56 protein-coding genes and 1 tRNA gene (2 of these 57 cut by a window edge) are annotated in these 54477 nt (G+C 66.9%); 28 read left to right on the top strand and 29 right to left on the bottom strand.

Annotated features, from left to right (window positions below; translation table 11 throughout):
- The 4 genes in view from V2S85_RS10190 to V2S85_RS10175 are tightly spaced (each overlapping or abutting the next) and all read left to right on the top strand, a layout consistent with a single transcriptional unit that may run on beyond the window.
- Window positions 1-965, top strand: the 3' portion of a protein-coding gene (locus V2S85_RS10190; protein WP_330702744.1) for a cysteine desulfurase. Its footprint begins 235 nt before the window's first position; only the last 965 of its 1200 coding nucleotides appear in the window; the start codon falls outside the window, past its left edge; the stop codon is at window positions 963-965.
- Window positions 962-1432 carry an SUF system Fe-S cluster assembly protein gene (locus V2S85_RS10185; protein WP_330702743.1) on the top strand — a complete coding sequence of 157 codons (471 nt, stop codon included), beginning with the start codon at window positions 962-964 and terminating at the stop codon, window positions 1430-1432. The genes V2S85_RS10190 and V2S85_RS10185 overlap by 4 nt, the downstream gene beginning before the upstream one ends.
- The gene (locus V2S85_RS10180) at window positions 1429-1932 is read left to right on the top strand and encodes a GNAT family N-acetyltransferase (protein WP_330702742.1); all 504 of its coding nucleotides are present in this window, start codon (window positions 1429-1431) and stop codon (window positions 1930-1932) included. The genes V2S85_RS10185 and V2S85_RS10180 overlap by 4 nt, the downstream gene beginning before the upstream one ends.
- Window positions 1929-2297: an iron-sulfur cluster assembly accessory protein gene (locus V2S85_RS10175; protein WP_330702741.1), complete on the top strand. Its 369-nt coding sequence runs from the start codon at window positions 1929-1931 to the stop codon at window positions 2295-2297. Before V2S85_RS10180 ends, V2S85_RS10175 begins: the two co-directional genes overlap by 4 nt.
- A 113-nt stretch (window positions 2298-2410) precedes the next feature.
- On the opposite strand, the gene V2S85_RS10170 is transcribed toward V2S85_RS10175, so the two are convergent.
- The gene (locus V2S85_RS10170; protein WP_036525695.1) at window positions 2411-3553 is read right to left on the bottom strand and encodes a serine hydrolase domain-containing protein; all 1143 of its coding nucleotides are present in this window, start codon (window positions 3551-3553) and stop codon (window positions 2411-2413) included.
- A gap of 31 nt (window positions 3554-3584) precedes the next feature.
- Between V2S85_RS10170 and V2S85_RS10165 the strand changes: the two genes are divergently transcribed.
- Complete coding sequence (locus V2S85_RS10165; protein WP_008829374.1) at window positions 3585-3983, top strand: hypothetical protein; 399 nt, start codon at window positions 3585-3587, stop codon at window positions 3981-3983.
- Window positions 3984-4025: 42 nt separating this feature from the next.
- On the opposite strand, the gene mnmA is transcribed toward V2S85_RS10165, so the two are convergent.
- The gene (mnmA, locus tag V2S85_RS10160) at window positions 4026-5180 is read right to left on the bottom strand and encodes a tRNA 2-thiouridine(34) synthase MnmA (protein ID WP_330702740.1); all 1155 of its coding nucleotides are present in this window, start codon (window positions 5178-5180) and stop codon (window positions 4026-4028) included.
- A 203-nt stretch (window positions 5181-5383) separates the two neighbouring features.
- Between mnmA and V2S85_RS10155 the strand changes: the two genes are divergently transcribed.
- The 6 genes from V2S85_RS10155 (at window position 5384) to V2S85_RS10130 (ending at window position 12913) form a co-directional block, all read left to right on the top strand.
- Window positions 5384-5782, top strand: coding sequence for a hypothetical protein (locus V2S85_RS10155; RefSeq protein ID WP_330702739.1), 399 nt, complete (start codon window positions 5384-5386; stop codon window positions 5780-5782).
- 2 nt (window positions 5783-5784) lie between these two features.
- Complete coding sequence (locus V2S85_RS10150; protein WP_330702738.1) at window positions 5785-6084, top strand: DUF1153 domain-containing protein; 300 nt, start codon at window positions 5785-5787, stop codon at window positions 6082-6084.
- Between the two features lie 289 nt (window positions 6085-6373).
- The gene (locus V2S85_RS10145; RefSeq protein WP_330702737.1) at window positions 6374-7609 is read left to right on the top strand and encodes an efflux RND transporter periplasmic adaptor subunit; all 1236 of its coding nucleotides are present in this window, start codon (window positions 6374-6376) and stop codon (window positions 7607-7609) included.
- 15 nt (window positions 7610-7624) lie between these two features.
- Window positions 7625-11053 (top strand): efflux RND transporter permease subunit, encoded by a 3429-nt coding sequence (locus V2S85_RS10140; protein WP_330702736.1) that lies wholly within the window; start codon window positions 7625-7627, stop codon window positions 11051-11053.
- Window positions 11054-11147: 94 nt separating this feature from the next.
- Window positions 11148-12368 carry a DUF445 domain-containing protein gene (locus V2S85_RS10135; protein ID WP_330702735.1) on the top strand — a complete coding sequence of 407 codons (1221 nt, stop codon included), beginning with the start codon at window positions 11148-11150 and terminating at the stop codon, window positions 12366-12368.
- On the top strand, window positions 12365-12913 hold the full coding sequence (locus V2S85_RS10130; protein WP_330702734.1) for a GNAT family N-acetyltransferase: 549 nt from the start codon (window positions 12365-12367) through the stop codon (window positions 12911-12913). The genes V2S85_RS10135 and V2S85_RS10130 overlap by 4 nt, the downstream gene beginning before the upstream one ends.
- Here the strand turns inward: V2S85_RS10130 and V2S85_RS10125 are convergent.
- The 5 genes from V2S85_RS10125 to sucC form a co-directional block, all read right to left on the bottom strand.
- A complete protein-coding gene (locus V2S85_RS10125; RefSeq protein WP_330702733.1) occupies window positions 12910-13767 on the bottom strand; it encodes an energy transducer TonB in 858 nt (285 codons plus the stop codon). The genes V2S85_RS10130 and V2S85_RS10125 overlap by 4 nt on opposite strands.
- A gap of 137 nt (window positions 13768-13904) precedes the next feature.
- Window positions 13905-14804: an energy transducer TonB gene (locus V2S85_RS10120; protein WP_330702732.1), complete on the bottom strand. Its 900-nt coding sequence runs from the start codon at window positions 14802-14804 to the stop codon at window positions 13905-13907.
- A gap of 76 nt (window positions 14805-14880) precedes the next feature.
- A complete protein-coding gene (locus tag V2S85_RS10115) occupies window positions 14881-15813 on the bottom strand; it encodes an electron transfer flavoprotein subunit alpha/FixB family protein (RefSeq protein ID WP_330702731.1) in 933 nt (310 codons plus the stop codon).
- Entirely contained in the window at window positions 15813-16559 is a 747-nt protein-coding gene (locus V2S85_RS10110; RefSeq protein WP_330702730.1) for an electron transfer flavoprotein subunit beta/FixA family protein, read from the bottom strand. Before V2S85_RS10110 ends, V2S85_RS10115 begins: the two co-directional genes overlap by 1 nt.
- Window positions 16560-16794: 235 nt before the next feature.
- Complete coding sequence (sucC, locus tag V2S85_RS10105) at window positions 16795-17994, bottom strand: ADP-forming succinate--CoA ligase subunit beta (protein ID WP_271182568.1); 1200 nt, start codon at window positions 17992-17994, stop codon at window positions 16795-16797.
- Between the two features lie 187 nt (window positions 17995-18181).
- Between sucC and V2S85_RS10100 the strand changes: the two genes are divergently transcribed.
- Window positions 18182-18976 (top strand): 3'(2'),5'-bisphosphate nucleotidase CysQ, encoded by a 795-nt coding sequence (locus tag V2S85_RS10100; protein ID WP_330702729.1) that lies wholly within the window; start codon window positions 18182-18184, stop codon window positions 18974-18976.
- A 35-nt stretch (window positions 18977-19011) separates the two neighbouring features.
- Here the strand turns inward: V2S85_RS10100 and V2S85_RS10095 are convergent, their stop codons facing one another.
- The 3 genes from V2S85_RS10095 to V2S85_RS10085 form a co-directional block, all read right to left on the bottom strand.
- The gene (locus tag V2S85_RS10095) at window positions 19012-19800 is read right to left on the bottom strand and encodes a hypothetical protein (RefSeq protein WP_330702728.1); all 789 of its coding nucleotides are present in this window, start codon (window positions 19798-19800) and stop codon (window positions 19012-19014) included.
- 171 nt (window positions 19801-19971) lie between these two features.
- Complete coding sequence (locus V2S85_RS10090; RefSeq protein ID WP_330702727.1) at window positions 19972-20580, bottom strand: hypothetical protein; 609 nt, start codon at window positions 20578-20580, stop codon at window positions 19972-19974.
- Between the two features lie 168 nt (window positions 20581-20748).
- Window positions 20749-21423: an OmpA family protein gene (locus tag V2S85_RS10085; RefSeq protein ID WP_330702726.1), complete on the bottom strand. Its 675-nt coding sequence runs from the start codon at window positions 21421-21423 to the stop codon at window positions 20749-20751.
- A 206-nt stretch (window positions 21424-21629) separates the two neighbouring features.
- On the opposite strand from V2S85_RS10085, the gene V2S85_RS10080 reads away from it, so the two are divergent.
- Window positions 21630-22961 carry a hemolysin family protein gene (locus V2S85_RS10080; RefSeq protein ID WP_330702725.1) on the top strand — a complete coding sequence of 444 codons (1332 nt, stop codon included), beginning with the start codon at window positions 21630-21632 and terminating at the stop codon, window positions 22959-22961.
- 234 nt (window positions 22962-23195) lie between these two features.
- Here V2S85_RS10080 and V2S85_RS10075 read toward each other — a convergent pair whose 3' ends face one another.
- The 9 genes from V2S85_RS10075 to V2S85_RS10035 form a co-directional block, all read right to left on the bottom strand.
- Window positions 23196-23612 carry a DUF3035 domain-containing protein gene (locus V2S85_RS10075; RefSeq protein ID WP_330702724.1) on the bottom strand — a complete coding sequence of 139 codons (417 nt, stop codon included), beginning with the start codon at window positions 23610-23612 and terminating at the stop codon, window positions 23196-23198.
- Window positions 23612-24136: a signal peptidase II gene (gene lspA, locus V2S85_RS10070; RefSeq protein WP_330702723.1), complete on the bottom strand. Its 525-nt coding sequence runs from the start codon at window positions 24134-24136 to the stop codon at window positions 23612-23614. The genes V2S85_RS10075 and lspA overlap by 1 nt, the downstream gene beginning before the upstream one ends.
- Window positions 24133-27000 (bottom strand): isoleucine--tRNA ligase, encoded by a 2868-nt coding sequence (gene ileS / locus V2S85_RS10065; protein ID WP_330702722.1) that lies wholly within the window; start codon window positions 26998-27000, stop codon window positions 24133-24135. Before ileS ends, lspA begins: the two co-directional genes overlap by 4 nt.
- A 229-nt stretch (window positions 27001-27229) precedes the next feature.
- The gene (locus tag V2S85_RS10060; protein WP_330702721.1) at window positions 27230-28159 is read right to left on the bottom strand and encodes a bifunctional riboflavin kinase/FAD synthetase; all 930 of its coding nucleotides are present in this window, start codon (window positions 28157-28159) and stop codon (window positions 27230-27232) included.
- Between the two features lie 11 nt (window positions 28160-28170).
- Window positions 28171-28656, bottom strand: coding sequence for a dihydrofolate reductase (locus V2S85_RS10055; protein WP_271182575.1), 486 nt, complete (start codon window positions 28654-28656; stop codon window positions 28171-28173).
- Window positions 28657-28667: 11 nt separating this feature from the next.
- Window positions 28668-29726: a 5-(carboxyamino)imidazole ribonucleotide synthase gene (locus V2S85_RS10050; RefSeq protein WP_330702720.1), complete on the bottom strand. Its 1059-nt coding sequence runs from the start codon at window positions 29724-29726 to the stop codon at window positions 28668-28670.
- Window positions 29727-29856: 130 nt separating this feature from the next.
- Complete coding sequence (gene purE, locus V2S85_RS10045; RefSeq protein ID WP_330702840.1) at window positions 29857-30312, bottom strand: 5-(carboxyamino)imidazole ribonucleotide mutase; 456 nt, start codon at window positions 30310-30312, stop codon at window positions 29857-29859.
- 27 nt (window positions 30313-30339) lie between these two features.
- Window positions 30340-31026 carry a 2,3-diphosphoglycerate-dependent phosphoglycerate mutase gene (gene gpmA / locus V2S85_RS10040; protein ID WP_211150728.1) on the bottom strand — a complete coding sequence of 229 codons (687 nt, stop codon included), beginning with the start codon at window positions 31024-31026 and terminating at the stop codon, window positions 30340-30342.
- A gap of 48 nt (window positions 31027-31074) precedes the next feature.
- The gene (locus tag V2S85_RS10035) at window positions 31075-31269 is read right to left on the bottom strand and encodes a hypothetical protein (protein ID WP_330702719.1); all 195 of its coding nucleotides are present in this window, start codon (window positions 31267-31269) and stop codon (window positions 31075-31077) included.
- A gap of 130 nt (window positions 31270-31399) precedes the next feature.
- On the opposite strand from V2S85_RS10035, the gene V2S85_RS10030 reads away from it, so the two are divergent.
- The 4 genes from V2S85_RS10030 (at window position 31400) to V2S85_RS10015 (ending at window position 36383) form a co-directional block, all read left to right on the top strand.
- Window positions 31400-31474: transfer RNA gene (locus tag V2S85_RS10030), tRNA-Thr, on the top strand.
- Window positions 31475-31672: 198 nt separating this feature from the next.
- Window positions 31673-34480 carry a TonB-dependent receptor gene (locus V2S85_RS10025; protein ID WP_330702718.1) on the top strand — a complete coding sequence of 936 codons (2808 nt, stop codon included), beginning with the start codon at window positions 31673-31675 and terminating at the stop codon, window positions 34478-34480.
- Window positions 34480-35598: a phytase gene (locus V2S85_RS10020; RefSeq protein WP_330702717.1), complete on the top strand. Its 1119-nt coding sequence runs from the start codon at window positions 34480-34482 to the stop codon at window positions 35596-35598. Before V2S85_RS10025 ends, V2S85_RS10020 begins: the two co-directional genes overlap by 1 nt.
- A gap of 107 nt (window positions 35599-35705) precedes the next feature.
- Window positions 35706-36383 carry a lytic transglycosylase domain-containing protein gene (locus tag V2S85_RS10015; RefSeq protein ID WP_330702716.1) on the top strand — a complete coding sequence of 226 codons (678 nt, stop codon included), beginning with the start codon at window positions 35706-35708 and terminating at the stop codon, window positions 36381-36383.
- A gap of 147 nt (window positions 36384-36530) precedes the next feature.
- Here V2S85_RS10015 and V2S85_RS10010 read toward each other — a convergent pair whose 3' ends face one another.
- Window positions 36531-37412: a UTP--glucose-1-phosphate uridylyltransferase gene (locus V2S85_RS10010; RefSeq protein ID WP_330702715.1), complete on the bottom strand. Its 882-nt coding sequence runs from the start codon at window positions 37410-37412 to the stop codon at window positions 36531-36533.
- 185 nt (window positions 37413-37597) lie between these two features.
- On the opposite strand from V2S85_RS10010, the gene murA reads away from it, so the two are divergent.
- The 3 genes from murA (at window position 37598) to V2S85_RS09995 (ending at window position 39830) form a co-directional block, all read left to right on the top strand.
- Entirely contained in the window at window positions 37598-38881 is a 1284-nt protein-coding gene (murA, locus tag V2S85_RS10005) for a UDP-N-acetylglucosamine 1-carboxyvinyltransferase (RefSeq protein WP_330702714.1), read from the top strand.
- A gap of 70 nt (window positions 38882-38951) precedes the next feature.
- Complete coding sequence (locus V2S85_RS10000) at window positions 38952-39155, top strand: hypothetical protein (protein ID WP_330702713.1); 204 nt, start codon at window positions 38952-38954, stop codon at window positions 39153-39155.
- Between the two features lie 186 nt (window positions 39156-39341).
- Entirely contained in the window at window positions 39342-39830 is a 489-nt protein-coding gene (locus tag V2S85_RS09995; RefSeq protein WP_330702712.1) for a phosphoesterase, read from the top strand.
- A 15-nt stretch (window positions 39831-39845) separates the two neighbouring features.
- On the opposite strand, the gene V2S85_RS09990 is transcribed toward V2S85_RS09995, so the two are convergent.
- Window positions 39846-40079 (bottom strand): ribbon-helix-helix domain-containing protein, encoded by a 234-nt coding sequence (locus tag V2S85_RS09990; protein WP_330702711.1) that lies wholly within the window; start codon window positions 40077-40079, stop codon window positions 39846-39848.
- A 176-nt stretch (window positions 40080-40255) separates the two neighbouring features.
- On the opposite strand from V2S85_RS09990, the gene V2S85_RS09985 reads away from it, so the two are divergent.
- The 3 genes from V2S85_RS09985 to V2S85_RS09975 are packed head-to-tail and all read left to right on the top strand — an operon-like array spanning window position 40256 to window position 41934.
- A complete protein-coding gene (locus V2S85_RS09985; RefSeq protein WP_330702710.1) occupies window positions 40256-40642 on the top strand; it encodes a PadR family transcriptional regulator in 387 nt (128 codons plus the stop codon).
- Entirely contained in the window at window positions 40632-41198 is a 567-nt protein-coding gene (locus tag V2S85_RS09980) for a DUF1700 domain-containing protein (RefSeq protein ID WP_330702709.1), read from the top strand. The genes V2S85_RS09985 and V2S85_RS09980 overlap by 11 nt, the downstream gene beginning before the upstream one ends.
- A gap of 22 nt (window positions 41199-41220) precedes the next feature.
- Complete coding sequence (locus tag V2S85_RS09975; RefSeq protein ID WP_330702839.1) at window positions 41221-41934, top strand: GIN domain-containing protein; 714 nt, start codon at window positions 41221-41223, stop codon at window positions 41932-41934.
- Between the two features lie 187 nt (window positions 41935-42121).
- On the opposite strand, the gene V2S85_RS09970 is transcribed toward V2S85_RS09975, so the two are convergent.
- Window positions 42122-43069: an L-threonylcarbamoyladenylate synthase gene (locus V2S85_RS09970; protein WP_330702708.1), complete on the bottom strand. Its 948-nt coding sequence runs from the start codon at window positions 43067-43069 to the stop codon at window positions 42122-42124.
- Between the two features lie 49 nt (window positions 43070-43118).
- Between V2S85_RS09970 and V2S85_RS09965 the strand changes: the two genes are divergently transcribed.
- Window positions 43119-43982 (top strand): DUF815 domain-containing protein, encoded by an 864-nt coding sequence (locus V2S85_RS09965; protein ID WP_330702707.1) that lies wholly within the window; start codon window positions 43119-43121, stop codon window positions 43980-43982.
- Between the two features lie 53 nt (window positions 43983-44035).
- Here V2S85_RS09965 and V2S85_RS09960 read toward each other — a convergent pair whose 3' ends face one another.
- Window positions 44036-45523 (bottom strand): PQQ-dependent sugar dehydrogenase, encoded by a 1488-nt coding sequence (locus tag V2S85_RS09960; RefSeq protein WP_330702838.1) that lies wholly within the window; start codon window positions 45521-45523, stop codon window positions 44036-44038.
- Window positions 45524-45741: 218 nt separating this feature from the next.
- Between V2S85_RS09960 and V2S85_RS09955 the strand changes: the two genes are divergently transcribed.
- Window positions 45742-46224 carry a GAF domain-containing protein gene (locus tag V2S85_RS09955; protein WP_330702706.1) on the top strand — a complete coding sequence of 161 codons (483 nt, stop codon included), beginning with the start codon at window positions 45742-45744 and terminating at the stop codon, window positions 46222-46224.
- A 190-nt stretch (window positions 46225-46414) separates the two neighbouring features.
- Window positions 46415-47110 carry a glycine zipper 2TM domain-containing protein gene (locus V2S85_RS09950; protein ID WP_330702705.1) on the top strand — a complete coding sequence of 232 codons (696 nt, stop codon included), beginning with the start codon at window positions 46415-46417 and terminating at the stop codon, window positions 47108-47110.
- Window positions 47111-47113: 3 nt separating this feature from the next.
- Here the strand turns inward: V2S85_RS09950 and V2S85_RS09945 are convergent, their stop codons facing one another.
- Genes V2S85_RS09945 through V2S85_RS09920 form a run of 6 tightly spaced genes read right to left on the bottom strand, consistent with a single transcriptional unit; the run spans window position 47114 to window position 53016 of the window.
- Entirely contained in the window at window positions 47114-48082 is a 969-nt protein-coding gene (locus V2S85_RS09945) for a ParB/RepB/Spo0J family partition protein (RefSeq protein ID WP_330702704.1), read from the bottom strand.
- Window positions 48079-48855 carry a ParA family protein gene (locus V2S85_RS09940; protein ID WP_330702703.1) on the bottom strand — a complete coding sequence of 259 codons (777 nt, stop codon included), beginning with the start codon at window positions 48853-48855 and terminating at the stop codon, window positions 48079-48081. The genes V2S85_RS09945 and V2S85_RS09940 overlap by 4 nt, the downstream gene beginning before the upstream one ends.
- Window positions 48852-49493 carry a 16S rRNA (guanine(527)-N(7))-methyltransferase RsmG gene (gene rsmG / locus V2S85_RS09935; RefSeq protein ID WP_330702702.1) on the bottom strand — a complete coding sequence of 214 codons (642 nt, stop codon included), beginning with the start codon at window positions 49491-49493 and terminating at the stop codon, window positions 48852-48854. The genes V2S85_RS09940 and rsmG overlap by 4 nt, the downstream gene beginning before the upstream one ends.
- On the bottom strand, window positions 49490-51397 hold the full coding sequence (gene mnmG, locus V2S85_RS09930; RefSeq protein ID WP_419198185.1) for a tRNA uridine-5-carboxymethylaminomethyl(34) synthesis enzyme MnmG: 1908 nt from the start codon (window positions 51395-51397) through the stop codon (window positions 49490-49492). Before mnmG ends, rsmG begins: the two co-directional genes overlap by 4 nt.
- 31 nt (window positions 51398-51428) lie before the next feature.
- Window positions 51429-52706: a tRNA uridine-5-carboxymethylaminomethyl(34) synthesis GTPase MnmE gene (gene mnmE / locus V2S85_RS09925; RefSeq protein ID WP_330702701.1), complete on the bottom strand. Its 1278-nt coding sequence runs from the start codon at window positions 52704-52706 to the stop codon at window positions 51429-51431.
- A 43-nt stretch (window positions 52707-52749) separates the two neighbouring features.
- Entirely contained in the window at window positions 52750-53016 is a 267-nt protein-coding gene (locus tag V2S85_RS09920; protein WP_330702700.1) for a DUF6489 family protein, read from the bottom strand.
- Between the two features lie 104 nt (window positions 53017-53120).
- On the opposite strand from V2S85_RS09920, the gene V2S85_RS09915 reads away from it, so the two are divergent.
- Together V2S85_RS09915 and V2S85_RS09910 are read left to right on the top strand one after the other, a co-directional pair.
- Window positions 53121-53819 (top strand): dienelactone hydrolase family protein, encoded by a 699-nt coding sequence (locus V2S85_RS09915; protein WP_330702699.1) that lies wholly within the window; start codon window positions 53121-53123, stop codon window positions 53817-53819.
- An 11-nt stretch (window positions 53820-53830) separates the two neighbouring features.
- On the top strand, window positions 53831-54477 hold the 5' portion of the coding sequence (locus V2S85_RS09910; protein ID WP_330702698.1) for a quinone oxidoreductase. Its footprint extends 322 nt past the window's final position; 647 of the gene's 969 nt are visible here — the first part of the coding sequence; the start codon lies at window positions 53831-53833; the stop codon falls past the right edge of the window.

Below are 54477 nucleotides of genomic sequence, written 5' to 3'. Positions count from 1 at the left end.
CCGAGGAGGACGAGATCGTCTTCACGCGCGGCGCGACCGAATCGATCAACCTCGTCGCGCAGAGCTGGGCCGCCGCCAATCTCAAGGCGGGCGACCGCATCCTGCTCTCGACGCTGGAGCACCACTCCAACATCGTGCCCTGGCAGTTGCTCAGGAACGGCGTGGAGATCGACGTCTGCCCGCTCGACGCCGAGGGCCGCATCGACCTCAAAGCCGCCGAGCGCATCCTGACCCCGGCGCACAAGCTGGTCGCCTTCGCCCATGTATCCAATGTGCTCGGCTCGGTGCTCCACGTGGAACACGCCGCGAAGCTGGCCCATGCGGTCGGCGCGAAGCTGCTGATCGACGGTTGCCAGGCCGCACCGCGCCTCGCACTCGACGTGAAGGCGTTCGACTGCGACTTCTACGCCTTCTCCGCGCACAAGCTTTACGGCCCGACCGGGATCGGCGTGCTCTGGGCGCGCAAGGACATCCTCGACGGGATGCAGCCCTGGCAGGGCGGCGGCTCGATGATCGACAAGGTCACCTTCGAGAAGACCACCTATGCCCCCGCGCCGCAGCGCTTCGAGGCAGGCACACCCAACATCGTCGAGGCCATCGGCATGGCCGCCGCGATGGACTGGCTCGGCGATATCGGCCTGAACCGCGCCGAAAAGCACGAGCGCGATCTTGCTGTCCTGCTGCGCAGCGAACTGCGGGGGCGCAACGACGTGACGCTGTTCGGGCCGGACGATTCGCTCGGCATCGTCAGTTTTGCGCTCGACGGGGTGCATCCGCACGACCTCGGCACCATATTGGACGAGGAAGGCGTGGCGATCCGCGCCGGGCACCACTGTGCCCAGCCGCTGATGGAACACCTTGGCGTCCCTGCCACCGCGCGGGCGAGCTTCGGGCTCTACAGCGATGAAAGCGATATCGAGGCGCTCCTGAAAGGGATCGAGCGCACCAGGAGAATTTTCGGATGAGTGACCAGAAGCCTGCATTCAGCGTAGAGGAAGTCGATGCGGCTCCCCCCGCCCCGCGTGCACGCGTGGACGATGCCGTGCCCCCGCCCGAGGAACGCAAGCGCGACTATCTCGACGGATTCCTGGCGGAAAAGCCACAGGCCATCGACCCGGCCGACCCGGGCGGCGCGATCTACGACGGCGTGATCGACGCGTTGAAGGAAATCTTCGACCCCGAGATCCCGGTGAACATCTATGACCTCGGCCTGATCTACGGCGTCGAGGTTTCGCCCGAAGCCTCGGTGTCGGTCATCATGACGCTCACCACCCCCCACTGCCCGGTGGCCGAATCGATGCCGGGCGAAGTGGAACTGCGCGTTTCCGCCGTACCCGGCGTGCGCGACTGCGAAGTGAACCTCGTCTGGGATCCGCCGTGGGACATGGCGAAGATGACCGACGAGGCCAAGCTGGAACTGGGAATGCTGTGAGCGAGACCCTCGCCCCCGACCTTGTGATCACGCGCGCCGATTTCGCCGATCCTGCCGACGCGGCGGCGATCGTGGCGATGCTCGACGTCTATGCGCGCGATCCGATGGGCGGTGGCGAACCGCTTTCCGACGATGTGCGCGAACGGCTGGTGCCCGCTCTGGCACAAGTGCCCGGCGCCTTTGTCCTGCTCGCGCGAATCGACGGCGAGGCGGTGGGCATCGCCAACTGCTTCACCGGCTTCTCGACGTTCGCGGCGCGGCCCCTGGTCAATATCCACGACATCGCCGTCGCCCCCGGCCATCGCGGCAAAGGCATCGCCCGCGCCCTGTTCGCCGCAATCGAGGCGGAAGCCCGCGCGCGCGGTGCCTGCAAGATCACGCTCGAAGTGCTGAGCGGGAACCAGCGCGCCAAGGAACTCTACGCATCGCTGGGCTACGGCGACTACCAGCTCGACCCCGAAACCGGACACGCGCTGTTCTGGCAGAAGAGGCTCTCATGACCGAAACCACCACCACCAAGACCCGCCCTGCCCGCCCCGCCGCCGTCATCCTGACGCCGAACGCGGAAACCCGCATCGCGAAGCTGATGGGCGAGGCCCCTGCGGACGCGATCGGCGTGAAGCTGTCCACCCCGCGTCGGGGCTGCTCGGGGCTGGCCTACTCGGTCGACTACGTGATCGAGGAAGCCAAGTTCGACGAGAAGATCGAGACCCCCGGCGGCCTGTTCTACATCGACGGCGCCTCGGTGCTGTACCTCGTGGGCAGCACGATGGACTGGGTGGAGGACGATTTCACCGCCGGTTTCGTGTTCGCCAACCCCAATGCCAAGGGCGCCTGTGGGTGTGGGGAAAGCTTCACGGTCTGAGGTCACGCCTTGCCTCGGGGGGCTTCGACAAGCTCAGCCTGAGCGGATTTTCAGACTATGGGTGTTTCCGCTCAGGCTGAGCTTGTCGAAGCCCCCTGAGCGATACGCGCCCCTCAATTCTTCGGAAACAGTGCCAGCAACGCGCCCAGCCGGTCATGTACCTCGCGCGCCTGCGCCGGGTCGCTGTGGCCGATGCGCACGACCGTCAGCAATTGCCCGGGCGAGCCGATCACGAACTGCCCATAGTCCCCCAGGCACGCAAAGACGTCCTTTTCCGCCGCGCCGGGCCAAAGGCGGGCGCCGTCGCTCGCCTCCCCGCGATTGAGCCACACGCCGGCACCATAGCCCGGCTCGCGCGGGCTTGGTTCCAGCATGAACTGCATCCAGCGGCGCGGCAGGATCTGCGCGCCGCCGACCGAGCCGGTGTGGCGGATGAACTCGCCCAGATTGCCCCAGTCGCGCGCGGTCATGGCGATCATGCCGGAGCCGATCATCGTCCCCGCCCGGTCGTATCCGACGATCGCCGAGCCCAGTCCGATCGGCTGCAGCACGCGGTTGCGCAAGTAGTCGCTCACCGCCGCCCGGCGCCGCAGCGCATCGTGGTCCGGCGAGAGCACCCGCGCGGCAAGGTCCGAAAGGATCACCGCGCTGGCCGAGGAATGCACGAAGATCTTGCCCGCAGGCGCCTCCAGCGGCTGCGCCTCGGCGTAGGAGGCCATATCGTCGCGGCCGTCGAGGAACAGCATGCGCATGCGGTCCGATTCGTCCTCGATGCGGCCGGTCCCCGCGCTGGTCGTCTCAACGTGGCGCAGGCCCGAGCGCATTTGCAGGAGCTGGCGCAAGGTGATGACGCCGCGCGGGTCGCCGGGTCGCTGCCATTCGGGCACAGGGGCCGATTCGTTGAGGCGCAGGCGGCCGTCGCTGACCAGTTGGCCGATCATCAGCGCGGTCACGCACTGGCCAGCCGACCAGCCGGGAAGGCGCGAATCGGGCTTAACGCCCTCGCCGTAGCGCTCGACCACGACCGAGCCGCGCTTGAGGATGACGAGGGCGTCGGTCTTGCCGACAGCTTCGTCGTCGAACAGGCGGTCGATGGTCCGCCCCAGCGATTCGCGCGGGGCGCCGCCGGAATCCTTGATCGCGGCGAGCGATTCGGTGCTCGGCGGCGGCGGTCCTTCGGGCGCGCCGGAGCCGCAGCCCCACAGGGCTGGCAGCATCAGCATCGCGGCGATAAGGGGGGGGCGGCGCACCGACATGGCGCGCCGGTCATGTGCGAGGCGTTTGAGAATGGCAACATCCGGGCAACCCGGACCGGGGGACAAGGCCGCAGGCGGGGCCTACCCGACGCGGCAGCCCTCGCGGTGGAAGCGCAACGTGATCCTGCTCGTGCTGCTGGCCGCCGTACTGGGGCTCGGCTGGATGTGGCGCGGCCTGCGTGAGGAAGCGCTGGTCGGCGCCGCCTACGGTGCGCGGATCGGCTGCGTATGCCGGTTCGTATCGCAGCGGCCGATGGACTTGTGCGAGGGCGATCTCAAGGTGGCAGGACTCGCGGGCGCCGGGCGCTGGGTGTCGCTGTCCGAGGATGCCGATACGCGCACGGTCAGGGCCTCAGTGCCGCTGCTGGCGAAGCAGAGCGCGGATTTCGATCCCGCGCGCGGGTGCCGGCTGGAGCCGTGGCAGGATTAAGCACACTTCGTCATTGCGAGCGCAGCGAAGCAATGACGAAGGTTAAGCCGCACTCTCGGTCGAATCGATCCAGCCGCCGCCGATCACCCGCTCCCCGGCGTAGATCACCGCCGCCTGACCCGGCGCGACACCGTATTCGGGCTCGGCGAAGCGGATCGTCGTATCCCCGCCCTCGCCCAGCGGGCCGTCGAGCACGATCGGCACCGGCTTGGCCAGCGAGCGGACCTTGGCGGTCAGCGGTGCGTCCGGAATCGGTCCGATGCGGTTGGTCTCCACCAGCCGTGCCGAGGCGGTCGCCAGCAAGCGGCGCGGGCCGACACGGACCTGCCGGGTTTCCGCCTCGATGCCGGTGACGTAGAGCGGCTCGGGCTGGCCGCCGATCTCGAGGCCCCGGCGCTGACCCACGGTGTAGTGGATGACGCCGCGATGGCTGCCCAGCACCGCGCCGGTCTCGGCATGGACGATCTCGCCCGGTGCCTCGCCCTCGGGACGGACGGCGCGCACGATCTTGGCGTAGTCGCCATCGGGCACGAAGCAGATGTCCTGGCTGTCGGGCTTGGCGGCGACGCGCAGGCCCGCCGCTTCGGCCAGACGGCGCGTCTCGGTCTTGGGCAGGCCGCCGAGGGGAAAGCGCAGGAAATCCAGCTGCTTCTCGGTGGTGCCGTAAAGGAAGTAGCTCTGGTCGCGCGCCGGATCGAGGGCGCGGTGCAGTTCCGAACCCGCCGCGCCCATCACCCGGCGCACATAGTGCCCGGTGGCAAGGCAATCCGCGCCCAGTTCACGCGCCATCGTCAGCAGGTCGGTGAACTTCGGCCCCATGTTGCAGCGAATGCAGGGGATCGGCGTGCGCCCGGCGAGGTAGTCGTCGGCGAAGCGTTCGACCACTTCCTCGCGGAAGGCGCTCTCGTGGTCGAAAACGTAGTGGGCGATGCCGAGGCGGTCGGCGACGGCGCGCGCGTCGCGAATGTCGTCGCCCGCGCAGCACGCACCCTTGCGGCCGGTCGCGGCGCCGTAGTCGTAGAGTTGAAGGGTTACGCCGATGACTTCCGCGCCGCTCGCGGCGGCAAGCGCGGCGACGACCGAGCTGTCCACGCCCCCGGACATGGCCACGACAATGCGGCGGGCGGACAGAGACTCGGCAAGCTGGAACAGTTCGGCGGGGTCGAGCCCGGAAAGAAGATCGGAAAACGCGGTCATGGTGGGGGCGCACATACAGCCAAGCGCGCCGGATTCCTATCCTTTGCCACTGCCGGACCGTTTTGCGGCGCGCGGACGCAGCCTGTGCCCCGTAGTGTGCCGCGTCCTGTGCCGCGTCCTGCGCCTCATCCCCGGATCGTGAAAAAACGGTAAAGCCGACCTTTACGATCCCTTGACCTCCCCTGGGTTATAGGGGCCGCATCATGAATGTCGCACGCCACCACATCACCCCGGAAAACGGGGAGGCACCGGGTCGCACTCCGGTCTGCACGCCCGTGCATGCAAGGGCTGGCGCGGGCGATGCTCCGTCGGGAGAACATCTGCCGGCCGATCTCACCGCGATCGACTGGCGGGCCTTGCGCTCGCGGCTTTTCGCCACGCACGACCGGCTTGGCGTGCTGGGCGAGGACGCGGCGGCCACGCGGCTGCGGCTGCGCGGAAGCTTCGACGGATGCGCCGCCTCTGCCCTCAGCGCCTATGAGCCGAATGCTTACGAAGAATCCTCAAGGGACATTAACCCTGATGCTTCAAGCAATGGCAAGTCCGGCACGGGCAAGGATTCTTCAGTCGCCGATGTGAGCGATAGCGGCGAACGAGGGTAAAGATGATCGAGAACCAGAAAATCCGCCCGGCACAGGTGATCGGCCCGCTCGGCGAGCCGCTTACGGTTGCCGATCTGCCCCCCCCCGACACCACCCGCTGGGTCGTGCGCCGCAAGGCCGAGGTCGTCGCCGCCGTCAATGGCGGTCTGCTGACGATCGACGAAGTCTGCGAGCGCTACGGCCTCACGCTCGAGGAGTTCGCATCGTGGCAGCGCGCGGTCGATCGCTCCGGCATGCAGGGCCTGCGTGTGACCCGAATTCAACACTACCGCGATCTCTACGAGCGCCAGCAGAAGTTCTGAGCGCCGCAAATCGCCGCTGCCCAAGTCCAATGGCGACCGCGAGGAACTTTCGCGGTCGCCATTTCGCGTTGTGGCGCAATAAAACTCCCCAATAACGCCATCATCGCGCAATGAAGTCGTTCGTCGATGCCCGTCGGCACCAAACCGAGTTCAGTTTGCCACTGTCTGGCCGCAGGTATATGAATCCAGCGGTTTAGGCCACATCGTCGGCCCGCTCCTGTGTGAGCGGATCGTCCTTGGGGCGGGAGAGCACGCCGCCAGGGGGCGCCGTGCATGGTGCGGTGAACAGATGAACTACGACGGCAAGATTGAACCCGGCCACATGCAGGCCGGCGATCCTCAGGCGTTCGATGCCAGTTACGACGCGGCGGGAACTCCGCTGGCAGGCGACGACGCGCTCGAACGGCGTTCGCGCCGGGTGATCGTGCTGGTCATCGTCGCGGTGGTGCTGCTGGCGACCGCCTTGTGGTTCGTGCTGCACGGTGGCGACAGCGCCGACAAGGCGGCCGACACCACGCAGGTGCCGGTCGTCACGGTCATCGTCCCGGGCCGTTCCAGCGTCGCCGGAGAGATCACCGCCACCGGCTCGCTCGCGGCGCGGCGGACGATGCCGATCGGTTCGGTCGGCGAAGGCGGCGAAGTGCGCGAAGTGCGCGTCGACGCCGGCGACTGGGTCACGCAGGGGCAGGTGCTCGCGGTGATCGACCGTTCGGTGCAGGTGCAGTCGGCCGCCAGCCAGTCCGCCCAGGTCCGCGTCGCCGATGCCGACGCCCGCCTGGCGCAGGCCAATCTCGACCGCGGGCTCAAGCTCGTCGATCGCGGGTTCATCTCCAAGGCCGACATCGACCAGTTGACCGCCACCCGCGATGCCGCCGTCGCCCGCGTCGGCGTGGCCCGCGCCACGCTCGGCCAACTGCAGGCGCAGAACGCGCGGCTCAACATCGTCGCCCCCGCCTCCGGCCTCGTCCTGCAGCGCAGCGTCGAACTGGGCCAGGTCGTCGGCGGCGGTACCGGCGTGTTGTTCAACCTCGCCAAGAACGGCGAGATGGAGCTGCTGGCGCTGCTGTCGGAGGACGACCTCGCCAAGCTGCACGTCGGCACCGAGGCGAAGATCACCCCGGTCGGCTCTGGCCGCACATTCATCGGCCAGGTCTGGCAGATCTCGCCGACCATCGACGCCAACACCCGCCAGGGCACCGCACGCATCGCGCTCAAGTACGATCCGGCGCTGCGCCCCGGCGGCTTCGCCAGCGCGGTGATCGAGAGCGGCACCGTCGTCGCGCCGATGCTGCCCGAATCCGCCATCCAGAACGACGCCAAGGGCGCATTCGTCTACGTCGTGGGCAAGGACGGCCGCGCGCATCGCCGCGTGGTCAGGACCGGGCTCGTCACCGCGAACGGCATCACCATCACCTCGGGCCTCGATGGCAACGAGCAGGTCGTGATGCGCGCGGGCGGCTTCCTCAACGACGGCGACAAGGTGAAAGCCCGTAGCGCCGCCGCTACCCCCGGCATGGCCAAGTAACGGACGCCCCTCGACATGCGTAACATATCGGCCTGGTCGATCCGCAATCCGATCATCCCGATCGTCTTCTTCATCGGCCTGATGATCGCCGGCATCGTCTCATTCAACCGGATGGACGTGAACAACATGCCGGACGTCGATTTCCCCGGCGTCCACATCGGCATCTCCCAGCCGGGCGCGGCGCCCAAGGAGATCGAGACGCAGATCACCCAGATCGTCGAGGGTTCGGTCCGCTCGATCCCGGGGGTCGAGGAAATCCAGTCGACCGCCTCGGAAGGGCGCTCGACGACGCTGGTGTTCTTCTCGGTCGGCACCAACGTCGACGTCGCCACCCAGCAGGTGAAGAACGCGGTCGACCAGGTGCGCGGCCAGTTGCCCGACGGCATCATCGAGCCGCAAGTGCAGAAGATCGAATCGGGCAGCGGCAGCCTCGCTTACTTCTCGGTCAGCGCCGACGACATGACGATCGAACAGCTCAGCTGGTTCGTGGACGACACCATCGCCAAGAGCCTGCTGGGCGTGCCCGGCATGGCCACCGTCAACCGCGACGGCGGCGTCACCCGCGAGATCCGCGTCGTCGTCGATCCCGAGCGGATGCAGGCGCTGGGCGTCAGCGCCGAGGCGCTCAACAACGTGCTGCGCCAGGTCAACGTCGATGCGGCGGGCGGCCAGGCCGAAATCGCCGGATCGCGCCAGTCGGTGCGCGTGCTGGGCAATTCCGAAAGCGCCTATGCCCTCTCGCAGAAGCGCATCAACATGGGCGGCGGCCGCTCGGTCAAGCTGGCCGACGTCGCCAACGTCTTCGACGGCTATTCCGAGCGCACCGACATCGCCCGCGTCGATGGCCACGAAGTCGTCACCTTCGGCTTCGAGCGTGCGCGCGGCGCCTCCGACGTCGCCGTCTACGACGGGGCGATGGAGAAACTGAAGCAGATCCAGAAGGACAACCCGCAGATCCACGTCACCCGCCTGTTCTCGCAGGTGGACTATACACGCGGGCAGTACACGTCCTCGATGGAGGCGCTGGTCGAAGGCGCGGTGCTGGCGATCGTGATCGTCTACCTGTTCCTGCGCGACTGGCGCGCGACGATGATCTCCGCCCTCGCCATCCCGCTCTCGGCGATCCCGACGTTCTGGTTCATGGACCTGCTGGGCTTCACCCTGAACTTCCTCTCGCTGCTGGCGCTCAGCCTTGTCGCGGGGGTGCTGGTCGACGATGCCATCGTGGAAATCGAGAACATCGTCAGACACATGCGCATGGGCAAGAGTGCCTACCAGGCCTCGATCGACGCCGCCGACGAGATCGGCCTGGCGGTCGTGGCGACGACGTTCTCGATCGTCGCGGTATTCCTGCCGGTGGGCCTGATGCCGGGCATTCCGGGGCAGTTCTTCAAGGCCTTCGGCCTCACCGTCGTCGTCGCAGTGCTGATGAGCCTGGCCGTCGCGCGCGTCATCACGCCGATGGTCGCCGCCTACTTCCTCAAGGCGCACGGCCATGCCGAGCACGGCGGCGGCAAGGCGATGGACCTCTACATGAAGATCCTCGCCTGGACGCTGGACAGCTCGGAAGCGCACCGCCGCAAGGCCGCGCTGGTGCGCCAGCCCTTCCACCCGCTCTACGCGCTGGCGGCGGCGCTGGCCTTCGTGCTGCTGATCGGCGCCGGCCTCGGCGCGGCGGGGGCGCTGTTCCCCGTGCTGCAGGGCGGCGTCACCAAGCTGGGGCTGCCCAAGGCCGCTTTCGTGCTGGCCGCGATCCTCTCGCCGATCGGCATCCCGCTGGCGATCTGGCTGCTGGGCAAGGGCTTCCGGCTGCTGGCCGGCGCGATGGGCGCGTTCGGGCGCTGGTATCGCTACTTCACCGACCGCGTGATCGCACGCATGCACGACCACCGCTTCTACGCCTTCTGCGCCTCGGTCTATGCGCTGGTCGTCACTTTCGCGCTGCTCGCCGGCCTGCCGCAACAGTTCCAGCCGAACACCAACAACGACACCAGCGAGGTTAAGATCGAGATGGTGCCCGGCACCACCCTCGAACAGTCCGAGGCGATCGCCGCGCGGGTCTCGCGCCTGCTGGAAAAGCAGCCCGAAGTGGAACGCGTGCTGGAGTTCGCCGGCGAAGGCTCGGGCAACCTCTACATCGCGCTCAAGCCCGCTGGAGAGCGCGATGCCACCAGCATCGAGTTCGAGCGCCGGATGGCCCCCGCGCTGCAGGACATCGCCGATGCGCGCGTCAGCTTCGCCACCCAGTCGGGCGGCTTCGGCAGCGGCCGCGACATCTCGGTCATGCTCTCGGGCAGCGATTCGGAGCTGCTGAACCGCACCGCGCAGACGCTGGTGGAGCAGATGCGCACGATCCCCGGCGTCGTCGCGCCGCGCATCGCCGCCGACCTCCAGCGACCCGAACTCATCATCGCCCCGCGCGTCGACCTCGCCGCGCAGCTCGGCGTCACGACCTCGGCGCTCAGCCAGACGATCCGCATCGCCACGCTGGGCGAGATCGACCAGAACGCCGCCAAGTTCTCGCTCAGCGACCGCCAGGTACCGATCCGGGTGATCCTCGACCGCGCCTCGCGCCGCGATTTCTCGACGATCGAGAACCTGCCCGTCTCCACCGTCAGCGGCGGCACCGTGCCGCTCAAGCGCGTGGCGGAAATCCGCTTCGGTGCCGGCCCCACCCAGATCCAGCGCTACAACCAGTCGCGCCGCATCTTCGTCGGCGCGGACCTCGGCGCCGGCCAGGTCAAGGGTCCGGTCATGGCCGCGATCCAGCAGTTGCCGATCATGAAGAAGCTGCCGACCGGCGTTTCCAACGCCCCCGTCGGCGAGGACAAGTGGCAGGGCGAGATGATCGCCAACTTCGTCACCGCCGTGATCAGCGGCATCTTTCTGGTCTTCGCGGTGCTGGTGCTGCTCTACAAGCGCTTCGTCTCGCCGCTGGTGAACATGGCCTCGCTGCTGCTGGCGCCGCTGGGCGGGATGCTGGTGCTCACCGCGATCGGCCAGCCGATCTCGATGCCGGTCTACATCGGCATCCTGATGCTGCTAGGGATCGTCGCCAAGAACTCGATCCTGCTGATCGACTTCGCGATCGAGGAGATGGCCAAGGGCGTCGACAAGCTCACCGCGATCATGGACGCCGGGCACAAGCGCGCGCAGCCGATCGTCATGACCACGGTGGCGATGACCGCCGGCATGATCCCCACCGCCCTTTCGTTCTCGGGCGATGGCGCATTCCGCCAGCCGATGGGCTGGACGGTGATCGGCGGGCTGGTACTCTCCACCCTGCTCACGCTCGTCATCGTCCCTGCAGCCTTCAGCCTCGCGGATGGTTTCGAGAAGAGGGTCGGACCCAGGCTGCGCAAGTCGCTGCTGACTTACGACCCGCAGGAGCATCACGCTGGCCCGCACGCGCACGGACACGCGCAGGCGCACCCGGCAGAGTAAGGAAGGGGCCAGCTTGCCGCCGATCGGGCGCCGGAATGCAGGATTCGCGCTGACGGGCATCGGTTCGGGCATCGGTTCAGACCGGAGCCGCCGGATGCGGATGTTCGCGAGCGGCCTGCTGCTGGTTATGGCCGTGGCCTTCGTGGCGCTGCGCAAGCTGGCGGGGATGCATCCCGAGTGGGCGTCCGGCATCGGCTGGGCCATCGCCTTCACCGAGGCGGCGATGGTCGGCGGCCTGGCCGACTGGTTCGCGGTGACCGCGCTGTTCCGCCGCCCGCTCGGCCTGCCGATCCCACACACCGCGATCATCCCGGAGAACAAGGACCGCATCGCCGATTCGATGGCGGCGTTCCTGCGCGACAACTTCCTCACCCCCCAGGTCGTCGCGCGCCGGGTAAACGGCTTCAACTTCGCCGCCGCCGCCGGCGGTTTCCTCTCCGATCCCGGCCGGGGCGGCCAGTCGCGCATCCGCGCGGGCGCGGCCAACCTGATGGCGGACGTGCTCGAATCACTCGATCCCGAGAGGCTCGGCAACCAGGTCCGCGCCGGGCTCGCCCGCCAGCTGGAACGGGTGGAGATCGCCCCCCTCCTCGGCCAGATGCTGAGCGCGATGATCGCCGACCGCCGCCACCAGCCGCTCATCGAAGGCGCCGTACGCTGGGTCGGCGAGGCGCTGGAGGCCAACGAGGACATGGTCCGCGCCATGATCCGCGAGCGCGCCCACAGCCTGCTGCGCCTGACCGGCCTAGACACCCGCATCGCCAATTCGGTGCTCGACGGTCTCTACAAGCTGCTCGCCGAGATGATCGTCCAGCCGGGTCACCCCCTGAAGCTCAAGGTCGAGCAGATGCTGGAAAGCCTGGCCGACCGCCTGGTCCATGATCCCGAAACGCGCGAGCGGGTGGAGAACGCCAAGCGGGAACTGATCGCCAATCCCGCCGTCGGCCAGTGGTGGCAATCGGTGTGGGAGCGCCTGCGCCGCCGGTTGATAGAGGCCGCGCGCAATCCCGACGCCGCGCTGGCAGGGCAACTGACGACCATGCTCGGCGAACTGGGCGCGGCGCTGCAGGGCGATCCGCGCCTGCAGAGCCAGATCAACCGCTTCGCCCGCCGCACTCTCGTCGGCGTCACCGCGCGTTATGGCGAGGAGATCGTCGGCCTCGTCTCGGAGACGGTGAAGCGCTGGGACGCCCGCACCGTCAGCAACCGCATCGAGGGTGCGGTGGGGCGCGACCTGCAGTTCATCCGCATCAATGGCACCCTGGTGGGCGGCCTGTTCGGAGTCTGCATCCACGCGGTAGACCGGTTCCTATGAGCGATTCCCCCGTACTGACGACAGCCCGATTCGGCCTCTGGCGCCCGGTCGCCGCCGACCTGCCGCAGCTCTGCGCCCTGATCGACGACGAGGAGACCCGGCGCTACCTCGGCCCCGCCTCGCCCGATCCGCAGGCGCAGTTCGACCGGCTGATGCGCAACGCCGGATCGTGGGCGCTGCACGGCTACGGCACCTTCATGGTCCGCCCCCATGGCGAGAGCGGCATCGTCGCAACCTGCGGCGTGTTCCATTCGTGGCGCGGCTTCGGCCCCGACTTCGGCATGGACGACGTCGCCGAGGCCGGCTGGATCGTCCACCGCGACTGGTGGGGCAAGGGCCTGGCGCGCGAGGCCATGGAAACCGTTCTCGCGTGGTTCGACCGCGCGCACGGTCCCCGCCGCATCGCCTGCATGATCGAGGACGGCAATGTCGCATCACAGCGGCTGGCGCAGGCGCTGGGCTTCACCGCTTATGCCGAGCGCCGCGACGAGGCCGACGGCACCCTGCTCCACTTGCTGGAGCGGGGAAGCCAGGCGGCCCCCTAACCCAGCTTGTACATCACCGTCTGCGCGTAGAACGAGGGGACCGGCTTGCCGTCCTTGTCGAGCGCGGGCTCGAACGTGGTCTTGCGCACGACCCTGCACGCGAGATCGTCGAAGCCCGGATCGTTGTAGGATTGCAGCACATGGCAATCGGTGACCACGCCGCGCTCGTCCACCAGGGCCAGGAAGTTGACGCGCGCCTGCTTGCCTTTCCCTGCCAGCCCGACAGGATAGATCGCCTGTATCCCACGCACCATGGACATCAGGCTGCCCGGCCTGGCCCGCCGCGTCAGACCATTCTGCACCGCCGGATCGAGCCCCCAGGATTCAACCAGCGAGTCGGTGCACAGGCGCATCGCCGCGAACGGCTTGCCCAGCGATCCGGTATTGAGCACGACGCGATTGCCGCCCCAGGACAGCGTGATCCGGCGCGCGCCGGCTTCCATCTCGGGCGTTACGGTCGGCTGCGGGGTGTCCTCGTCTTCATCGGCGCGGGATCCAAGGCTCGAAGTCAGGAATATCGCCGGATACTTCTTGCCTTCGCGCTCGGTGTTGCCTTCCTGAAATCCTCGCGCCGTCCCGGGGGGGAGATCTCCGTATGTGATCTCCACTTTCGCCGCACTGCTGCGGACGAGACCGGAAATTTCCTCGCCGTTGACGGTGAACTGAAAGTCGTCAGCCGGCGCGAACCGCCGCATTTCGAGGATGAGCGGTGTGGCCGCATTCCCGAACGCCCGCCGCAGCGCGCATCCGGCGTCGGTGCCGTCGAGGTTCCACGGCGTCGTCGGCACGAGGCTGAGGTCGGTCTTGGCGCCAACCGGCGTGCCCATGCCTGCGGACAGAACCGCGATGAACACTGGAACAGCGGCAACGGATCTACGCATTCGGCCCCCCGGCAATTCAAATGCTTTCTACTACGAAGTCCCTGCGGCCGCCACGGTCGCCCATGACGCAACGATCGGTGGCCGCTCCAACCCTGGCGAAGATGCCATTCCTACCCAGTGAATTTATATACTACCGTAGCAGTATAATACCATGTGACGGGTTGCCCATCCTCGCCCCGCGCGGGGGCAAAACGCGCCTTCGAAGCTTCGCGGCAGACGTGCCCATTCAGGCCTTCCTCGGTCGTTTGCAGGATATGGCAGTCCGTCACGCCGCCGCCGACATCGACGACCAACAGGAACAACACCCGAGCACTCTTCCCTGCCTGGTCGAGTGCCGGCGGATAGCCTTTCTGGATCGCCCGTGCGAGGGCCACTCCGTCATGGATCCTGGGCTCCTTCACCTGGTTCCGAGCCATATCGGTATCGATACCCCAGCTCGAAAACAGGTCATTGACGCAGTTGTGCAGCGCCTGGAGCGGAGCCCCCATCCGTCCGGTCTTCAGAACCAGGTCCAGACCGCTCGCAGCCATGCCAATGCGCTCGACCCGTCGTTCGAACGAGGGATCGGGACCGCGAAGCCCCTCATCCTTGCCGGCCGGTCCCGGAGCGAAGCGTTCCTGCACGATGATCGAGGCACCGTAGAGCGAGTTGGTCGCCAACTGCGGAGAACGGACGGTTCTCGGCTTTCCGACGCCATAGTCGATAGAGACGGGCTTGGCCTGCACCACGCCCTTGATCGCGGCACCGGACACCGTGAACTCCAGCGCATTGCTCAAGTTCAGCTGGCGCACGACGAGCAGCGTGGGATCATTCGGCGGTCCGAACTTGCGGACCAGTTGGCATGAGTTGTCTTGCCAATCCACGTTCCACGGCGAAATCGGCTCAAGCACGGTGGGCTTTGGCGCGGCCAATGCAGCGACAGGCGCCAACAGCATTGCCGCGAAAGCCGCGACATCGACGGTACGACCGAATTTCACCTCTGCAGCCCCCGCGTCAGGTTCATAGTCCATTATTACCGCGCGAGCGCAAAAATAAACCCCCGGGCTTGCGCCCAGGGGTTAACTTGCAGTCAGGCCGATCGCGAGATCAAAGCTTGCCGGTAAGTTCCGGCACCGCGTTGAACAGGTCCGCGACGAGGCCGATGTCGGCGACCTGGAAGATCGGTGCGTCCTCGTCCTTGTTGATGGCGATGATGGTCTTCGAATCCTTCATGCCCGCAAGGTGCTGGATCGCGCCCGAGATGCCCACTGCGATGTAGACCTGCGGCGCGACGATCTTGCCCGTCTGGCCGACCTGGTAGTCGTTCGGCACGTAGCCCGCGTCCACCGCAGCGCGGCTCGCACCGACGGCGGCACCCAGCTTGTCCGCGAGCGGCAGGATGGTGGCTTCGAAGGTTTCGGAGTCCTTCAGCGCGCGGCCGCCCGAGACGATGATCTTGGCGCTGGTCAGCTCCGGACGCTCCGACTTGGCGATTTCGGCGCCCACGAAGCTGGAGAGGCCCGCATCGCCCGCTCCGGCGACGTCCTCGACGGTGCCCGAACCACCGGTGGTCTCAGCCTTGGCGAAGGCGGTGCCGCGCACGGTGATGACGAGCTTGGGGTCGCTCGATTCCACGGTGGCGATGGCGTTGCCGGCATAGATCGGACGGGTGAAGGTCTTCTCGCCCTCAACCGAGAGGATGTCCGAGATCTGCGCGACGTCGAGCAGCGCCGCGACGCGCGGCGCGATGTTCTTGCCGGTGGTGGTGGCCGGCGCGACGAAGGCGTCGTGGTGGCCCATGAGGTCCACGATCAGCGGCGCGACGTTCTCGGCCAGCGCGTGCTCGTAGGCGGCGTTGTCGGCAAGGTGGACCTTGCCCACGCCGGCGATCTGCGCGGCGGCATCGGCCACGGCGCGGCAGTTCGAACCGGCGACCAGCAGGTGGACTTCACCCAGCTTGGCAGCGGCGGTGACGGCGGAGAGGGTCGCATCCTTGACGGAGGCGTTGTCGTGTTCGACCCAGACGAGCGTCTTGGACATCAGGCTACTCCCAGTTCCTTGAGCTTGGCGACAAGCGCATCGACATCGGCGACCTTGATGCCGGCGGAGCGGACGGGCGGCTCGGAGACCTTGAGGGTCTTGAGGCGCGGGGCGATGTCGACGCCGTAGTCGGCGGGCGACTTCACATCGAGCTGCTTCTTCTTCGCCTTCATGATGTTGGGCAGCGAAGCATAGCGCGGCTCGTTGAGGCGCAGGTCGGTGGTGACGATGGCGGGAAGCGCAAGCTTCACGGTTTCGAGGCCGCCGTCGACTTCGCGGGTCACGGCAACCGAATCGCCGTCGATCTCGACCTTGTTGGCGAAAGTGCCCTGCGGACGGCCGGTGAGCGCGGCGAGCATCTGGCCGGTCTGGTTCGAATCGTCGTCGATCGCCTGCTTGCCGAGGATCACGAGGCCAGGATTCTCTTCGGCCACGATGGCCTTGAGGATCTTGGCGACGGCCAGCGGTTCGACTTCGGCATCGGTCTCGATCAGGATCGCGCGATCGGCGCCCATCGCGAGCGCGGTACGCAGGGTTTCCTGCGCCTTCGTCGGCCCGACCGAAACGGCGATGATCTCTTCGGCCTTGCCCGCTTCCTTGAGGCGGATGGCTTCCTCGACGGCGATCTCGTCGAAGGGATTCATGCTCATCTTGACGTTGGCAAGGTCAACGCCCGTGCCGTCGGCCTTGACCCGCGGCTTCACGTTGTAATCGATGACCCGCTTAACGGGCACGATGATCTTCATTGCGATCTGTCCTCTCACTGCTGGGACGGCAAATTTAACCGCACGATTAAACTCTGGTGCGAGCTATCGCGTTCCTCTGCCCCGACGTCAAGCCTCACAGAAGCGCTAAGAGCTTGCGACGGGAAAAGAGAAACTTCGCGCTCGCCTTACATGCAGAAACGGCGGGGGTCGTGAAACCCCCGCCGTCCCGATATTCGCTATGTGATCGTGCGCATGATGCGCATCACCGAAAGGCTCAGGCGACGGCCTGGACTTCGGCGACGATCTTCTTGGCAGCGTCGCCCAGGTCGTTGGCGGGGACGATCGCCAGGCCCGAGTTGGCCAGGATGTCCTTGCCCTGCTGGACGTTGGTGCCTTCGAGGCGGACGACGAGCGGAACCTGCAGGTTCACTTCCTTCGCCGCGGCGACGATGCCCTCGGCGATGATGTCGCACTTCATGATGCCGCCGAAGATGTTCACGAGGATGCCCTTCACGGCGGGGTCCGCGAGAATGATCTTGAACGCCGCGGTCACCTTCTCCTTGTTGGCGCCGCCGCCAACGTCGAGGAAGTTGGCCGGGAACATGCCGTTGAGCTTGATGATGTCCATCGTCGCCATGGCGAGGCCGGCGCCGTTGACCATGCAGCCGATGTCGCCATCGAGCTTGATGTAGGCGAGGTCGTACTTCGAGGCTTCGATCTCGGCCGGGTCTTCCTCGGTCTCGTCGCGCAGGGCGAAGATGTCGGGGTGACGGGCGAGAGCGTTCGAATCGAAGCTCATCTTGGTGTCGAGGACGAGCAGCTCGCCGCCCTTCGATTCGACCAGCGGGTTGATCTCGACCATGTCGCAGTCCATCGCGATGAACGCGGTGTAGAGCTGCTTGGCGAGCTTCTGGGCCTGCTTGTTGAGGTCACCCGACAGGTTCAGCGCGAAAGCGACGGCGCGGCCGTGGTGCGCCTGGAAGCCTTCGGCCGGATCGATGGTGATCGTGGTGATCTTCTCGGGCGTGTTGTGGGCGACTTCCTCGATGTCCATGCCGCCTTCGGTCGACACGATCATGGCGACGCGGCCGGTCTTGCGGTCCACGAGCATCGACAGGTAGTATTCCTTGTCGATGTCGACGCCGTCGGTCACGTACAGACGGTTGACCTGCTTGCCTGCTTCACCGGTCTGGATGGTGACGAGGGTGTTGCCGAGCATTTCCTTGGCGAAAGCCTCGACTTCCTCGATCGACTTGGCGAGGCGCACACCGCCCTTGGCGTCGGCGGGGAGTTCCTTGAACTTGCCCTTGCCGCGGCCGCCGGCGTGGATCTGCGCCTTGACGACGTAGAGCGGTCCGGGAAGCTGCTTGGCAGCGGCGACTGCCTCTTCGACGGTGAGGGCGGCGATGCCGGCGGGAATGCCCACGCCATACTTCGCGAGGAGTTCCTTGCCCTGATATTCGTGAATGTTCATCGCTCAAATCGCTTTCTGCTGGAGGTTCCCGGGGAAGGCGCCGTAGCCATATGTTCGGCGTCCGCCTAAGCACATCCGGGCGGCCTTGAAAAGGCCCGGCGCCTGCGCAAATGCATAGCCATGGCGAAATTGATGCATGGAATTTGATATCAGTTCGCAATAGCAATTATAGAGCGAAAGATGTCCGATGATTGACCGAGACCGGCTGCAGGCCATCGTCCGCGAGGCCGGAAACATCGCTCTTGCACGCTGGCCGGGCGACGGCCACGCGCTCGAGTCCTGGGAAAAGACGCCGGGCAGTCCGGTGTGCACCGCCGATCTGGCGGTCGATTCGTTCCTGAAGAGCGAACTTGGCGCGTTGCTGCCTGCGGCAGGCTGGCTCTCCGAAGAGACGGCCGACAGCCACGCACGGCAGGACCGCGAACTGGTCTGGCTGGTCGATCCCATCGACGGCACCCGCGACTACATCCGCGGCCGCACCGGCTGGGCCATTTCGGTGGCGCTGGTGAACACCCGCCGCCCGCTGCTCGGCTATCTCTATGCACCGGTGCGCCAGCGCGACGATGGCGGCGAGTTCTGGTCCGCCGAGGCCGGCAAGGGTGCCAGTCTGAACGGACGGCGGCTCACCGCCAGCCGCCGCGAGACCCTTCCCGGCTCGCGAGTCCCGGCGCACAAGCTGGCGCCGGAGGATTCCGACCTCCGGCTGGTGGACCAGCCAAACTCGATCGCGCTGCGCATGGCCATGATAGCGGCGGACCAGGCCGATCTGCTGGCGACGCTGCGCTGGGGCTATGAATGGGACATCGCCGCTGCCGGCCTCATCGCGCGCGAAGCGGGTGCGGCGGTGACCGACGCCTTCGGCCAGCCGCTGAACTACAACAAGCACGACCCGCGCGCCTTTGGGGTGCTGGTGTCCGCCAATGGCATCCATGCGGCCGCCGTCGCACGCCTGGCGGACCGCGCTGCGCGCTTTTCCGCCTAGCGGCGCGGTCGCCCTCGGTCCGGCAGCCGAGGGCTTCACGCGCCGGCTTGCGTATCCTCCGCGTCCGGAGCGATCATCCCCTCGCCGGTCCAGCCCGGCTCCTTGTCGAGCCGCTCGAGCATGCTGCGGGCGTGATCGGCGAGGCCGCCGCCGTGCGGATTGTTCGCGACCGGGCCAAGCACCACCCGCGCGTCCTCGGTCCGGCCCAGCCGCACCAGCGCGCTGCCCAGCGTCATGCGCAGGCCAAGGTCGAAAGGCGCCAGCTGCATCGCGCGGACCAGCCCGTCGATCGCCAGCGGCGTCGGCTTCTCGCCCTGCTCCACGAAGCTGCGGTAGAAGTAGATCAGCGGCAGCGGATGGTCGTTCTCCAGCCGGTTGAGCGCGATGAACGGCGCGCGGGCGGCCTTCCAGGCGGCGGCGCGGGCCGTATCGTCGCCGTCGGCATCCTCGGCCTGGCGGAACAGCGCGTAGCCTTTCTGGACATAGGCGTTGGCCTGCGTGCGATCGCGGGCAATGGCGCCGTCGGCGGCGGCGATCGCCTCCTTGTCGTTGCCCGCATCGTACTCGCACTCGGCCAGCGCGGAGAGCACGGCGGGATCGTCCGGGTACTTCGCGGCGATCGCGCGCGCTTCCACCAGCAGGGAGGCGGCCTCCTCCTTCGAGAAGACGCCGCGCTTGGAATGGATGCGCACCGGCATCACCGCCGCCTCGCCGGCCGGGAGCGGCCGCGCCGAGACGGCGCCGATCTGCAGCATCTCCGGCTTGAGCCTGAGGGCCGACATCCGGGACCGGCCCAGATAGCGGTCGAGATCCTTCTCCAGCACGTCGAAGTCGCCGAAAGCCTCGGTCGCGGCGGCGCGCTGGCCCTTCCCTTCCGCCAGCAGCGTAAGGTAGCGGGGGAGCTGCCCTTTGCGCGCCTCGTCGAAGCTCAGGTAATGATAGAGCAGCCAGCTCTTGCCGTAGAAGGCGTCGTAGCTGCCGGGCTTGCGCTTGTCTTACTCGGTGGGGTCGAGCAGATCGGCCGCCTTCACGTCCCGCGCATAATAGAGTTCGCCCGCCCGGTGGTTGGCCGGGCGGCCCAGCCACAGGCCGCCGTCCGCCTCGAACTGGCTGGAGGCGAAGAATTCCGCGCCGCCTTCGCTGAACCAGCGCGGCATCGGCATGGAATTGGAGGCGATCAGGAAGTGATGCGCATATTCGTTCAGCAGCACCACCATCGACAGCGTGATCGGCCCGTTGCCCGCCTGGACCGCCGGGACGATCGCCAGCGAGCCGCCTGCGCGCGGCACGTAGAACCCGTTGAGATACTTGCTGCCCTCGCCATAGAGCGCGCGCACCTCCCGCTCGTTCCTGACCACGTAGACGGTGACGCGGTTCGACGGGCTCGGCTTCGCGACCGCCCGGCCGAGCACCAGCGCCATGCCGGCGTGATAGCGCTCCAGCTGCTGCGCGAAGCGGGTGATGTCCTTGTCGGTATCGTTGGCGTAGATGACGAAATGCTCGCTCGACGCCTCCAGCCAGGCCGCCTGCGCCGGCCCCGCCCACGATCCCGCTCCCAGCGCCAACGCGGCCGCCACTGCCGCCGCCATCCTCTTCAAACGCACGTCGCCCCCCGACCATGAACCCGCTCAGGCTATAGGCTTGTCGTTACGTTTCAAGTTACCAAACTGAATTGATCCGTTTCGGTCACGATATGCGCATGGGCGCATGAAGAAGGGGCCGGTGCGTCGCCGCGCCGGCCCCTTCCCCGATCCCGCTTCTTGCGGAACTGCTTACTTCGCCGCGTTGGCGTCGGCCGTCGTCACCGGGGTGATCTTGATCTCGACGCGGCGGTTGAGGGCGCGGCCTTCGGGCGTGTTGTTGTCCGCGACCGGGTAGTTCATCCCCATGCCCTGCGTCTGGATGCGCGAGGACGAGACGCCCCGGCCGATCAGATAGCGTGCCACCGAATCGGCGCGGCGCTTCGACAGGTCCATGTTGTAGGCCGCCGAACCGGTCGAATCGGTGTGACCGTAGACGTCGACCAGGCTGTTCGGATACTGGATCATCGACTGCGCTACCTTGTCCAGCGAGGCCTGGAACGACGGGCTGATGACCGTCGAATCGACCGCGAAGGTCACGTCGGGCAGGTTCACCAGGATGCCGTCGCCCTGCTGGGTGACGTCGATGCCGGAGCCGGCGGTCTGCTCCTTCAGTTCCTTGATCTGCTTGTCCATCTGGTAGCCGACGACACCACCGGCGACGCCGCCGATGCCCGCGCCGACGATGCGCGCGGTCTTGCCGCCGATGACGCTGCCCAGCAGGTAGCCGAGGCCCGCACCGCCGGCACCGCCGATCGCCGTACGCGAAACCTTGCGCTCGCCGGTGTTCGGATCGGTGACGCAGGCGGAAACCGTGACCATCGCGAGCACCGCGGCGGCCGAAGTTATCAGGCGCGATTTCTTCATCTTGAGTGTCCCTTCCTCTGGATGTGCCCTTATAGCGAGCATCTGTGTGGTAGTGAACATGAACGGCGAATGGCTCACGCGCCCTCAACCCTTATCCTGCACAAGGGTTCCCGCCCCCCGTGATATCAATCATGCGCGTTGCAAAGCGTTGCAGCGCAACACGGGTTCTTCGCGCGGCGCACAATCTCTGCTAGCGATGGGGCACTGTGACACCCTTTCCCTGGACCGACGTCCTCATCATCATCGGGCTCATTCTGCTGAATGGCCTGTTCTCGATGTCCGAACTGGCCATCGTCTCCGCGCGCACGCCGCGCCTCAAGATGTCCGCCGACAAGGGCAGCCGGGCCGCGCAGACGGCCATGGACCTCGCCGCGGACCCCGGCCGCTTCCTCTCCACGGTGCAGATCGGCATCACCCTGATCGGCATCATCGCCGGCGCCTATTCCGGCGCCAGCCTGGGCCAGCCGGTGGGCGATCGCCTTGCCGCCATGGGCGTGCCGGTGCGCTTCGCCGGGGAACTCGGCTTCGCGGTCGTCATCATGGCGACGACGTACGCCAGCGTGGTCGTCGGCGAACTCGTCCCCAAGCAGCTGGCGCTGCGCATGGCCGAGCCGGTGGCGCTCATCATGGCCCGGCCGATGAGCATCCTGGCGACGGCGATGGGCCCCTTCGTCTGGCTGCTCGACAAGTCGTCCGGCCTGATCCTGCGCCTGTTCTCCATCCGTAGCGGCGATACCGAGCGCCTCACCGCCGAGGAACTCCACATGATCTTCGCCGAGGCCACCCGCACCGGCGTGATCGAGGAGGAAGAGCGCGCGATGATGACCGGGGTGATGCGCCTCGCCGAGCGCCCGGTGCGCGAACTGATGACCCCGCGCAACCAGATCGACTGGATCGATGCCGACGCCGACGAGACCCAGCTGCGCGCCAAGATCGAGGCCTCGCCGCACTCGCTGCTGCCGGTGGTGGCCGGCGAAGGCGCGCCGGACAACGTCGTCGGCATCCTCAAGGTCAAGGAAGCGCTCGCCGCGCTCGTCGCCGGGCGCGGCGTCGAGATCCGCGCGATGATGCGCAAGGCCGAGGTGATCCCGGACCAGCTCGACGCCATGGACGCCCTGCGCAAGCTGCAGACCGCCGAAGTGGCGATGGCCGTGGTCCACGACGAATATGGTCACCTCGAAGGCGTGGTCACCCCGTCAGACGTGCTGGCGGCGCTGGCCGGCAACTTCGTCTCGCACCAGGACGAGGGCGATGAGCCGATGGTGACCGAGCGCGAGGACGGTTCGCTGCTGGTCTCGGGCGCGATGCCGGCGGATTCGCTGGCCGACCGCCTGGGCATGACCCTGCCCGACGACCGCGACTTCGCGACGCTGGCCGGCTACGTGCTCCACGTCCTGCGCAAGGTTCCGCGTGAGGGCGAGCACTTCACCGAGCAGGGCTGGCGCTTCGAGGTGGTCGACATGGACGGCCTCAAGATCGACAAGATTCTGGTCGAGCGTGTCGAGAACGAGGACGACGGCGTCAGCGGCGACGGGTGACGGCGGCGGTGTTCAGAGCATCAAGCTCTGCCCTTTAATCGTCATTGCGAGCGCAGCGAAGCAACCCAGGGCAGTCTTGAGCCGCCCTGGGTTGCTTCGCTGTGCTCGCAATGACGAAAGTTCAGAGAATTCATCGCCTCAGCACCCGCCTTTTATCCCGGCCCGTCCAGAAACGCAGGCACAAAAAAAGCCGGACTTTCGTCCGGCCTTTTTTATTCAGCAGTGCGGGAACGCTCAGGTGCCGACCGAAGTCTGCGCGTCGCGCCCGTCGCCTTCCGGCGCGGCGAGGATCGCGCGGGTCACCTGGCCCTTGGCCACGGTGTAGGTCTGCGGATCGCCCACCGTCGAGCGGATCGAGGGTTCGGACGAGCCGGCGAGACCAAGCGCCGACTTCTCGACGTCGCTGCGGGCCTGCGGGCCGCCGAACAGCGCATCGAGCGACTGCTGCTGCAGCGAATCGTCAGTGGGTCGAGGCTGGCCCTGCTTGGGCGGGCTCAGCGAGAAATCGGGCGGCACCACCAGCGGAGTCTGGCGCTGTACCGCGAATTCGTCGGGGCGTGCCCGGTTGAACAGGCTGCCACCGCTACAGGCGGACAGCATGACGGCGCCCGTGGCAACGAGGACGAGGGCACCGGTTTTCTTCATGCGCATCAATTCAAATTCTCCGGGGCGGGCTGAGCCGCTGCATCGGGCTTTTCGCGCGAAAACAGGGATCGGGCAAGGATAATCAGGACGCCGATGGTGATGGCCGCATCGGCGAGGTTGAAGATCAGGAAGGGCCGCCACCCCCCGAAATGAAGATCGGCATAGTCGATCACGTAGCCCACGGCGAACCGGTCGCGGATGTTGCCGAGCGCGCCGCCCAGCACCATCCCCAGCGCCGCGATCTCGGCCAGCTTGCGCTCGCGCAGCAGCCAGACGAACACGAAGGCGGCGATCGCCCCCGTCATCGCCACCAGCGCCCAGCGTCCTTCCGGCGAGCCTGCCGTGAACAGCCCGAGCGAGACGCCGAAGTTCTGCGTGAAGGTGAAGTTGAAGAACGGCAGGACGTAGAGCTGGTCGCCGATCCTGCTCACGCCCAGCCCGTGGACGACCCAGCTCTTGATGCCCTGGTCGATCGCGAAGACCGCCAGCGCCACCAGCAGGCCGGCAAGGCGCTTCACCCAGAGGTTCATTCGGCCGGCTCCACCACGTCGTCGCAGCGATCGCACAGCGCGCCGTCCTCGGTCACTTCCGGGAGATGGCGCCAGCAGCGGCCGCACTTGTGGTCGGAGGAGGGAGTAACGCTCACCGTATCGCCCTGCCCACGCGTGACTGTCCCGGTGATGAACAGCTCGGCGAGAAGTTCGTCGGAGAAATCTCCAGCGGGCAATACTCCGTCGCCGAGGAGAACCTGCGCCTGTAGACCTGAACCAATAACCTTCTCGCGACGCAAAGGTTCGATCTGCTCAGTCACGGTTGCGCGAGCGACGCGTAACCGCTTCCACTTACGCTCAAGATTATAGACACCATCAATGTCAGGATTTTCTCCCGGATCACGAACGTCTGGAACCTCCGGCCATTCGAGCAGGTGGACGCTGCCGCCATCCGGATAGCGCGAGGTCCAGGTCTCCTCGGCGGTGAACACGATCACCGGCGCGGCATAGCGGATCAGCGCGTGAAACAGGATGTCCAGCACGGTGCGGTAGGCGCGGCGCTTCGGGTCCGTCGGCGCGTCGCAGTAGAGGCAGTCCTTGCGGATGTCGAAGAAGAACGCCGACAAGTCCTCGTTGCAGAAATCGAGCAGCGAGCGGACGTAGGTGTTGAAATCGAAGGCATCGACCGCGTCGCGCAGCGTGGCGTCGAGCTTGCCCAGCAGCGCAAGCACGTAGCGCTCCAGTTCGGGCATCTCGGTGACGTTGTGGACACGTTCGGTGCCGTTGAAGCCATCCAGCGCGCCGAGCAGATAACGCAAGGTATTCCGCAGCTTACGGTATTGGTCGGCGACACCCTTGAGGATTTCGTCACCGATGCGGTGGTCCTCGGTGTAATCGACCGAAAGCGCCCAGAGGCGGATGATGTCGGCGCCGTTGGTCTCCATCACCTTGAGCGGGCTGATGGTGTTGCCGAGCGACTTGGACATCTTCATGCCCTTGGAATCCATGGTGAATCCATGGGTCAGCACCGCCTTGTACGGTGCATTGCCGCGCGTGGCGCAGGCTTCCAGCAGCGAGGACTGGAACCAGCCGCGATGCTGGTCCGAACCTTCAAGATAGAGATCCGCCTTCGGGCCGGTGTAGCCCTCGGGGCGCAGCAGATCGGGCCAACGTCCTGATTCCAAAACGAAAGCATGGGTCGAACCGGAATCGAACCAGACGTCGAGAATGTCGGCGACGCGCTCGTAATCCTCGGCATCGTACCCGTTGCCCAGCAGATCCTGTGCCGCCTCGTCCGACCAGCCATCGACGCCCTTTGCAAGGATCGCCGCGCGGATGCGCTCGTTAACCGCTTGATCGACAAGGTATTCGCCGGTCTTGCGGTGCACGAACAGCGTGATCGGCACGCCCCAGGCGCGCTGGCGCGAGAGCACCCAGTCAGGCCGCCCCTCGACCATCGCGCCGATGCGGTTGCGGCCCTTGTCGGGGACGAAACGGGTTTCGGCGATGGCCTGCAGCGCGGTTTCGCGCAGGGTGCCTTTCCCCTGGAATTCCATGGGCTTGTCCATCGGCACGAACCACTGCGGGGTGCAGCGGTAGATCACCTTGGCCTTGGAACGCCACGAGTGTGGGTAGGAATGATGGTAGTCCACCGAAGCCGCCAGCAGCCCGCCCGCTTCGCGAAGGTCGGAGCAGATCGGGCCATCGGGCGCGTTGAACTTCGGGTTGATGACTGAGCCTTGACCCGCCAGCCACAGCCAGTCCTCGCGGTACTTGCCGTCGGCCTCGACCACGAACTTGGGGTTGATGCCGTTGGCCTTGCACAGATCGAAGTCGTCCTCGCCATGGTCGGGCGCCATGTGGACGAGGCCGGTGCCGCTCTCGGTGGTGACGAAATCACCTGCCAGCAGCGGACGCGGCTCGGCGAAGAACCCGCCGAGCGCGTGCATCGGGTGACGCGCGATGGTACCGGCGAGGTCGGAGCCTTTGAGAACCAGCGGCTGATCGACAAGGCACAGACGCCAATAGCTTTCCGTGCCGAGCCCGGCTGCAATCATGCGCTTCGTGAACTGGTCGGCCAAGTTCGAGGCGATAAGCAGGCGTCGCCCATTATCATTGATAACCAGATACTCAATCTCAGGCCCGTAAGCCAAAGCTTGGTTCACCGGGATCGTCCACGGCGTCGTCGTCCAGATCACCGCGTAAGCGCCGACCAGTTCGGGCACCTTGGATTCAACAATCTCGAACGCCACGTCGATCTGGGTCGAGGTGATGTCCTCGTACTCCACCTCGGCTTCGGCCAGCGCGGTCTTCTCCACCGGCGACCACATCACCGGCTTGGCGCCGCGATAGAGCATGCCGTTCTCGGCGAACTTGAGCAGTTCGCCGACGATGGTGGCCTCGGCCTGGAAGTCCATCGTCAGGTACGGGTTGTCCCAGTCGCCGTTGATGCCGAGGCGCTTGAGCTGCTCGCGCTGCACGTTCACCCAGTTCTGGGCATAGGCGCGGCATTCGGCGCGGAATTCCTCCGCCGGAACCTCGTCCTTGTTCTTCTTCTTCTTGCGGTACTCTTCCTCGACCTTCCACTCGATGGGGAGGCCGTGGCAGTCCCAGCCGGGAACGTAAGGCGCGTCCTTGCCCAGCAGGGTCTGGGTGCGGACGACCATATCCTTGAGGATGTGGTTCAGCGCGTGGCCGATGTGCATGTCGCCGTTGGCGTAAGGCGGGCCGTCATGCAGCACGAACTTGTCGCGGCCGCGGCGAGCGTCGCGGGTCTTCTCGTAAATCTTTTCCGACTGCCAGCGCGCAAGAATGCCCGGCTCCTTCTGGGGGAGTCCGGCCTTCATCGGGAAATCGGTCTTCGGCAGGAAGACGGTGCTACGATAGTCGCGCTGTTCGGTCATGATCGCGGGGCACTAGAACAAATGCGCGATCGTTGGAAGTGCGAGGATTCGGTAAGGCTCGGCGTCCCCTGCCCGCGTCACCCTGAACGCGTTTCAGGGTCCATTGTGCCGCAAGCCCGGAAGCTGGAACGGGAAACCGCGAGTGCGGCCTTGTGGAGCGACAGTCCGGCACCAACCGCCCGATGGACCCTGAAACAAGTTCAGGGTGACGGGGTGCCTGGCCGCGTCGTCAGAGGCCCGCCAGCAGTTCGCGCGCCTTCACGCAGTCCCGGTCCATCTGCTCGATCAGCGCGTCGAGCGAATCGAACTTCGCCTCGGGCCGCAGGAAATGGTGGAACGCCACCTCGATCTCCTGCCCGTAGAGGTCGCCCGCGAAGTCGAAGAAGTGCGGCTCCAGCAGTTCCTTGGGCGGGTCGAAGGTCGGGCGGATGCCGATGTTCGCCGCACCGTGGACCACGCGGCCGTCCGGCATGCGCCCGGTCACCGCATAGATGCCGTAGAACGGGCGCAGGTAATTCGCCATGTCGAGGTTGGCGGTGGGAAAGCCGATGGTGCGCCCCAGCTTGTCGCCATGCTGCACCCGGCCCCGGATCGAGAAGGGCCGCGTCAGCAGGCGTGCGGCCAGTTGACAGTCGCCGCTCTTGAGCGCCTCGCGGATGCGGCTCGACGAGACGGTGCCGCCCGCGTCGCTGACCGGACCGACGGTACGGCCTTCAAGCCCGTGCGCCGCGCCGACCTCTCGCAGCAATTGCGGATTGCCGCCCTTGGCGCGGCCGAACGTGAAATCCTCGCCGGTGACGACGCCGACCGCGCCCATGTGACGCACCAGCATCTCCTCGATCCACTGCACGGCGGGCATCGCCGCCATCGCCGAATCGAAGTGCAGCACCAGCATCGCATCCGCGCCGACGGCCGCGAACAGTTCCTGCCGCTGCTCCAGAGTCGTCAGGCGGAAGGGCTCGGCATCAGGCTTGAAGTGGCGGACGGGGTGCGGGTCGAAGGTGGCGACGATGGCCGGGCGGCCCTGCGCCTTCGCCCAGCCGATCGCCTCGCCCACCACGGCCTGATGGCCCTGGTGGAACCCGTCGAAGTTGCCCAGCGCCAGCACGGCACCGCGCAGGGATTCGGGAACGGGTTGGCGGTTGTCGAGGCGAATCATGGGCGTCTCGGCTATAGGGCGCGTGTGAGAGTCACGAAAGCATGTGCCGGTCGGGCACCGTCCGCCGCATGGGCGTCGCGCGCAATTTCAACCCACTCGGGGCCGACTTCGGGCATCACGGTATCGCCCTCGTAATCGCCCGCGATCTCGGTCAGTTCGATCCGGGCGGCGAGCGGGAGGAAGAGAGCATTGATCTCGGCCCCGCCGATCACCGCGACTTCGCCTTCTCCGGCAAGCGCCAGCGCCTCGTCCACCGAATGCGCGACTTCGGCGCCTTCCGCGCTCCAGCCGGTGTCGCGGGTCAGCACGATGTGACGGCGGCCAGGCAGCGGCGCGGGAAAGCTGTCGAAGGTCTTGCGGCCCATCACCATCGGCTTGCCCATGGTCAGCGCCTTGAACCGCTTGAGGTCCGCCGGGAGCCGCCAGGGCAGCGCGCCGTCGCGGCCGATCACGCCGTTTTCGGCGCGGGCGTAGATGAGGAAGACCTGCGGCATCATCTTTGGGGCCATCAGTCGAGGATCAGCCGCGTGACATGGCCCATCTTGCGCCCCGGACGGGCGGCGGCCTTGCCGTAGAGGTACAAGTGGTTGGCCGGGTCGGCGAGGATGGTCGGCCAGTCGTGCGCCTCGTCGCCGATGAGGTTGCGCATCTCCACGCCCTTGGCGGCAAGGCCGGTATCGCCCAGCGGCAGCCCGCAGATCGCGCGGACGTGGTTCTCGAACTGGCTGGTGACCGAACCCTCGATGGTCCAGTGGCCCGAGTTGTGGACGCGCGGGGCCATCTCGTTGAAGACGGGACCGTCCTTCGTCGCGAAGAATTCCAGCGTCAGCACGCCGACATAGTCCAGCGCATCGGCAACCCTCGTCGCGAGTTCGCGCGCGGCGGGCACCTGCTCCAGCAGGTCGGCGGGCGCGGGCACGGTGCTGAGTGCCAGGATGCCGCCCTCGTGGACGTTGTTGGCGCTGTCGAAGAAGCGCACCTCGCCGTCCGCGCCGCGGCACAGGATCACCGAGAATTCGGCAAAGAAGGTGACGAAGCCCTCGTAGATCAGCGGCGTCGCGGGCAGGTCCAGCGCGGCGCCGTCTTCGGGCGTCATGATGCGCCACTGGCCCTTGCCGTCGTAGCCGTCGCGGCGGGTCTTGAGGATGCCTGGCGCGCCGATCTCGGCGATGGCCTGTGCAAGATCCTCCGCGCTGTCCACCGGGGCGAAGGGGGCGGGGGTGCCGCCGAGGCCAGTGACGAAGCGCTTTTCGTTCAGGCGGTCCTGCGCGGTTTCGAGAGCGCGGGCGTGGGCGAGCAGCGGCGTGTCGCCCAGCGCCGCGAGCGGGCCGACGGGGACGTTCTCGAACTCGTAGGTCACCACCGCGCAGTCGGCTGCGAACTTCGCCATGGCCTCGGCATCGTCCCAGGCCGCGCACGTGAACTGCGCGCAGACGTCGGCGGCGATCGAGTCCGCCTCGGGCGCGTAGACGTGGCAGCGGTAGCCAAGCTGCGCCGCCGCCATGGCGATCATCCGCCCGAGCTGGCCGCCGCCAAGAATGCCGATGGTTTCGCCGGGAGAGATCATTACGCCTTTACGCCTGCCTTGTGCCGGTGCCCTTCGACAAGCTCAGGGTGAGCGGACTTAGTGCTGAAATTCTAAAACCCAACCCCGCTCGTGCTGAGCGTGTCGAAGCACCTCAGCCGAGCGAGAAACATCAGACCGGCTTTTCCGCCACACTCGCGGTCTGCGCCGCACGGAAGTCCTTGAGCCGTCCCGCCAGCGCCTCGTCCGAGGTGGCCAGGATCGCCGCTGCCAGCAAGCCCGCGTTTGCCGCGCCCGCCTCGCCGATCGCCAGCGTGCCGACCGGGATACCCGCAGGCATCTGCACGATCGAGAGCAGGCTGTCCTGTCCCGACAGCGCCTTGCTCTGCACCGGTACGCCGAGCACCGGAAGATGCGTCATCGCGGCGATCATGCCGGGCAGGTGGGCGGCGCCCCCCGCCCCGGCGACGATCACCTTGAAGCCTTCGCCTTCCGCGCCATGCGCGAAGTCCACCAGCCGCTCGGGCGTGCGGTGTGCCGAGACGATGCGGGCGTCATAAGCGACGCCCAGCTTGTCGAGCATCTCGACGGCCTTGATCATGGTCGGCCAGTCGGACTGGCTGCCCATGACGATTGCAACTGGTGCGGTCACCGATCAGCGCTCCGAGAGATAGTAGCGGTCGAGCACCTTGAGATCGTTGTCCAGCTCGTAGACGATCGGCTGGCCGGTCGGGATTTCCAGACCGGTGATCTCTTCGTCGGAGATGCCCGAGAGGTGCTTTTCCAGCGCGCGCAGCGAGTTGCCGTGCGCGGCGACCAGCACGGTCGAACCGGCATGGAGGTGCGGCACGATCGAGCCTTCGTAATACGGCAGGACGCGGGCGATGGTGTCCTTGAGGCTCTCGGTCATCGGCGTATCGATGCCCGCGTAGCGCGGTTCGGCCGAGAGGTCGAACTCGCTGCCCTTGTCCATGACGGGGGGCGGAATGTCGAAGCTGCGGCGCCAGACCTTGACCTGCTCGTCGCCGTGCTTGGCGGCGGTCTCGGCCTTGTCGAGGCCGGTGAGACCGCCGTAGTGACGCTCGTTCAGGCGCCAGTCCTTGGTTTCGGGGATCCACAGGATACCGGCGGCTTCGAGCGCGAAGTGCAGCGTCTTGATCGCGCGGGTCTGCAGCGAGGTGAAGGCGACGTCGGGCAGCAGGCCCTTGTCCTTGAGCAGCGCACCGGCAGCGCGGGCCTCGGCCTCGCCCTTTTCGGTGACGTCGACGTCCCACCAGCCGGTGAAGCGGTTTTCAAGGTTCCACTGGCTCTGGCCGTGGCGAAGCAGGATCAGGCGAGGCAATGTAGGCTCCCTATACTGTCAAGGACCGACGCGGTCTTGCCGCAGCCCCTAGCTTTCCGGTGGCGATTTGGCCAGTGGCGGTTTGCTGTCGGGCGATTCGCCGTCATCAACCGCTTCGCCAAGCGCGGATACGGCACGAGCCTGCGCCTTGCGGCGACGCAGGTTCTCGCGCAGCTTGGCGGCGAGACGCTCTTCCTTCGTGGGTTTCCGAGGCGATTGCGGCGCGTTCATCGCCCGCTGCATTGCCGCTCCGAAAAAGAAAGCACAAGAGGCGCTTGACAATCGAACGCCGCGCGGACAATAGCGCCCCCCTGTCCCGGGGGCTTCGTAGCCCGCCTGGCAGACGCCCCGGATACCGGGGTCTGGAATATGTGCTGCTGTAGCTCAGTGGTAGAGCGCGTCATTGGTAATGACGAGGTCGGGAGTTCAATCCTCCCTAGCAGCACCATTCCCCTTCTCTTCATGCACATCGACGAACAATTCCGGCTGGCCCGGCGGGTGCCTGTGTGCAGTCCGCCCAGCAACGATTGCTGCGTCGCAGCGAATGTCATCGAACTGTCTTCGCTTCATCACAGGAGCGTCATGGAACACGCCTAGGGGCGGCCCCTGAGGACACACAACGTCTTAACAGGGATCCACTCCAGCCATGAATCGTTCGCTCCAGCTCGTCGCCGGGTTGCTCGCCACGGCCTCGTTCGCCACCATCGCTCATGCTGGCGAAGTCGCCGGCCACGTCAACGACTCCACCGGCACCCGCGCGCTGCAGTCGGCGACCGTGCGCATCGTCGAACTGAACCGCCAGGTCGAGACCGACCGTGCCGGTTCCTACGTCTTCGGTGACGTTCCCGCCGGTACCTACACGCTCGAAGCCCGCTACGTCGGCGCGGAAGTGACGACAAAGAGCGTCACCGTGCCCGCCACCGGCCGCATCGACGGCAGCTTCGACCTGCCCGCGATCGGCGGCGGCGACATCCTCGTCACCGGCATGACCGCGAACATGACCAGCGCCCTGTCCCGCCAGAAGGCCGCGGACGGTGTGGAATCGGTCCTGACCCGTGACGCCGTCGGCCAGTTCCCCGACCAGAACGTGGCGGAATCGCTGCGCCGCCTGCCCGGCGTCAACATCCTCAACGACCAGGGCGAAGGCCGCTTCGTGGCCGTGCGCGGCCTCGATCCGAACCTCAACTCGACCTCGCTCAACGGCGTGCGCGTCCCCGCACCCGAATCCGACGTGCGCCAGGTCGCGCTCGACGTGATCTCGGCCGACACGATCGAATCGATCGAGGTCAAGAAGAGCTTCACCCCCGACATGGACGGCGACTTCGTCGGCGCCTCGATCGAGATCAACACCACCAGCGCCTTCGATTCGAAGAAGAACCGCTACAACGTCAGCGCCGAGGGCAGCTGGAACGACTATTCGGGCAAGGTGACCCCGAAGGGCTCGTTCGACTTCACCCAGAAGCTGGGCGAGGATTTCGGCGTCGCCGGATCGGTCAGCTACTACAAGCGCAAGTTCGAGACCGACAACGTCGAGATGTCGGACTGGACCGAGAACGACAACGGCGCGGTCTACGGCGAAACCCTGGAATACCGCGACTACGACGTCGAGCGCACCCGCATCAACGCGGCGCTCTCGTTCGACTGGCGCGTTTCGGACACGACCAAGGCCTACGTGCGCGGCAACTGGTCGCAGTTTGACGACCACGAATATCGCCGCCGCACCACCTTCGACTTCGGCGACTTCGGCGATACCGCGACGGCCTCCGGCTCGACCGTCTCGTTCGACACCGGCGCGCTTGAAGACGGCGACAAGCTGACCGTCGAGCGCGACCTCAAGGACCGCTTCGAACGCCAGCGCATCCGCACCGTCACGCTCGGCAGCGACACCGACACCGGCACCTGGAAGTTCAACTGGCAGGCGAGCTACGCCAAGTCGACGGAGAAGGAGACCTTCTCGCTCGACCCGATGGCCTTCGCCGCCGACTTCGAGAACGATTCGGGCGCTTCGGTGACCGTGGACAGCGGCAACAAGTACTTCCCGACGTACTCGGCCACCGGCATCGACAACGCCAGCGACTACAAGTTCGACAAGCTGGAACTGACCACCCTGTCCGACAGCCAGGACGAGGAATGGGCGGCCAAGGCCGACCTCGCCCGCACTTTCGCGGGCGAAAACGGCGACTTCACCATCCAGGGCGGTGCCAAGGCGCGCTGGCGCACCAAGTCCTACAACTTCAACTACAGCAAGTTCGACGGCTATGACGGCGACTTCACCCTCGCCGACGTGCTGGGCTCGCAGACCTACCGCCTGCTGAACATGGGCCCGGTCGCGAACAAGAGCGGTTCGGCCGACTTCTACCTCGCCAACAGCGGCAACTTCGAGCTGAACGACGAGGATAGCCTGCTCGACAGTTCGACCAGCGACTACAAGGTCAAGGAAGACGTCACCGCCGCCTACCTGCTCGGCCGCTGGGACTCCTCCACGCTGCGTGTGATCGGCGGCGTGCGCATGGAACGCACCCACAACGAGATGAACGGTAACCTCGTCGTCAGCTCTGAAAACGACGATGGCGACACCGTCATCGACGTCTCGCCGGTCACTTACAAGCGCAACTACACCAACTGGCTTCCCAGCCTGACAGTGCGCTACAGCCCGCAGCAGAACCTTGTCGCGCGCTTCGCGGGCTACAAGACGGTCGTACGCCCGAACCTTGGTGACATGGCCCCCAGCTACACCATCAACGAGGACGGCGAGGCCGAGTTCGGCAACCCCGCGCTCAAGCCCTACCAGTCGTGGAACTTCGACGCGGGCTTCGAATACTACTTCGCCAAAAACGGCGCCCTGACGTTCGGTGCGTTCTACAAGTCGATCAAGGACTACATCTACAGCCAGACCTCGACCGCCAGCGGCACCTTCAACGGCGTCGAGTACACCGAACTCCAGCAGTCGGTGAACGGTGACAAGGCCGACGTCGCCGGCATCGAGCTTGGCTATAGCCAGGCCTTCACCATGCTGCCGGCGCCGTTCGACGGCCTGCTCACGCAGATCAACTACACCTACACCTACGCCCGCGGCTCGGTGTTCTACGAGAACGACGAGGGTGACCAGATCGCCCGCCGCATCAACCTGCCCAAGTCGTCGAAGAACACCTTCAACGTCGTGCTCGGCTACGAGAAGGGCCCGATCAGCCTGCGCGCCGCCGGTACCTTCCGCGACAAGTACCTCGACGAGGTGGGCGATTCCGTCGACCAGGACCGCATCGTCAACCAGCACTTCCAGCTGGACCTCTCGGCCAAGTACAAGGTCACCGAGAACATCCGCCTGTTCGCCGACTGGGTGAACGTGAACAACGCCAAGTACTACGCCTACCAGAACTACGCGGGCGCCAAGCGTCTCCTCCAGTACGAGGAATACGGCTCGACCGTGAAGTTCGGCGCGCGGGTGAGCTTCTGATGAAGCGCGCCCTCACGACCAGCCTCGCCGGGTTCGTGAAGCCGGGGTCGGGAGCATTGCTCCCGGCCCTCCTGCTTTCCGCCTGCGCGACGACGGGGACCGCCCCGGCCGCCCCCCGTCCCCACTATCCCGCCATCGACATTCCCGCCGAGGGCGAGACCACGCCGGTCGGCACAGGCAATGCCGATGCGGCAGACGATCCGGCGATCTGGCGCAATGCGGCGAACCCCGCCGCCAGCCTGATCCTGGGCACTGACAAGAAGGCGGGGCTCTACGTCTACGGCCTCGACGGCGCGGTGAAGGATTTCTCGCCCGCCGGCGCGCTCAACAACACCGACCTGCGCGAAGTGCGCATGGCCGATGGCGCGACCCGCATCCTCGTGGGCGCCAGCGACCGCACTGACCGGGCCGAACCGCGCATCGCCCTGTTCACGCTCGACGGCGCCACCGGCAAGCTCTCGGTGCTCGGCGCCGAGACGTTCCTGCCAGCGGGGCACGCTCCCGCCGAGGCTTATGGCTTCTGCATGGGCGCACCGTTGGCGGCAGGCGAACTCGCCCGCGCCTATGTCGTGCTCAAGGACGGCACTGTCGCAGAAAGCCGCCTCGTCGAGAAGGCCGGCAAGGTCGCGGCCGAGCACTTGCGCAATGTGAAGTTCGCGACCCAGTCCGAAGGCTGCGTCGTCGATGACGCGACGAAGACGCTCTACTTTGCCGAGGAGGACGTGGCGATCTGGAAGGTGCCGCTTGCCGCACCGGCGCTCGCCGCCAGTTCCTTCGCCCGCGTGGGCGAGGCCGATGGCCTGGTCGATGATATCGAGGGCCTCGCCGTGGCGCATGGTGCCGGCGGCCGCTCCTGGCTGGTCGCATCGAGCCAGGGCGACAATGCCTATGCGCTGTTCGACCTTTCGACGGGCAAGGCCGCAGGCCGTTTCCGCATCAACGGCGGCGCGATCGGCGGCACCAGCGACACCGACGGCATCGAGGTCATTCTCGGCGATTTCGGACCGCAGTACCCCGAGGGCCTGTTCATGGCGCAGGACGGCGACAACGCCCCCAAGGCGCAGAACTTCAAGCTGTTGTCCTGGCGCTCGATCCGCACCGCGCTGGGAATCGACTGATCCGTCCCATGGCCGTCCGCCCTGCCGCATCCTCCTCCCTGCCGCGTCTCTGTACGTCTGGCGGGAGATGCGGTAGGACGGCGACCATGGTGAGGGACCGGAATACCATGAAACGGCTGCATACCCCGGGCGCGATTCTCGCGGTTATCGGCCTTGCCCTGCCGTCTGCGGCATTCGCCGATGTGATGCAGGTCGGCGCGTCCGGCGCCGAATGGGTCGCCGGCGGCCCGGCCGCCCTGCCCCTCCCTTCCAGCATCGCGAAGATGGACCCGGCCTCCGGCGTCGGCTTCGTCGGCAGCACCCTCCCCGGTGCGCCCGAGGAGGTCGAGGCCACGCCGCTGGAAGTCGATTCGAAGCTCCACCCGCAGTCGATCACCGAAGCCCTCGACGCCGCCGGGCCGACCCGCTGGCGCGAACACGTAGCGCAACTCGCCGCCAAGTACGACATCAGCCCGACACTCCTCGAAGCGGTGGTCTGGCAGGAAAGTCGTTGGAACGAGCTGGCGATCTCGCCGGTCGGCGCGCGCGGCCTTGCGCAGCTGATGCCCGGCACCGCCGCGCAGATGGGCGTCAAGCCCGATGATCCGATGGCCAACCTCGAAGGCGGCGCGCGCTACCTGCGCATGCAGCTCGACGCCTTCGGCGGCAATATCGAGAAGGCGCTGGCCGCCTACAACGCCGGCCCCGCCCGCGTGACCCGAGCCGGCGGCGTGCCCGACATCCGCGAAACAAAGGCCTACGTCGCCGCGATCATGGCGCGGCTGACCGCCCCGGTCCGCCAATAGCAAAACCAAATTCCTCCCCGAGCTTTGCTCGGGGAGGTGGCAGCCCGTCAGGGCTGACGGAGGGGAAGTGTTCGAACTCACCCCCTCCACCACCGCCTATGGCGGCGGTCCCCCTCCCCGAGACAAGCCCAGGGAGGAATTGCGATTTCAGCCCAGCAGCTTCTGCGCGATCGCCCGCACTTCGGCCGCCATGTCCGGACGATCGAGCGCGATCGCCAGCGTCGCTTCCACGAAGCCGATCTTCGAACCGCAGTCGAACCGGCGGCCGGCGAACGTCACGGCATGGAACGGCTGCTCGCCGATCAGCTTGGCCATCGAGTCGGTCAGCTGGATCTCGCCACCCGCACCCTTGCCCTGGGTTTCGAGCAGGCCCATCACCTCCGGCTGGAGGATGTAGCGGCCCGAAACGATCTTGTTCGAAGGTGCATCCTCGACCTTGGGCTTTTCGACCAAGCCCTTAACCTCGGTCAGCGCGCCGTTCGAGGCGCCCGGGGCGATCACGCCGTAGCTGGAGACTTCCTCCATCGGCACTTCCAGCACCGAGACGAGGTTGCCGCCCACTTCGTTGTAGGCCTCGACCATCTGCTTCATGCAGCCGGGCGAGCCGTACATCAGTTCGTCCGGCAGGAAGATCGCGAAAGGCTCGTCACCGATCACCGCGCGCGCGCACCACACCGCGTGGCCAAGGCCCAGCGGCACCTGCTGGCGCACGGTGACGAGGTTGCCCGGCTGGATACGGGTCGGCTCCAGCGGATCGAGCGACTTGCCGCGCCCGGTCATCGTCGCTTCCAGTTCGTAGGCGGTGTCGAAATGCTCGACGATGGCGGTCTTGCCGCGGCCGGTGACGAAGACGAACTCCTCGATCCCCGCCTCGCGCGCCTCGTCGACGGCATACTGGATCAGCGGGCGGTCGACGACCGGAAGAAGCTCCTTGGGAATAGCCTTGGTGGCAGGGAGGAAGCGGGTGCCGAGACCGGCGACGGGGAACACGGCCTTGCGGACCGGTTTACGGAATTTCGAGTCACTCATGGGTCTGGTAGATGCCTCGCTCATGTTGCAGCGCGGTTAAAGCGCTTAAACGCCATATGCGCAACAAGCCCATGTTAACGTTACTGAACCATTAAGCCGCCAAAACGGACCACACGTCGCGCGATTGCGCCCCCACCATGTCGTGCCCCGTTGCTCCCGATGCGTTTGGCGCTAAAGCGGGAAACATGGACAAGATCATCATCGAAGGCGGCAAGCGCCTCTCCGGCACCATCCCCGTCTCCGGCGCCAAGAACGCCGCGCTCACGCTGCTGCCCTGCGCGCTGCTGACCGAAGAACCGCTGACGCTGCGCAACCTGCCGCGCCTGGCGGACATCGACGGGTTCCAGCACCTGATGAACCAGTTCGGCGTCTCCACCGCGATCGCGGGCAGCCGTCCGGAAGACTTCGGCCGCGTCATGACCCTGCAGGGCACGCGCATCACCAGTTCGGTCGCGCCTTACGACCTCGTGCGCAAGATGCGCGCCTCGATCCTCGTCCTTGGGCCCATGCTGGCGCGCATGGGCGAGGCGACCGTCTCGCTGCCCGGCGGCTGCGCCATCGGCAACCGCCCGATCGACCTGCACCTCAAGGTCATGGAAGCGCTGGGCGCGACGATCGAACTGGCCGCCGGTTACGTGCGCGCCATCGCCCCTGACGGCGGCCTGCCGGGCGGGCGCTATTCCTTCCCGGTCGTTTCCGTGGGCGCCACCGAGAACGCGCTGATGACCGCCGTGCTGTGCAAGGGCAAGTCCACCCTCCACAACGCCGCGCGCGAGCCGGAGATCGTCGATCTGTGCAACCTCCTCGTCGCGATGGGCGCGCAGATCGAGGGTATCGGCACCAGCGACCTCACCATCCACGGCGTCGATCGCCTGCACGGCGCGACCTACATGGTCATGCCCGACCGCATCGAGGCGGGCTCCTACGCCTGCGCCGCCGCCATCACCGGCGGTGAAGTCACCCTCAAGGGTGCCCGGATCGAGGAGATGGAGGCCACCGTCCAGGCCCTGCGCGACGCCGGCGTCCACGTCGAGCCGCGCGCCGACGGCCTCTACGTCGCCTCGGACGGCAAGCTGCGGCCGGTGACGCTTTCGACCGCCCCCTACCCCGGTTTCGCCACCGACATGCAAGCGCAGCTGATGGCCCTGCTGTGCATGGCCGAAGGCTCCAGCGTACTGACCGAGACGATCTTCGAGAACCGCTACATGCACGTTCCCGAACTCAACCGCATGGGCGCCCGGATCGAGACCAAGGGCCGCACCGCGATCGTCCACGGCGTTTCCGGCCTCACCGGCGCCGATGTCATGGCGACCGACCTGCGCGCCTCGATGAGCCTCGTGATCGCCGGCCTCGCCGCCAAGGGCCAGACCCAGGTGCACCGCCTCTACCACCTCGATCGCGGCTACGAGCGGCTCGAGGAGAAGCTGGCACTGGTCGGCGCGCAGATCGAACGCGTCGGCGGGGATTGACGAAGCCCGGCGGAAACAACTGCGGCCCATGGCGCGTTGCCCCCTCGAACTGCCGAGAGGAGAAACGGACATGGGCCTCATCAAATTGGCGGCCGCCGGCGCGGTCGGCTACGCCCTCTACAAATACGCCACGGACAAGAAGCAGGAAGCCGAATTCGCCGGCATCCGCGGTTCCGGCCCCGACCACATGCAGACCCCGCCCAAGAGCTGGGACAAGACCGACGAAGCGATCGACGAAAGCTTCCCCGCGAGCGATCCGCCCTCGACGTACTGAAACCGGAATCGGAGCGACCATCACGGGGCGGGAGAGCGCAGGCTTTCCCGCCTCTTTTCGCATTCGTCTTCGGTCCGTCGCAAATCCCTCGTACCGGCGCATGGGGCTGGAACGAATCCTTCGTCCAACCCGTTGAAAAGCATGCCGGAGCGCCGGGAGGGCCGCCCCGGGGACGGGAACAGAACGATGGCGATCCACTTTGTCGCGGACCTGCATTTCAACACCGAGGCCGCGCGCGCCGACGGCTTTTCCGACAGCAAGGACAGGATTCGCCGCATCTGCGAGGCATGGCATGCACGCGTGGCCGAAGACGACGCGGTGTGGATACTCGGCAACGTCGGCAATCCCGTACATCTCGGCGGCTTGCCGGGGCGCAAGCACCTCGTGCGCGCGGTCGCCGACCCGCAGGCGTGGAACTGCCTGGCGACGGGCCGCTACGCCAGCGTCGCCGACATGGCGTGGCTCGAAACACCCCATGGCGGGCTTCACCTCGTGAGCGATCCGGCCACCGCCGGCGAAACCGAAGACCTCGTCCTCCACGGACTTGCGGCGGGAGACTGGCGCCGCCCCGGCTTCGTGTGCGTTGCTGCCCGCCATGCCGGCTGGGGACCGGTCAGCCTCGACGAGATCGTCCGGCAGGCCTTCGGGCTCCAGATCGACAGGGCCGCCGCCTGACCCTCATCCTGGCCGTCATTCCAGCGCCGAGGTCGCCAGCCACACCCTGACCGCGCCGGCAAGGCCCGGCGGGGTATCCGCATCCAGTCGCTCGGCATCGATCCGCGCCACCAGTGCGTTGACCGGAATCGCCTCACGCGCGGCCGCACGCTTGAGCAGTTCCCAGAACACCGGCTCAAGGCTGATCGACGTCTTGTGCCCCGCGATCTCGATCGAGCGCTTGACCGGCGGGTGATAGGGCGTGGTCATTACTCCAGCCTAGCCGCCCTCGCCCGCTCCCGAAACCCCGCAAATCCGTCACTCTCCATTGCCCGATACCTATCAATGAGAAGGTATCTTGCCTCGACCTGTATTTATCGTCGCAAGGTATCTTGCAACACACAGTAGCTTGCAATACATGATGGGCATCCGCAGGAGATGATTCGATGTCCGAAATCGAGATCCAGTTGAAGAAAGGGGTGCTCGGGCTCTGCGTCCTCGCGCTGCTTTCGCGGGGAGATAGCTACGCCTACGAGATCGCGAGCCGCATGGCCGACGCGGTCGATATGGGCGAAGGCACGATCTACCCGCTGATGCGCCGCATGCAGTCGGAGGGTCTGGTGAAGACCTATCTGGAGGAATCGCCCTCCGGCCCGCCCCGCAAGTACTACACCCTCACCGAAACCGGCCACGCGCGGCTTGCCGAACAGGTCGGCGAATGGCGCGGCTTCACCGCCGCCGTCGATACGCTGATCGACGGGGCCGCTACTTCCCCCGAAACCGCAGTCCAGGAAGGCCCTTTAGACGCAGGAGAGCCCAGCCATGAAGCGTAGTGATTTCATCAAGCGCCTGAAGGCGGGCCTCAAGGGCATGCCGCAGGATGCCATCGACGACATCGTCGCCGACTACGAAGAGCACTTCGAAGCCGGCCTTGCCGAAGGCCGCAGCGAGGAGGAAGTCGCCGAAGCCCTCGGCAACCCCGCCCGCCTCGCCCGCGAACTGCGGTTCGAGACCGGCTTTCGCAACTGGAAGAGCGACCGCACGCCCTCCTCTGCCTGGAGCGCGATCCTGGCCTTCATGGGCCTTGCCACGATCGACATCCTGATCCTGCTGCCCATCGTGCTCCCCGTGCTCGGCGTGGTCTTCGGGCTGTTCGTGGCAGTGGTCGCGTGCTTCATCGGCGGCGGCTTCATGCTGATCGCGGGGCCCTTCAGCGGCTTCCCGGGGGGCCCGCTGATCGCGATCCTGCTGGGGCTTGGCACCATGAGCGCCGCAGTCGGGGTCGGCGCCCTGCTCACCATCGTGGGCATCGGCCTGGTCAACGCCCTCATGTGGTTCGGCCGCCTGCACTACCGCGTGCTCGAACCCGCCATCCATCCCGAAGACTGACGACGACAAGGAGGACCAAGTGATGCTCAGGAAACTGCTCATCGTATTCGCCAGCGGCCTGATCCTGTCGATCGCCGCATTCTCGCTCGCCTGGACTTTTGGCGGCGACAAGATGAAACAGGAATTCGCGACCAAGGGCTGGTACTTCGACGACGGCGATGGCTCGCACCACGACCGGGGGCCCCGCAAGACCCGCGTGTTCGCCATCCAGTCGGGCAGCCAGCTCGCCATGGACGTACCGGTGGACCTCGAATTCACCCGTGGCGACAAGCCCGAGATGACGGTCGAAGGCCCCGCCGACGTGATCGACCGCGTGGTCTGGGAAAACGGCCGCCTCTCGATCAGGGGCAGCGCCCGGATCCATCGCGGCCTCAAGGTGCGCATCACCGCGCCGGAGATCGCCGGGCTCGACCTCGATGCACCCGGCGACGTGGACCTGCACGGCCTCGACCAGGAATCGCTGCGCATCAACGCGCGCGGGGCCATCGACCTCGACGCCTCGGGCAAGGTCAACCGCATGTTCGTGACCTCGGACGGGGCGGGCGACATCGACCTCGGCAAAGTCCAGGGACAGGACGCCACGGTCCGCATCAACGGCGTCGGCGACATCACCATCGGTGCGACCGGCGTGGTGGACGTGGAGATCAACGGCGCGGGCAACGTCACCCTGGTCCGCAAGCCCGCCACCCTGCGCAGCCGCATGAACGGCATTGGCGATATCGACCACGACTACTGACGTTCCACGTGGAACATGAAGGCACCTGAACTCGGATGGGCCCACATCGTCTCCGGACGGTGTGGGCCTTGTCTTGCCCTATGTCGCCCTCCCCATCTCGTCATTGCGAGCGTAGCGAAGCAATCCCACACCGCGCGAGGTGCTGGATTGCTTCGCTACGCTCGCAATGACGAAAAAGGGAAGGAATTCAGGCTGCGGCGCGGCGCAGGCGGTCGTTGATGGCGGTGCCGATGTCGCTCTCGGGGATCGGCGCGATCGCGATGCGCGGCTGCGGCGCCCCTGCCCCGGCATGCAGCAGCGCGTAGAGCCGCGCGGCGGCCTCGGCCAGATCACCGCTCGCCGACAGCGAACTGTGCCCGGCAACCGGCCCGAAGCCGATGTGGAATTCGTCCGCCGCGGCATCGGTCGCATCCAGCCGGACCGGCTTGCCCGGCGCATAATGGCTGGCCAGTTGCCCCGGCGCCTCGATGTCCTGCGAGACGACGGGATCGCTCGGCACGCCCAGCACCGCCGCGATCCGCGCCTCCGTGATCGGCCCCGGTCGCAGCATCTGCCAGCGACCGTCCCCGCGCAGGGCGACGATGGTGGATTCCAGACCGGCCTCGCAAGCCCCACCGTCGATCACCGCATCGACCCCGCCGCCCAGCGACGTCACCACATGCGCGGCCTCGGTAGGGCTGACCCCGCCGCTGCGGTTCGCCGAGGGCGCCGCCAGCGGCAGCCCTGTCGCGGCGATCACCGCGCGCATGACCGGATGGGCCGGGCAGCGCAGCGCCAGTGTCGGCAGCCCGGCCGTGACGGCGGCCGCGATCGGGGCGCCCTCACGCAGGGGCAGAACCATCGTCAAGGCACCGGGCCAGAACGCCTCGGCCAGCGAGAGCGCGCGCGCATCGAACTGCGCCAGCGCTTGCCCCGATGCCAGGTCGGCAACATGGACGATCAACGGATTGAAGCTCGGCCGCCCCTTCGCGCGGTAGATCGCCGCCACGGATCCGTCCCGGTCGGCGCGCGCGGCGAGGCCGTAGACCGTCTCGGTCGGCACCGCGACCAGCCCGCCCTCGCGCAACCGGCGCGCGGCATCGGCGATCCCCTCGGGACCGTCATCGAGAAGGACGGGTTGGCTGGCGTGCTCCATGCCTCGCCGCTATAGACCCCCGGCGACGAAAGCCAAGGACATGCACGCGATGACATATGCCTCCTCCGCCAGCACGACCGATCGGGATACGGACCAGTTCGGCGTTCTGGTGCGGATCGCCGAAGCGCTCGAACGGCTCGCTCCGCAGCCTGCGCCCCGAACCGACTGGCTGGCCTTCCCCGCTTATGTCTGGACCGGCACGGCGGCCCGCGCCGTGGAGCGGCTCGACGCCCCCGCCCTTCCCCTGCTGCGCGGCATCGACAGCCAGAAGGAGCGCGTGGTCGCCAACGTCGAGCGTCTCGCCGCCGGTCATGCCGCGCATGACATGCTGCTGTGGGGCTCGCGCGGGATGGGCAAGTCGGCCCTGCTGCGCGCGGCCGTGCGCACCGCCGACGCCGCCCATCCCGGGCGCATCGCGCTGGTGCAGGTGGCGCAGGAGGCCCTCTCGGGCGTGAGCGACCTGTTCGCGGCGCTGGGCAAGGTCGATCGCAGCTTCCTCGTCTTCATCGACGACCTCGGCTTCGAGGAAGGCGACGGTGCCGGGCCGCGCATCCTGCGATCCTGGCTGGAAGGCGGCGTCGAGGCGCGCCCGGCGAACGTGCGCCTTGCAGTGACGTCCAACCGCCGCGCCATCGTCGGCCGCTCGATGTCGGAACAGGACGATCCGATCAACACCCGCGATCTGGTCGACGAGAAGCTGGCGCTGGCGGATCGCTTCGGCCTCTCGATCGGCTTCCACAACTGCGATCAGGATTCCTACCTGGCGATCATCGGTGGCTATGCGCAGGATTTCGCGCTGGAGTGGGAGCCTGCCGACGCGCTGGAATGGTCCCGCCGACGCGGCGCCCGCTCGGGCCGCGTGGCCTGGCAATATGTCAACGAACTGGCCGGACGCGCCGGCAAGACGATCTGATCCCTCGTTCGTTACCGCGAGCGAAGGCGAAGCAACGCTCGCGGTGACGAGAATTACGGCAGCAGCTTGTCGTCTTCCTTGCGGAAACCGCCGAGCATCTTCGCCGCTTCCTCGGGCGAGGTCGGATCCTTGATGTCCTCGCGCGGCTTCATGTGCTCGGTGACGACGGGCTTGATCGCCGGCGAAGGCTGGGCACCTGGAGAGATCACGCGCCAGATGATGCCGGCGGTATCGTCGCTGACCAGCAGCGCGCCGCCCTTGTCCCACGCCACCCAGGTCGGGCGGCCGCGGGTATCGCCATTGTCCTTGAGGAACCCGCTCAGCACCGGCTGCGGCTTCACGTCCTTCGGATTGCCGTTGGCGTCGAAAGGCACGAAGACCACGTCGTAGCCCGCCGCCGGACGGCGATTCCACGAACCGTGCCGCGCGATGAAGACGCCGTTCTCGTAACCCTTGCCCATGCGGTTGCCGCCATTGGCGAAGGTCAGCCCCAGCACCGCCGCATGCGCGCCCATGGCGTACTCGGGCTTGCGGGTATATTCGATCATGTACGTCTGCATCGGCCACTGGACGCGGTCGTCGAACACGTTCTTCCAGTAGACCCACGGCCAGCCGTACTGCGCGCCCACCGGAACGTTGGTGAGATAGTCCGGCACCAGGTCCGGCCCAAGCATGTCGCGCTCCTGCACGGTCGCCCACATCTCGCCGGTGGAAGGATTCCAGCCCAGCCCGTTGGGATTGCGCATGCCGACCGCGAACTGGCGGCGGCGCGCGGTCGCCACATCGACCTCCCAGATCATCGCGCGGCCGGTCTCGGCCTCCATGCCGTCGTCGGCGATGTTGCTGGCCGAGCCGACCGCCACATAGAGATGCTTGCCGTCCTCGCTCAGCAGCAGGTTGCGCATCCAGTGGTTTCCGGCTGCCGGCAGGTCGATCATCGTGCGCAGCGGCTTGCCTTCCAGCTTGGTCTGGCCGGGCGTGAAGGCGAATTCCAGCACCTTGTCGTGATCGGCGATGTAGAGCTTGCCTTCGCGGTAGGCCATGCCGGAGGGCGAGGCCATGTCGGCGGTGCGCAGCGTGGTCTTCAGTTCCGCCTTGCCGTCGCCATCGGCATCGCGCAGCAGGACGATGCGATCGGGAGAAGCCTCGCCCGCCCCCACCCGGCTCATCATCAGGCCCATGACCATGCCGGTCAGCCCCTTGGGCTTGTTGCCGGCGGGGGCATTGGTTTCCGCCACCAGCACATCGCCGTTCGGCAGCGTGAGCATCGTGCGCGGATGGTCGAGCCCTTCGGCGAAGCGCGCCACCGTCAGCCCGCTGGCGGCCTTGGGCGCTTCTCCTGCGGCCCAGCCCACCGGCTTGGCCAGCTTGATGCTGGGGATCCACTGCGGGCTCGGCTCGACCAACTGCGGGTTCTTGCCAGTGGTCGCATCGCCCGGCAGGTCCGAGGTATTGGCGTGCAAGCCCCAGTAGACGTACCCGGCGGCGGCCAGGACGATCACGGCGGAAGCGATGGCGGTCTTCTTGACGATCGGATTCATGCGCAAGGAGATAGGCCGCCTCCGGCTGGCCGACAACAGCGAGTTGCGCTGAAGGTACGTTTGCAAATTCGCAACGTGCGAATTTTGCGGCACCGGCCCACTCCCCCGCCCGGCCACCCATAGGGTACCATTGTTGGGTGGCCGGGCGGGGGAGTGGGCCGGTGCCGCCTCAAAATGCCCCATTGGGCATTTTGCAAACAGCCGCTAAAGCCCGCATCATGTACGACTTTGCCGCCGACGCCGCCCTGCCCAAGCTGGAACTCTACGCCGAACTCGCCCGCGCCGCCGAGGCGCTGGTCGTGGGGGAGCCTGACGGCATCGCCAACATGGCCAACCTTGCCGCCGTGATCTGGCAGTTCCTGCCGGATCTCAACTGGGCCGGCTTCTACCGCATGGTCGATGGCGAACTGGTGCTCGGGCCGTTCGTCGGCAAGCCGGCCTGCATCCGCATCCCGCTCGGCAAGGGTGTATGCGGTACGGCAGCCGCCACCGGAGAGACCCAGGTTGTCGCCGATGTCCACGCCTTCCCCGGCCACATCGCCTGCGACGCGGCGAGTCGTTCGGAACTGGTGGTGCCGGTCCTGCGCGACGGGCAGGTGATCGCCGTCATCGATCTCGACAGCCCCACCGCCGGCCGCTTCGACGAAGAGGATGCCGCCGGCGTTCAGAAGCTGGCCGATATCGCCGCCCGCGCGATCTGAAACCATCCTTCGTTACGCTCGCGGGTGACGATTGGAAGGGGAGATCGCTCCGATCTTATGCGCACCAAAACGGGACATCGATCGGAGAGGCCAAGTAACTCGCTTGGTTTTCTGCGGATCACGATGCTAAATTTCGCGTTAACTGACGGGGCTGCCTTTTGCCCTGACATTCTCGCGAAAGGATGCCCCGATGCGCTTTCCCCTCCGTGCCGCCTGTCTTGCGACGCTGGCTTTCGCCGCCGCTCCGGCCTTCGCGCATGATGGCCCGCCCGATCCGCGCGGCGAAGCGCCCTACCCCGGTGCCTACGATCGGGGTTACGACAGGCCCGGTTACGATGGGCCCGACGCCCGCGAAGCCTGGCTGGCGGATTGCCGCCAGCGTGTGTCGCAGCGCGATTCCGGTGTGGGCGGCGCGCTGATCGGCGGAGCCGTGGGCGGTCTTGCCGGAAACCGCATTGCCGGGCGTGGCAACCGCACGGTCGGCACTTTGGCAGGTGCGGCGGTGGGCGCGGTCGCCGGCGCCGCGATCGACAAGGCCGAGGATCGCGGCCGCGACCGTGACGAGTGCGAGGCCTATTTCGACGATTACCAGGCCCGCTACAGCCGGGGCGGCGGCTATCCGGGTTATGGCGGTTATGGCGCACCCGGCTATGCGCCAGCCTATTACTACCCCGCGCAGCAGGGATGCTGCAATCAGCCGGTCATGGGGCAGCCGATGATGATGGTCCCGGCCGTGCAGGCGCAGCCGCACTGCACCGAGACCGTCGAATACGTCTACGAGGACGTGCCGGTCCGCCCCGCCCGCCGGGTCATCCCCCGCCGCAGTAAGGTGGTGCCCGACAAGCGCGTGAAGATCGCTCCCGACAAGCGGGTGCCGATCAAGTAACCGTCAGATCGCGCCGCCGGTCAGCCGCTGGCAGATCAGGTCGAGCTGGTCGAGCGTCGCGTAGCGGATCGTCACGGTGCCGGTCGAGGGATCGGCATCGGCGCTGATCTTCACCGGCAGGCCGAGGAATTCCTCGAGGTGGTTCTGCACCGCCGCGATGTCGGCATCCTCGGCCGGATTGCGCGCGGCGCGGGCAGACCGACGCGGCGCCGCATCGCCGCGCTGCTTCTTGCGCACCAGCTTTTCGATATCGCGCACCGACATCTGCTTGGCGACGGCGGCCTCGGCAATCTCCTCCGCACCGTCGCAGCCAATCAGCGCGCGGGCATGGCCCATCGACAGCTCGCCCTTCTCGACCAGCACGATCACGCCGTCGGGCAAGGCCAGCAGGCGCTGGAAGTTGGCGACATGGCTGCGGCTCTTGTCGACCATCCGGGCGATCTCGGCCTGGGTCATCCCCTCCAGTTCGGAGAGGCGGTTGTAGGCGCGCGCCTCCTCGATCGGGTTGAGATCCTCGCGCTGGAGGTTCTCGATCAGCGCCAGCGCCATGACCTCGCGGTCGGTGAGTTCGCGCACCAGGGCGGGAATCTCGTGCAGCTGCGCCTTCTGCGCCGCGCGCCAGCGGCGTTCGCCGGCGACCAGCTGGTACGAACCGGTATCGAGCGGCCGCACGATGATCGGCTGGATGACGCCGCGCTGCGCGATCGAGGCCGCCAGCTCCTCCAGCGCCGCTTCCTCGAAATGACGGCGCGGCTGATGCGGATCGGGCTTGATGTCGGAGATCGACAGCACCGCCAGTCCCCCTGCCCGCGACGCCGGAGAGCCGCCGCCGGAGCCGCCCGCGGACGCCACCGGCTCCTCGCGCCGGGTCTCGCCCAGCAGCGCGCCGAGGCCGCGCCCCAGGCCCTTCGGCTTCTGCCCGGCCGCCTTTGCCTGGGGTACGCTGAAGCGCACGATGGAGTCGTCGTTCATGCCGCTTTCCTCTTTTCGGGCAGTCGCGTTATCAGCTCGCGGGCGAGCGCCATGTAGGCGCGGCTGCCGGCGCAGGCGTGATCGTAGATCAGCGCCGGAACCCCATGGCTCGGCGCTTCGGAGAGGCGCACGTTGCGCGGGATGACGGTGTCGAACACCAGCTTGCCCAGTACCGAACGCACGTCGTCGGACACCTGCTCGGTCAGGCGGTTGCGCCGGTCGAACATGGTAAGGGCGATGCCGATGATGCCGAGATCGGGGTTGAAGCGCTGCTGCACGCGCTCGACCGTCTGCAGCAACTGGCTGAGCCCTTCCAGCGCGAAGAATTCGCACTGCAGCGGCACCAGCAGGGTATCGGCGGCAGTCAAGGCGTTGAGCGTCAGCAGGCCGAGCGACGGCGGGCAGTCGATCAGGCAGACGTCGTAGCCGAGGTTCGGCGCCAGCGTGTCCCGCAGGCGATGCGCACGATCGTCCGCACTGACGAGTTCGACTTCGGCGCCCGAAAGATCGACGGTCGCGGGAAGCAGGTCGAGGCCGGGAATCCGCGTCGGCATGATGCATTGCGCGGCGGGCACCTTATCGACCAGCACGTCGTAGGACGAGGCCGAGCGTTCCGATGCGGGCACGCCGATCCCGGTCGATGCATTGCCTTGCGGATCGAGGTCGATCAGCAGCGTCTTCCATCCGGTCGCGGCGAGCGCGGTGGAAATGTTGATCGCCGTGGTCGTCTTCCCGACGCCGCCCTTCTGGTTGGCAATGGCAATGCGGATCACCTGGTCCTACCCTTCCCGTCGGCGAGTGTGCCGACAATGATGCCTGCCTGCGGATCCGTTAGGGACTGTTCCACGTGGAACACATGCCGCCACTTGCGAAGGTCATCCAATTCTTGGCTGGCCGACCGCCCCTTGGGCAACAGGAACACCGTGTCACTTGTGGAAAATCGCGAAGATAACTCGAGTAATTTGTCGAGCGGTGCAAAAGCGCGCGCGGAAATAACCGATACGGGACGCGACTCGATCATTTCGAGTCGTTGCCCGGCGATCGAGGCGCGATCGAGCCCCATCGCGATTCGCGCCCGCTCCAGCCATTCGATTCGCCGGTTGCGCGATTCGACCATGACCACTTCGCATTCCGGTCGCAGCGCCGCGATCACCAGCCCGGGGAAACCGGCACCGGTGCCGAGGTCCATCCACGGCGTCGATGTTTCACGTGGAACATGCGGAAGCAGCTGAGCACTGTCGACGATATGCCGGAGCCACACCTGATCGAGGCTTGCCGCCGAGACCAGGTTCTGCCGCTGGTTCTCCTCGGCCAGCATCGCCACCAGCAGTTCGAGGCGCTCCATCGCGGCGCCATCGCATTCGGGAAGCGCGCGGAGCCAGTCCCGCGCTTCGTCTTCGGTCGTAATCAAGCAGCCTCCCTGCGGGCATGGACGAGCAGCGCAGCAAGCGCCGCCGGGGTGATTCCCGCGATCCGCCCGGCCGCCGCCAGCGTCGCCGGGCGCGCCCTGGTCAGTCGCTCGACCATCTCGCGCGAGAGACCGGGGATGCGGTCGTAGGGGAAATCGTCGCCAAGGATCAGCGCCTCGCTCGCACGCAAATCGCGCAGTTCGCGCTCCTGGCGTTCGAGATAAGGCGCATAGGCCGCTTCCTCGGCCATCTCCTCGAGCAGGTCGGCATCCTCCTGCAAGGCCGGATCGAGCCAGGGCGACAGGCCTGCGATATCGACGCCGCCGAAGCGCAGCCACTCACGCAGCGGCAGCCGGCCCGCGTCGGAGCGTACCGGGAGGCCCGCCGCCGCGAGTTCGGTCGCCGGCAGGGGCTGGTCGAACGCCTCGCCAAGCCGCGCCCTCGCCTCCTCGCGCTGCGCGAACCACGCGCGGCGTTCACTGCCCACCGCGCCGGCCGCAATCGCCAGCGGCGTGAGGCGGGTGGAGGCATTGTTCGCCCGCAGTCGCAGCCGGTACTCGGCGCGCGCGGTCAGCATGCGATAGGGCTCACTGACGCCGTGCAGGGTCAGGTCGTCGATCATCACCGCCATGTAGCTGTTGGCGCGGTCGAGCGCCGGCCCCTCGCGCCCCAGCACCGCTGCGGCGGCATGGAGCCCCGCGACCAGACCCTGCGCGGCGGCCTCCTCGTAACCGGTCGTGCCGTTGATCTGGCCCGCGCAATAGAGCCCGGGCAAGGCGCGCAGTTCGAGGCTGGTGCGCAAGGCGCGCGGATCGATGTGATCGTACTCGACCGCATAGCCCGGCACGACGATGTCGACCGTCGCCAGCCCCTCCATGGTGCGCATCATCTCCAGCTGCACGTCGGCCGGCAGGGAGGTGCTGACGCCGTTGGGGTAGACCAGATGCGTGCTCAACCCCTCCGGCTCCAGGAAGATCTGGTGGCCGTCGCGATCGGCGAAGCGATGGATCTTGTCTTCGATCGAGGGACAGTAGCGCGGGCCCTGTGCCCCGATCGCGCCGGAGAACAGCGGCGAGCGATGCAGGTTGGCGCGGATGACGTCATGGCTGCGCGGGTTGCTGCGGGTGATCGCGCAGAACACCTGCGGCACCGCACGGCCCCTGCCCCCGGCCGTGGCGCCCGGATCGCCCATCGCCGACATCGTCCAGTCCTCGCCATCGGAGGGCTGCTCGTCGAGGCGGGCCCAGTCGATCGTGCGGCCATCGAGGCGCGGCGGCGTACCGGTCTTGAGCCGCGCCATCGGCAAGGCCGCATCGCGCATCTGCGCCGCGAGACGCTGCGCCGATGCTTCGCCGATGCGCCCGCCGACAAGCCGCTCCTCGCCCCGGAACAGCGTGCCGCCAAGGAAGGTGCCGGTGCACAGCACCGTGGCGGCCGCCAGCAACCGCGTGCCGTCGGCGAGATCGATGCCGACGACGGTGCCGCCCTCGATCACCAGCCCGGCCGCTTCTCCGGCGACGAGCGTGAGATCGCCCTGCACTTTCAACAGGCGGTGGATCGCTGCCTTGAACAGCGCCCGGTCGGCCTGGACGCGCGGCCCTTGCACGGCGCTGCCCTTCGAGCGGTTGAGCATGCGATAGTGAATCGCCGCCGCATCGGCCGCGCCGGCGATGAGGCCGTCGAAGGCATCGACCTCGCGCACGAGGTGGCCCTTGCCCAGTCCGCCGATGGCCGGGTTGCAGCTCATCGCGCCGACGGCATCGAGATCGAAGCTGACGAGCGCCACGCGCGCGCCCATGCGCGCGGCGACTGCCGCCGCCTCGCAGCCCGCATGGCCGCCGCCGATTACGATCACATCGAAATTGTGCATGCCCGCGCCTTTACCGCGTCGCGGAATCCCCGTCAAAGCCGCTGAGCATGTTCCACGTGAAACATCGTCATTTTCCGATGCAGAAGCGTCCGAACAGCGCGTCGAGCATGTCCTCGGTGGTCGCCCGCCCGATCAGCGCGTCGAAGGCCACGCGGGCCCGGCGCAGGCATTCCGCCACCAGCAGCGGATCGCTCTCCTTCCCCGCCGCGATCAGCGCCGATCGCGCATCCCCCAGCAGCGCGTGCTGGCGTGCATTGAGCGCCGCATCGCCGGGACGCGGCATCGCCTTTCGCCCATGTTCGACGAGATCGCGGCGAAGGGCATCGAGCCCCTCCCCGGTCACCGCCGAAACGCGGTGCCGCGCATCGGGTATCGCCGCCCGCCCCGATCGGTCGATCTGCGCCGCGATCTGCCAGGCGTCCTCGGGCGCGTCGTCCGGGTCTCCGAGCCAGAGCACCAAGTCTGCCTCGCCCACTGCCGTCCGGGCGCGATCGATGCCGATGGCCTCGATCACGTCGTCGGTCTCGCCGCGCAGGCCGGCGGTATCGGCGAAGAGGAAAGGCACGCCCTCGATCGCCACCGCGCGCGTCAACACGTCCCGCGTGGTGCCCGCCAGCGGCGCGGTGATCGCCGCCTCAGCTTCGACGAGCGCATTGAACAGCGTGCTCTTGCCGGCATTGGGCGGTCCGGCAAGGACGATGCGGAATCCCTCGCGCAAAGTTTCGGCGCGCGGACGGGAGAGCCATCCCGAGACGGCCTCGGCCAGACCTGCGATCCGCGACGTGAAATCCGGTGGCAGATCGGAGACGTCATCCTCGTCGCCGAAATCGAGCACCGCTTCGACCGCAGCGGATATGCCGAGCAGCCCATCGCGCCATTGCTCCACCTGCCGCGACAGCACGCCCCCGGCCATGGCGATCGCGCTGCGCCGCTGCAGTTCGGTTTCGGCCGAAAGCAGATCGGCCAGCCCCTCCGCCTCGGCAAGGTCGATGCGGCCATTCGCAAAAGCGCGGCGCGTGAATTCCCCCGGTACGGCACGGCGCAGTCCCGGCATCTGCGCCAGCGCGGCCTCGACGGCGTTGACCACCGCCCTGCCCCCGTGAAGGTGAAGTTCCGCAAGATCCTCGCCGGTCGCGGTCCGGTTTCCGGGAAACCACAGGACCAGCGCCTGATCCAGCGGTGTTTCACGTGAAACACTCAAGGTCCGATAACTGGCGCGGCGCGGGCTGGGCAGATCGCCGGAAAGCGCAACAAGCGCTTGCCCCGCCGCCGGACCACTGATCCGGATCACGGCGATGGCGGCCGGCGGAGACCCGCTTGAAAGCGCGAAGATCGTATCGTCCATGCGCGGCCCCTATCAGCGGCAGACCGGCAGGTCGATGGCCCGGTTACTTGCCGTCCTTGCCCGGCTTGCCGGCACCGCTCATCGCCATGGCCACGCCGTTCTCGAGAAACTGCTGGAACAGCTTGAGCCCCATCTGCCCCATCGGCGCCACCTGCTTGGCCAGTTCGTTCATCTGATCGAAGTTGGTGGTGCCCTGCATCGCATTGGTCAGCGCATCGACGTAGGCCTCGTTCGCCCTCGTCACGTCGGGAAGGCCGAGGAACCGGCGGGCCTCCTCCGGGGAGCATTCGACCTCGACATTGACCTTCATCGCGCGTCTCCTGCCCTATAATTATCGCATCATGACTGACACATGCGCTTGGCAAAGTCCATTGCAAGTGCCTTACTCCCGCAAAACCGGACAGGAGAACCGCGATGTCGACCAACGCCGAAATTCCCACCCTCGATGGCGACGGCACGATCCCCGCCTACGTCGCCGCCCCCGATGGAGAGGCACGCGGTGCGATCATCGTCCAGCAGGAGATTTTCGGCGTCGATGCCGGCATCCGCAAGAAGGCGGACGAATGGGCGGCGAAGGGCTACCTTGCCGTCGCTCCCGACACCTTCTGGCGCCAGCAGCCGGGCATCGAACTGAGCCCTTATGTCGAATCCGAAATGCAGGCCGCTCTCGGCCACATGATGCAGCACGACTTCGACCTGGGCATACGTGACATCGAGGCGGTGATCCACTGGATCCGCCGCGAGAAGCACGTCGCGAAAGTCGGCTTCGTCGGTTTCTGCATGGGCGGCAAGATCGCCTATATGGCCGCGACCCGCACCGACGTGGATGCCTCCGTCGGCTACTACGGCGTGATGATCGACCAGATGCTGGGCGAGAAGCACGCCATCGCGCGCCCGCTCATGCTGCATATCCCGACCGCCGACCACTTCGTCGATGCAGCGGCGCAGAAGGCGATCCACGACGGCCTGGACGACCATCCGCGCGTGACGCTCCACGACTACGAGGGCCTCGACCACGGCTTCGCCGCGGAGATCGGCGCGCGTCGTGACGAAGCGGGGGCGAACCTGGCGGACGGACGCACCGAAGCTTTCTTCGCCGAGCACGTCGGCTGAGGGACCGGACCATGACCGACAGCTACCGCATGATCGTGCGCGCCCACGGCGGCCCCGAAGTGATCGAACGCGAGGACTTCGCGGTGCCCTCCCCCGGCGCCGGCGAAGTGGTGATCGAAACCGAGGCGGTGGGCCTCAACTTCATCGATACCTACTACCGCAAGGGCCTCTATCCCGATGCCCTGCCGATCGCGCTGGGATCGGAAAGCGTCGGGCGGATCGTCGCGCTGGGTGACGGCGTCGAAGGCTTCGCCCTGGGCGAACGCGTCGGCACCACGCAGAACGGCGGCGCCTATGCCACCCACCGCGTGATCCCGGCCGCCAAGGCCATGCGCATCCCGCAAGGGATCGCACCCGAAGTCGCCGCCGCCGTGATGCTCAAGGGCCTGACCGCCTGCTACCTCGCCGAAGAGACCTTCCCCGCCAGGGCCGGCGACGTGGCGCTGGTCCACTCCGCGGCGGGCGGGGTCGGTTCGCTGCTGGTGCCCTGGCTGCTGGACAAGGGCGTGACGGTGATCGCCCACGTCGGCTCGCCGGAGAAGGCCGCGCAGGTTCCCGGCGACCATACGCTGTCCTGTCCCTTCGACGAGCTACCGCAGGCCGTGCGCGAGGTCACCGGCGGCGCGATGTGCAACGTAATCTACGACGGCGTCGGCGC

It is taken from the genome of Novosphingobium resinovorum, assembly GCF_036352595.1.
GTDB lineage: Bacteria > Pseudomonadota > Alphaproteobacteria > Sphingomonadales > Sphingomonadaceae > Novosphingobium > Novosphingobium resinovorum_B.
Note: the sequence above shows the minus strand (reverse complement) of the source record. Positions and strands in the feature narration are given on the sequence as shown.

What these genes read in the sequence shown, in the direction of transcription:
- V2S85_RS10185 (WP_330702743.1), top strand. Translation starts at nt 962, where the DNA reads ATGAGTGACCAGAAGCCTGCATTCAGCGTAGAGGAAGTCGATGCGGCT.
- V2S85_RS10175 (WP_330702741.1), top strand. Translation starts at nt 1,929, where the DNA reads ATGACCGAAACCACCACCACCAAGACCCGCCCTGCCCGCCCCGCCGCC.
- V2S85_RS10170 (WP_036525695.1), bottom strand. Translation starts at nt 3,553, where the DNA reads ATGTCGGTGCGCCGCCCCCCCCTTATCGCCGCGATGCTGATGCTGCCA.
- V2S85_RS10165 (WP_008829374.1), top strand. Translation starts at nt 3,585, where the DNA reads ATGGCAACATCCGGGCAACCCGGACCGGGGGACAAGGCCGCAGGCGGG.
- mnmA (WP_330702740.1), bottom strand. Translation starts at nt 5,180, where the DNA reads ATGACCGCGTTTTCCGATCTTCTTTCCGGGCTCGACCCCGCCGAACTG.
- V2S85_RS10155 (WP_330702739.1), top strand. Translation starts at nt 5,384, where the DNA reads ATGAATGTCGCACGCCACCACATCACCCCGGAAAACGGGGAGGCACCG.
- V2S85_RS10150 (WP_330702738.1), top strand. Translation starts at nt 5,785, where the DNA reads ATGATCGAGAACCAGAAAATCCGCCCGGCACAGGTGATCGGCCCGCTC.
- V2S85_RS10145 (WP_330702737.1), top strand. Translation starts at nt 6,374, where the DNA reads ATGAACTACGACGGCAAGATTGAACCCGGCCACATGCAGGCCGGCGAT.
- V2S85_RS10140 (WP_330702736.1), top strand. Translation starts at nt 7,625, where the DNA reads ATGCGTAACATATCGGCCTGGTCGATCCGCAATCCGATCATCCCGATC.
- V2S85_RS10135 (WP_330702735.1), top strand. Translation starts at nt 11,148, where the DNA reads ATGCGGATGTTCGCGAGCGGCCTGCTGCTGGTTATGGCCGTGGCCTTC.
- V2S85_RS10130 (WP_330702734.1), top strand. Translation starts at nt 12,365, where the DNA reads ATGAGCGATTCCCCCGTACTGACGACAGCCCGATTCGGCCTCTGGCGC.
- V2S85_RS10120 (WP_330702732.1), bottom strand. Translation starts at nt 14,804, where the DNA reads ATGGACTATGAACCTGACGCGGGGGCTGCAGAGGTGAAATTCGGTCGT.
- V2S85_RS10115 (WP_330702731.1), bottom strand. Translation starts at nt 15,813, where the DNA reads ATGTCCAAGACGCTCGTCTGGGTCGAACACGACAACGCCTCCGTCAAG.
- V2S85_RS10110 (WP_330702730.1), bottom strand. Translation starts at nt 16,559, where the DNA reads ATGAAGATCATCGTGCCCGTTAAGCGGGTCATCGATTACAACGTGAAG.
- sucC (WP_271182568.1), bottom strand. Translation starts at nt 17,994, where the DNA reads ATGAACATTCACGAATATCAGGGCAAGGAACTCCTCGCGAAGTATGGC.
- V2S85_RS10100 (WP_330702729.1), top strand. Translation starts at nt 18,182, where the DNA reads ATGATTGACCGAGACCGGCTGCAGGCCATCGTCCGCGAGGCCGGAAAC.
- V2S85_RS10085 (WP_330702726.1), bottom strand. Translation starts at nt 21,423, where the DNA reads ATGAAGAAATCGCGCCTGATAACTTCGGCCGCCGCGGTGCTCGCGATG.
- V2S85_RS10075 (WP_330702724.1), bottom strand. Translation starts at nt 23,612, where the DNA reads ATGCGCATGAAGAAAACCGGTGCCCTCGTCCTCGTTGCCACGGGCGCC.
- lspA (WP_330702723.1), bottom strand. Translation starts at nt 24,136, where the DNA reads ATGAACCTCTGGGTGAAGCGCCTTGCCGGCCTGCTGGTGGCGCTGGCG.
- ileS (WP_330702722.1), bottom strand. Translation starts at nt 27,000, where the DNA reads ATGACCGAACAGCGCGACTATCGTAGCACCGTCTTCCTGCCGAAGACC.
- V2S85_RS10060 (WP_330702721.1), bottom strand. Translation starts at nt 28,159, where the DNA reads ATGATTCGCCTCGACAACCGCCAACCCGTTCCCGAATCCCTGCGCGGT.
- V2S85_RS10055 (WP_271182575.1), bottom strand. Translation starts at nt 28,656, where the DNA reads ATGATGCCGCAGGTCTTCCTCATCTACGCCCGCGCCGAAAACGGCGTG.
- V2S85_RS10050 (WP_330702720.1), bottom strand. Translation starts at nt 29,726, where the DNA reads ATGATCTCTCCCGGCGAAACCATCGGCATTCTTGGCGGCGGCCAGCTC.
- purE (WP_330702840.1), bottom strand. Translation starts at nt 30,312, where the DNA reads ATGGGCAGCCAGTCCGACTGGCCGACCATGATCAAGGCCGTCGAGATG.
- V2S85_RS10035 (WP_330702719.1), bottom strand. Translation starts at nt 31,269, where the DNA reads ATGCAGCGGGCGATGAACGCGCCGCAATCGCCTCGGAAACCCACGAAG.
- V2S85_RS10025 (WP_330702718.1), top strand. Translation starts at nt 31,673, where the DNA reads ATGAATCGTTCGCTCCAGCTCGTCGCCGGGTTGCTCGCCACGGCCTCG.
- V2S85_RS10020 (WP_330702717.1), top strand. Translation starts at nt 34,480, where the DNA reads ATGAAGCGCGCCCTCACGACCAGCCTCGCCGGGTTCGTGAAGCCGGGG.
- V2S85_RS10015 (WP_330702716.1), top strand. Translation starts at nt 35,706, where the DNA reads ATGAAACGGCTGCATACCCCGGGCGCGATTCTCGCGGTTATCGGCCTT.
- V2S85_RS10010 (WP_330702715.1), bottom strand. Translation starts at nt 37,412, where the DNA reads ATGAGTGACTCGAAATTCCGTAAACCGGTCCGCAAGGCCGTGTTCCCC.
- murA (WP_330702714.1), top strand. Translation starts at nt 37,598, where the DNA reads ATGGACAAGATCATCATCGAAGGCGGCAAGCGCCTCTCCGGCACCATC.
- V2S85_RS10000 (WP_330702713.1), top strand. Translation starts at nt 38,952, where the DNA reads ATGGGCCTCATCAAATTGGCGGCCGCCGGCGCGGTCGGCTACGCCCTC.
- V2S85_RS09995 (WP_330702712.1), top strand. Translation starts at nt 39,342, where the DNA reads ATGGCGATCCACTTTGTCGCGGACCTGCATTTCAACACCGAGGCCGCG.
- V2S85_RS09990 (WP_330702711.1), bottom strand. Translation starts at nt 40,079, where the DNA reads ATGACCACGCCCTATCACCCGCCGGTCAAGCGCTCGATCGAGATCGCG.
- V2S85_RS09985 (WP_330702710.1), top strand. Translation starts at nt 40,256, where the DNA reads ATGTCCGAAATCGAGATCCAGTTGAAGAAAGGGGTGCTCGGGCTCTGC.
- V2S85_RS09980 (WP_330702709.1), top strand. Translation starts at nt 40,632, where the DNA reads ATGAAGCGTAGTGATTTCATCAAGCGCCTGAAGGCGGGCCTCAAGGGC.
- V2S85_RS09975 (WP_330702839.1), top strand. Translation starts at nt 41,221, where the DNA reads ATGCTCAGGAAACTGCTCATCGTATTCGCCAGCGGCCTGATCCTGTCG.
- V2S85_RS09970 (WP_330702708.1), bottom strand. Translation starts at nt 43,069, where the DNA reads ATGGAGCACGCCAGCCAACCCGTCCTTCTCGATGACGGTCCCGAGGGG.
- V2S85_RS09965 (WP_330702707.1), top strand. Translation starts at nt 43,119, where the DNA reads ATGACATATGCCTCCTCCGCCAGCACGACCGATCGGGATACGGACCAG.
- V2S85_RS09960 (WP_330702838.1), bottom strand. Translation starts at nt 45,523, where the DNA reads ATGAATCCGATCGTCAAGAAGACCGCCATCGCTTCCGCCGTGATCGTC.
- V2S85_RS09955 (WP_330702706.1), top strand. Translation starts at nt 45,742, where the DNA reads ATGTACGACTTTGCCGCCGACGCCGCCCTGCCCAAGCTGGAACTCTAC.
- V2S85_RS09950 (WP_330702705.1), top strand. Translation starts at nt 46,415, where the DNA reads ATGCGCTTTCCCCTCCGTGCCGCCTGTCTTGCGACGCTGGCTTTCGCC.
- V2S85_RS09945 (WP_330702704.1), bottom strand. Translation starts at nt 48,082, where the DNA reads ATGAACGACGACTCCATCGTGCGCTTCAGCGTACCCCAGGCAAAGGCG.
- mnmE (WP_330702701.1), bottom strand. Translation starts at nt 52,706, where the DNA reads ATGGACGATACGATCTTCGCGCTTTCAAGCGGGTCTCCGCCGGCCGCC.
- V2S85_RS09920 (WP_330702700.1), bottom strand. Translation starts at nt 53,016, where the DNA reads ATGAAGGTCAATGTCGAGGTCGAATGCTCCCCGGAGGAGGCCCGCCGG.
- V2S85_RS09915 (WP_330702699.1), top strand. Translation starts at nt 53,121, where the DNA reads ATGTCGACCAACGCCGAAATTCCCACCCTCGATGGCGACGGCACGATC.